Annotated in this window: 51 protein-coding genes and 2 pseudogenes (1 of these 53 running past the window's edge); 31 read left to right on the forward strand and 22 right to left on the reverse strand. The window is 73.9% G+C overall.

The window, feature by feature from the left end; genetic code table 11:
* The 3 genes from ACQEVS_RS21785 to ACQEVS_RS21795 all read right to left on the reverse strand — a co-directional run.
* Positions 1 to 1,899 carry the 5' portion of a lantibiotic dehydratase gene (locus ACQEVS_RS21785; RefSeq protein WP_433027799.1) on the reverse strand. The gene continues 309 nt to the left of window position 1, outside the view, so only the first 1,899 of its 2,208 coding nucleotides appear in the window; it begins with the start codon at positions 1,897 to 1,899; the stop codon falls past the left edge of the window.
* A complete protein-coding gene (locus ACQEVS_RS21790; RefSeq protein ID WP_433022820.1) occupies positions 1,830 to 2,786 on the reverse strand; it encodes a lantibiotic dehydratase in 957 nt (318 codons plus the stop codon). The genes ACQEVS_RS21785 and ACQEVS_RS21790 overlap by 70 nt, the downstream gene beginning before the upstream one ends.
* An 89-nt stretch (positions 2,787 to 2,875) precedes the next feature.
* Positions 2,876 to 3,046, reverse strand: coding sequence for a hypothetical protein (locus ACQEVS_RS21795; RefSeq protein ID WP_433022822.1), 171 nt, complete (start codon positions 3,044 to 3,046; stop codon positions 2,876 to 2,878).
* Positions 3,047 to 3,622: 576 nt separating this feature from the next.
* Here ACQEVS_RS21795 and ACQEVS_RS21800 point away from each other — a divergent pair.
* From ACQEVS_RS21800 to ACQEVS_RS21830, 7 genes are all read left to right on the forward strand, one after another.
* A complete protein-coding gene (locus ACQEVS_RS21800) occupies positions 3,623 to 5,251 on the forward strand; it encodes a peptide ABC transporter substrate-binding protein (RefSeq protein WP_433022825.1) in 1,629 nt (542 codons plus the stop codon).
* A gap of 34 nt (positions 5,252 to 5,285) precedes the next feature.
* A complete protein-coding gene (locus ACQEVS_RS21805; protein WP_433022828.1) occupies positions 5,286 to 6,209 on the forward strand; it encodes an ABC transporter permease in 924 nt (307 codons plus the stop codon).
* Between the two features lie 66 nt (positions 6,210 to 6,275).
* A complete protein-coding gene (locus tag ACQEVS_RS21810) occupies positions 6,276 to 7,199 on the forward strand; it encodes an ABC transporter permease (protein ID WP_433027802.1) in 924 nt (307 codons plus the stop codon).
* 10 nt (positions 7,200 to 7,209) lie between these two features.
* On the forward strand, positions 7,210 to 8,208 hold the full coding sequence (locus ACQEVS_RS21815; RefSeq protein WP_433022831.1) for an ABC transporter ATP-binding protein: 999 nt from the start codon (positions 7,210 to 7,212) through the stop codon (positions 8,206 to 8,208).
* A complete protein-coding gene (locus tag ACQEVS_RS21820; protein ID WP_433022833.1) occupies positions 8,208 to 9,257 on the forward strand; it encodes an ABC transporter ATP-binding protein in 1,050 nt (349 codons plus the stop codon). Before ACQEVS_RS21815 ends, ACQEVS_RS21820 begins: the two co-directional genes overlap by 1 nt.
* A gap of 84 nt (positions 9,258 to 9,341) precedes the next feature.
* Positions 9,342 to 9,899 (forward strand): RNA polymerase sigma factor, encoded by a 558-nt coding sequence (locus tag ACQEVS_RS21825; protein ID WP_433022835.1) that lies wholly within the window; start codon positions 9,342 to 9,344, stop codon positions 9,897 to 9,899.
* A 346-nt stretch (positions 9,900 to 10,245) separates the two neighbouring features.
* Positions 10,246 to 10,962 (forward strand): CU044_5270 family protein, encoded by a 717-nt coding sequence (locus ACQEVS_RS21830; protein ID WP_433022838.1) that lies wholly within the window; start codon positions 10,246 to 10,248, stop codon positions 10,960 to 10,962.
* A gap of 3 nt (positions 10,963 to 10,965) precedes the next feature.
* Here the strand turns inward: ACQEVS_RS21830 and ACQEVS_RS21835 are convergent, their stop codons facing one another.
* From ACQEVS_RS21835 to ACQEVS_RS21860, 6 genes and pseudogenes are all read right to left on the reverse strand, one after another.
* Positions 10,966 to 11,985, reverse strand: coding sequence for an ABC transporter ATP-binding protein (locus tag ACQEVS_RS21835; RefSeq protein ID WP_433022840.1), 1,020 nt, complete (start codon positions 11,983 to 11,985; stop codon positions 10,966 to 10,968).
* The gene (locus ACQEVS_RS21840) at positions 11,982 to 12,992 is read right to left on the reverse strand and encodes an ABC transporter ATP-binding protein (protein WP_433027805.1); all 1,011 of its coding nucleotides are present in this window, start codon (positions 12,990 to 12,992) and stop codon (positions 11,982 to 11,984) included. The genes ACQEVS_RS21835 and ACQEVS_RS21840 overlap by 4 nt, the downstream gene beginning before the upstream one ends.
* 297 nt (positions 12,993 to 13,289) lie before the next feature.
* Entirely contained in the window at positions 13,290 to 14,267 is a 978-nt protein-coding gene (locus ACQEVS_RS21845; RefSeq protein ID WP_433022843.1) for an ABC transporter permease, read from the reverse strand.
* Positions 14,268 to 14,402: 135 nt separating this feature from the next.
* Positions 14,403 to 16,196: an ABC transporter substrate-binding protein gene (locus ACQEVS_RS21850; protein WP_433022845.1), complete on the reverse strand. Its 1,794-nt coding sequence runs from the start codon at positions 16,194 to 16,196 to the stop codon at positions 14,403 to 14,405.
* A gap of 143 nt (positions 16,197 to 16,339) precedes the next feature.
* Positions 16,340 to 17,347, reverse strand: a complete 1,008-nt coding sequence (locus ACQEVS_RS21855; RefSeq protein WP_433022848.1) for an ABC transporter permease — start codon at positions 17,345 to 17,347, stop codon at positions 16,340 to 16,342.
* A gap of 305 nt (positions 17,348 to 17,652) precedes the next feature.
* A pseudogene (locus ACQEVS_RS21860) lies at positions 17,653 to 19,772 on the reverse strand (alpha/beta fold hydrolase).
* A 226-nt stretch (positions 19,773 to 19,998) separates the two neighbouring features.
* On the opposite strand from ACQEVS_RS21860, the gene ACQEVS_RS21865 reads away from it, so the two are divergent.
* The 3 genes from ACQEVS_RS21865 (at position 19,999) to ACQEVS_RS21875 (ending at position 21,694) form a co-directional block, all read left to right on the forward strand.
* The gene (locus ACQEVS_RS21865) at positions 19,999 to 20,193 is read left to right on the forward strand and encodes a hypothetical protein (RefSeq protein WP_004954526.1); all 195 of its coding nucleotides are present in this window, start codon (positions 19,999 to 20,001) and stop codon (positions 20,191 to 20,193) included.
* 194 nt (positions 20,194 to 20,387) lie between these two features.
* Positions 20,388 to 21,317, forward strand: coding sequence for an N-acetyl-1-D-myo-inositol-2-amino-2-deoxy-alpha-D-glucopyranoside deacetylase (gene mshB, locus ACQEVS_RS21870; RefSeq protein WP_433022852.1), 930 nt, complete (start codon positions 20,388 to 20,390; stop codon positions 21,315 to 21,317).
* Entirely contained in the window at positions 21,311 to 21,694 is a 384-nt protein-coding gene (locus ACQEVS_RS21875; protein ID WP_433022855.1) for a DUF6113 family protein, read from the forward strand. The genes mshB and ACQEVS_RS21875 overlap by 7 nt, the downstream gene beginning before the upstream one ends.
* 305 nt (positions 21,695 to 21,999) lie before the next feature.
* Here the strand turns inward: ACQEVS_RS21875 and ACQEVS_RS21880 are convergent, their stop codons facing one another.
* Entirely contained in the window at positions 22,000 to 22,467 is a 468-nt protein-coding gene (locus ACQEVS_RS21880) for a hypothetical protein (RefSeq protein WP_433022858.1), read from the reverse strand.
* A gap of 801 nt (positions 22,468 to 23,268) precedes the next feature.
* Here ACQEVS_RS21880 and ACQEVS_RS21885 point away from each other — a divergent pair.
* The 5 genes and pseudogenes from ACQEVS_RS21885 to ACQEVS_RS21905 all read left to right on the forward strand — a co-directional run.
* Positions 23,269 to 24,963 carry a hypothetical protein gene (locus ACQEVS_RS21885; RefSeq protein ID WP_433022860.1) on the forward strand — a complete coding sequence of 565 codons (1,695 nt, stop codon included), beginning with the start codon at positions 23,269 to 23,271 and terminating at the stop codon, positions 24,961 to 24,963.
* Between the two features lie 205 nt (positions 24,964 to 25,168).
* Positions 25,169 to 26,128 (forward strand): ABC transporter ATP-binding protein, encoded by a 960-nt coding sequence (locus ACQEVS_RS21890; RefSeq protein ID WP_433022862.1) that lies wholly within the window; start codon positions 25,169 to 25,171, stop codon positions 26,126 to 26,128.
* A complete protein-coding gene (locus ACQEVS_RS21895; RefSeq protein ID WP_433022864.1) occupies positions 26,125 to 26,865 on the forward strand; it encodes an ABC transporter permease in 741 nt (246 codons plus the stop codon). Before ACQEVS_RS21890 ends, ACQEVS_RS21895 begins: the two co-directional genes overlap by 4 nt.
* A gap of 47 nt (positions 26,866 to 26,912) precedes the next feature.
* Entirely contained in the window at positions 26,913 to 28,100 is a 1,188-nt protein-coding gene (locus tag ACQEVS_RS21900) for a sensor histidine kinase (RefSeq protein ID WP_433022867.1), read from the forward strand.
* Positions 28,101 to 28,219: 119 nt separating this feature from the next.
* A pseudogene (locus tag ACQEVS_RS21905) lies at positions 28,220 to 28,822 on the forward strand (response regulator transcription factor); the annotation flags it as partial.
* A 70-nt stretch (positions 28,823 to 28,892) separates the two neighbouring features.
* Here the strand turns inward: ACQEVS_RS21905 and ACQEVS_RS21910 are convergent.
* Positions 28,893 to 29,726, reverse strand: a complete 834-nt coding sequence (locus ACQEVS_RS21910; protein ID WP_433022869.1) for a transglutaminase-like domain-containing protein — start codon at positions 29,724 to 29,726, stop codon at positions 28,893 to 28,895.
* A 111-nt stretch (positions 29,727 to 29,837) separates the two neighbouring features.
* Entirely contained in the window at positions 29,838 to 30,821 is a 984-nt protein-coding gene (locus ACQEVS_RS21915) for a GNAT family N-acetyltransferase (RefSeq protein ID WP_433022872.1), read from the reverse strand.
* Between the two features lie 114 nt (positions 30,822 to 30,935).
* Between ACQEVS_RS21915 and fdxA the strand changes: the two genes are divergently transcribed.
* Both fdxA and dapC read left to right on the forward strand, forming a co-directional pair.
* Entirely contained in the window at positions 30,936 to 31,256 is a 321-nt protein-coding gene (gene fdxA, locus ACQEVS_RS21920; protein ID WP_004950253.1) for a ferredoxin, read from the forward strand.
* 112 nt (positions 31,257 to 31,368) lie between these two features.
* Entirely contained in the window at positions 31,369 to 32,490 is a 1,122-nt protein-coding gene (gene dapC, locus ACQEVS_RS21925) for a succinyldiaminopimelate transaminase (protein ID WP_433022876.1), read from the forward strand.
* Between the two features lie 156 nt (positions 32,491 to 32,646).
* Here the strand turns inward: dapC and ACQEVS_RS21930 are convergent, their stop codons facing one another.
* A complete protein-coding gene (locus ACQEVS_RS21930; RefSeq protein WP_433022878.1) occupies positions 32,647 to 33,096 on the reverse strand; it encodes an ATP-binding protein in 450 nt (149 codons plus the stop codon).
* Positions 33,097 to 33,423: 327 nt separating this feature from the next.
* On the reverse strand, positions 33,424 to 34,341 hold the full coding sequence (locus ACQEVS_RS21935; RefSeq protein ID WP_433022880.1) for a hypothetical protein: 918 nt from the start codon (positions 34,339 to 34,341) through the stop codon (positions 33,424 to 33,426).
* 167 nt (positions 34,342 to 34,508) lie between these two features.
* Here ACQEVS_RS21935 and dapE point away from each other — a divergent pair, with 167 nt between their 5' ends.
* Both dapE and ACQEVS_RS21945 read left to right on the forward strand, forming a co-directional pair.
* Positions 34,509 to 35,591, forward strand: a complete 1,083-nt coding sequence (dapE, locus tag ACQEVS_RS21940) for a succinyl-diaminopimelate desuccinylase (RefSeq protein WP_433022882.1) — start codon at positions 34,509 to 34,511, stop codon at positions 35,589 to 35,591.
* Positions 35,592 to 35,671: 80 nt separating this feature from the next.
* Positions 35,672 to 36,421, forward strand: coding sequence for a TIGR00730 family Rossman fold protein (locus ACQEVS_RS21945; RefSeq protein WP_433022885.1), 750 nt, complete (start codon positions 35,672 to 35,674; stop codon positions 36,419 to 36,421).
* 133 nt (positions 36,422 to 36,554) lie between these two features.
* Here the strand turns inward: ACQEVS_RS21945 and folP are convergent, their stop codons facing one another.
* Positions 36,555 to 37,415 carry a dihydropteroate synthase gene (gene folP, locus ACQEVS_RS21950; RefSeq protein ID WP_433022887.1) on the reverse strand — a complete coding sequence of 287 codons (861 nt, stop codon included), beginning with the start codon at positions 37,413 to 37,415 and terminating at the stop codon, positions 36,555 to 36,557.
* Between the two features lie 120 nt (positions 37,416 to 37,535).
* Here folP and ACQEVS_RS21955 point away from each other — a divergent pair, with 120 nt between their 5' ends.
* Positions 37,536 to 37,937, forward strand: coding sequence for a hypothetical protein (locus tag ACQEVS_RS21955; RefSeq protein ID WP_433022890.1), 402 nt, complete (start codon positions 37,536 to 37,538; stop codon positions 37,935 to 37,937).
* Positions 37,934 to 38,521 (forward strand): DNA-3-methyladenine glycosylase I, encoded by a 588-nt coding sequence (locus tag ACQEVS_RS21960; RefSeq protein WP_433022893.1) that lies wholly within the window; start codon positions 37,934 to 37,936, stop codon positions 38,519 to 38,521. The genes ACQEVS_RS21955 and ACQEVS_RS21960 overlap by 4 nt, the downstream gene beginning before the upstream one ends.
* Before the next feature lie 235 nt (positions 38,522 to 38,756).
* On the opposite strand, the gene ACQEVS_RS21965 is transcribed toward ACQEVS_RS21960, so the two are convergent.
* Positions 38,757 to 39,557 (reverse strand): enoyl-CoA hydratase-related protein, encoded by an 801-nt coding sequence (locus ACQEVS_RS21965; protein ID WP_433022895.1) that lies wholly within the window; start codon positions 39,555 to 39,557, stop codon positions 38,757 to 38,759.
* A gap of 329 nt (positions 39,558 to 39,886) precedes the next feature.
* On the opposite strand from ACQEVS_RS21965, the gene ACQEVS_RS21970 reads away from it, so the two are divergent.
* Positions 39,887 to 40,054, forward strand: a complete 168-nt coding sequence (locus ACQEVS_RS21970; protein WP_004950282.1) for a DUF3117 domain-containing protein — start codon at positions 39,887 to 39,889, stop codon at positions 40,052 to 40,054.
* Between the two features lie 214 nt (positions 40,055 to 40,268).
* On the opposite strand, the gene ACQEVS_RS21975 is transcribed toward ACQEVS_RS21970, so the two are convergent.
* On the reverse strand, positions 40,269 to 40,979 hold the full coding sequence (locus ACQEVS_RS21975; RefSeq protein WP_078588175.1) for an O-methyltransferase: 711 nt from the start codon (positions 40,977 to 40,979) through the stop codon (positions 40,269 to 40,271).
* Between the two features lie 153 nt (positions 40,980 to 41,132).
* Here ACQEVS_RS21975 and sigE point away from each other — a divergent pair, with 153 nt between their 5' ends.
* The 5 genes from sigE (at position 41,133) to ACQEVS_RS22000 (ending at position 47,025) form a co-directional block, all read left to right on the forward strand.
* Entirely contained in the window at positions 41,133 to 41,906 is a 774-nt protein-coding gene (gene sigE, locus ACQEVS_RS21980) for an RNA polymerase sigma factor SigE (protein ID WP_078588176.1), read from the forward strand.
* The gene (locus ACQEVS_RS21985; RefSeq protein WP_433022898.1) at positions 41,903 to 42,700 is read left to right on the forward strand and encodes a zf-HC2 domain-containing protein; all 798 of its coding nucleotides are present in this window, start codon (positions 41,903 to 41,905) and stop codon (positions 42,698 to 42,700) included. The genes sigE and ACQEVS_RS21985 overlap by 4 nt, the downstream gene beginning before the upstream one ends.
* Positions 42,701 to 42,818: 118 nt before the next feature.
* Complete coding sequence (locus ACQEVS_RS21990; protein ID WP_433022901.1) at positions 42,819 to 45,578, forward strand: trypsin-like peptidase domain-containing protein; 2,760 nt, start codon at positions 42,819 to 42,821, stop codon at positions 45,576 to 45,578.
* 106 nt (positions 45,579 to 45,684) lie between these two features.
* Entirely contained in the window at positions 45,685 to 46,128 is a 444-nt protein-coding gene (locus ACQEVS_RS21995; protein ID WP_433022903.1) for a sec-independent translocase, read from the forward strand.
* Between the two features lie 114 nt (positions 46,129 to 46,242).
* Entirely contained in the window at positions 46,243 to 47,025 is a 783-nt protein-coding gene (locus ACQEVS_RS22000) for a hypothetical protein (protein ID WP_433022905.1), read from the forward strand.
* Positions 47,026 to 47,225: 200 nt separating this feature from the next.
* Here the strand turns inward: ACQEVS_RS22000 and ACQEVS_RS22005 are convergent, their stop codons facing one another.
* From ACQEVS_RS22005 to ACQEVS_RS22015, 3 genes are read right to left on the reverse strand one after another with little or no spacing between them, the layout of a single operon-like run.
* Positions 47,226 to 48,383 (reverse strand): Mrp/NBP35 family ATP-binding protein, encoded by a 1,158-nt coding sequence (locus ACQEVS_RS22005; RefSeq protein WP_433022908.1) that lies wholly within the window; start codon positions 48,381 to 48,383, stop codon positions 47,226 to 47,228.
* Between the two features lie 42 nt (positions 48,384 to 48,425).
* The gene (locus ACQEVS_RS22010) at positions 48,426 to 48,998 is read right to left on the reverse strand and encodes a DUF1003 domain-containing protein (RefSeq protein ID WP_433022911.1); all 573 of its coding nucleotides are present in this window, start codon (positions 48,996 to 48,998) and stop codon (positions 48,426 to 48,428) included.
* On the reverse strand, positions 48,988 to 50,316 hold the full coding sequence (locus tag ACQEVS_RS22015) for a magnesium transporter MgtE N-terminal domain-containing protein (protein ID WP_433022914.1): 1,329 nt from the start codon (positions 50,314 to 50,316) through the stop codon (positions 48,988 to 48,990). Before ACQEVS_RS22015 ends, ACQEVS_RS22010 begins: the two co-directional genes overlap by 11 nt.
* Positions 50,317 to 50,471: 155 nt before the next feature.
* Between ACQEVS_RS22015 and ACQEVS_RS22020 the strand changes: the two genes are divergently transcribed.
* Positions 50,472 to 51,284 carry a hypothetical protein gene (locus ACQEVS_RS22020; protein WP_433022916.1) on the forward strand — a complete coding sequence of 271 codons (813 nt, stop codon included), beginning with the start codon at positions 50,472 to 50,474 and terminating at the stop codon, positions 51,282 to 51,284.
* A 185-nt stretch (positions 51,285 to 51,469) separates the two neighbouring features.
* On the opposite strand, the gene ACQEVS_RS22025 is transcribed toward ACQEVS_RS22020, so the two are convergent.
* Positions 51,470 to 51,970: a hypothetical protein gene (locus tag ACQEVS_RS22025; protein ID WP_433022918.1), complete on the reverse strand. Its 501-nt coding sequence runs from the start codon at positions 51,968 to 51,970 to the stop codon at positions 51,470 to 51,472.
* A 91-nt stretch (positions 51,971 to 52,061) separates the two neighbouring features.
* Between ACQEVS_RS22025 and ACQEVS_RS22030 the strand changes: the two genes are divergently transcribed.
* Positions 52,062 to 53,045 carry a DMT family transporter gene (locus ACQEVS_RS22030; RefSeq protein WP_433022920.1) on the forward strand — a complete coding sequence of 328 codons (984 nt, stop codon included), beginning with the start codon at positions 52,062 to 52,064 and terminating at the stop codon, positions 53,043 to 53,045.
* Here ACQEVS_RS22030 and corA read toward each other — a convergent pair.
* A complete protein-coding gene (corA, locus tag ACQEVS_RS22035; RefSeq protein ID WP_433022923.1) occupies positions 53,023 to 54,129 on the reverse strand; it encodes a magnesium/cobalt transporter CorA in 1,107 nt (368 codons plus the stop codon). The two genes, ACQEVS_RS22030 and corA, sit on opposite strands and share 23 nt — an antisense overlap.
* Before the next feature lie 484 nt (positions 54,130 to 54,613).
* On the opposite strand from corA, the gene ACQEVS_RS22040 reads away from it, so the two are divergent.
* Both ACQEVS_RS22040 and ACQEVS_RS22045 read left to right on the forward strand, forming a co-directional pair.
* Positions 54,614 to 55,291: a suppressor of fused domain protein gene (locus ACQEVS_RS22040; protein WP_433022926.1), complete on the forward strand. Its 678-nt coding sequence runs from the start codon at positions 54,614 to 54,616 to the stop codon at positions 55,289 to 55,291.
* A 78-nt stretch (positions 55,292 to 55,369) separates the two neighbouring features.
* A complete protein-coding gene (locus ACQEVS_RS22045) occupies positions 55,370 to 56,011 on the forward strand; it encodes a DUF6758 family protein (RefSeq protein ID WP_433022929.1) in 642 nt (213 codons plus the stop codon).
* Positions 56,012 to 56,039 lie beyond the last annotated feature (28 nt).

Consider the following 56,039-nt stretch of genomic DNA (forward strand, 5'->3'; position numbering starts at 1 on the left):
GCGGTGCCGCTGGAACGCGGTGTGCTCCGGGCTCTTGGGGAAGACGGCGTCGACCCAGGCGCACCAGTCCCAGTCGCCCAGCGATTCCAGCAGGGCGGCGTGGTTGGCGGCGGCCAGGACCTCGTCCGGCGGTTTGGGGCCGCCCCGGGCGCGCAGGGCGAGTTGGTCGAGTGCCGAGCGGCTGTCGAGGTGGAAGAGGCGTTCGGCGTGCGGCATCGCGTCGGGGCCGCCGTAGCGTCCGGTCTCCGGCTCGTAGGTGTCCAGGACCAGCCGGCGGAGCAGCCCGGCGTCCTGCCAGGACCGGGCGTGCCGGGCGAGGACGGGCAGGACGTGGCCGTGCAGCGGCCCGGGCGCGCCGTGGAACCGGAGCCGCAGGTGCGGATCCGGGTCGCGGTAGCGGAGGAAGAACCACCGGTCGGTGTCCTCGCCGGCATCCCGCACGAGCCGGGGCAGCCAGCGGCCGAGGAGCTCGGCGTGGGCGTCCTCCGCGGCGTACAGCTTGGCGTAGAGCCAGTCCTCGCCGGGGAGGTGCCGTCCGGCGCGGGGGGACGGCGCGACGGTCCGGGGTGCCGCGGTCCGCGACGTGACGGTCGGGGGCGCGGTGGCGGGCGCCGACCCGGCGGGCCCGGGGCGGTGGACCAGCGGGACCACCACCTCGGTCCGGTGGCCGCCGGTCCAGCCCAGTCCGCTGCCGTCGGCCGACGGGTCCTCGGTGACGACGAAGGGGACGCCGGCGCTGACCTCGTGCCGCAGCACCCGGCGGTGCCACGGGTCGGTGAGGTCGAGGCCGTGGCCCCGGTCGTCGACGACGAGCTGGACGAGGTCCGGCACCCCGTGGCGGTCGCGCCAGGCGGCCACCTCGGCGTCCCAGCGCGTGGGGTCGGCGGCCGCCGCGCGCAGGTGCCGGTCCGGCTTCCAGCGGCGCGGGCAGAGGGTGACCCTGCCGAGGGTCACCCGGGGGAGGACGGGCAGGTCCTCCAGCCCGTACCAGTCCCAGCCCGTCCACGGCCGTCCCCGGCCGTGGCCGATGTCGACCAGCAGCCGGGCCGGGCCGGGGGCCAGCCTGTGCGGGTTGACCATGTGGGGGACGACCGGCAGGACCGTGCGCCCGGTCGCCGGATCCGTCAGCCGCAGTCCCGACGCGTCGACGCCCACGAGCAGCCGGCGCCAGTCGAGGTGGCCCGGTCGGCCGGGGTCCGCGTACACCCCCACCGGGATGCGGTGCGGCACCAGCGCGGGGACGCGCATCGGGTTGAGGACGCGCGGGTCGTGCGGGCGGAAGACGACCTGGGCGGGCAGGGCCCGGCCGTCGTCGAGCCGGCCGAGGGTCCGAGCCAGGTCCTCGGTGGCGCCGAGGAGCTGGGCGAACCGCGCGACGGTGGCGCCCGCGGTCCAGGAACCCGTGTGCGGTCCCGCGATCAGGCGGAACTCGCCCCGGTCGAGGGCCGCGAGGTCGTCGGCGAGCAGGTGGAAGCAGAGCTCCAGCGACTGCGGGGGCATCGTCCGCCGCTCCGCGTCGGACGGTTCCTCCTGTGTCAGCAGGGCCCGCACCCCGGAGTCGAGCCGGAGTTCGCCGCCGTGCGCGGACAGGGCCTCCTGCACCAGCTCGGCCAGCAGCAGGCGGCGCCGGCGGGCGGTGTCGTCCCGGGGGTCGTGCGCGGGCGGTGCGGCGGCGGGGTCCTGGTAGGCGGCGGGCAGGCCGAGGCCGCGGTGCGGGTCCACGAGCTCGCCGAGCGGGACCAGGCCGTTCGTGCCGTAGCGGTCGACGAACGCGTCCTGGTAGTCCCGCAGGTGCGGCAGGGCCGCCCAGCGGGGCGAGAGCGTCCACATCACGGAGGCGTACCGCCGGACCTCCTCGGCGACGGCCTCGGGCAGGCGGACGTCGGCGGCCGCTCCCAGGTCGACCTGGACCGGCGGGGGCCCGCCGGGCCGTCGGGGGCGACGGCCGCCACGGCGGCGCGCCAGGCCGGGCCACCGGCCCCCGGGTCCGTCCGTTCGTACGCCGCCAGGGCGGCCCGCACGCCGCGCAGTTCGGCGACGGCGTCCGGCAGTGGGGCGACGGCCTCCTCCACACGGTCGAGCGTCCGGCCGTCGACGTCCGGCTCGCCGAGCGAAGCGAGCAGGAAACCGTGCCGGAGCAACTGGGCCAGGGCGCCGTCGACGCGTTCGGCCGGCACGTCCGGGAACGTCGCGGCCGCCTTCGCCAGCAGTTCGCCGTACGGGACCGGGGCGGCCGCGGCCTCGCGGGCCCAGTCGACCAGGGCGTTCCGGCGTACGGAGACGTCTCCGCGCTCGGCGGGCAGCAGCAGGCGGTCGCCGCGTACGCGGCAGAGGTCGTTGACGGCCACGGAGATCCGCTGCCGGACCTCCGGGTCCGTCAGCCACCGCCGGACGCGCCCCTCCAGCCAGGCGCCGTCCACCCGGGCGGACTTCCGGCCCGGCCCGGTGAACTTCACGCGCGCGGGTCCGGTACGGGCCACGGCCACCCCGGCGAACAGGCCGAACGGGGTGGGCCGGCCGCTGTGCCGCAGCGCGTACCGGGTGAGGGAGAGGGCGGTGCGCGTCAGGTCCCCGGGGCCGGGCTCGGCGCCGGCGTCGAGCCGGTCGAGCGCGTCGGCGAGGCTGCCGCTGGCGACTCCCACCGCCTCGCGCAGCAGCGGGTCGGCCGCGAGCCGCCGGATGTGCGCCAAGGGGTCCGTCTCCCCGGTGGGGAGGTACCGGGTACGGGGTGCGCCGGCCATGCGGACGAACAGCGGTCCGGCGGTTTCGTAGTGGTCGTACGGCAAGTCTTGCCCCCTCGTGAGCGGCCGACCGCGGCCGGGACGCGAGCCGGGGGCGGCCGAAGCCGCCCCCGGGTACCGGTGAGAGCCGGTCGTCAGTTGCAGTTCCAACAGCGGGTGACGTGGCCGCCCCAGCTGTTGCAGGTGCTGGTGCCACCGACGTACTTGGTGGCGGTGAAGTCCGTCTCCGGGACATTCACGTCGAAGTCGAGGTCGGTGACATCCAGGTAATCCTGGGCGGCGTCGACGGAGTCCGTGTTCGGCATAGAAATCCCCTGACGTTTCGTCGCGTGGCGGTGAAGCCTTGCGAGGCGGAATTCGAGTTCGCGAACTTGCCGGTGACTTTAGGCGCGGCGAATAGCGATGATCAAGGGATGGCCGTGCGCCGGTTCCGGAAGCGGGTGTCCGCCTTGTCGCGCCCGCCGCGTATTCGTCTGCGATGTCCCGCGCGATGCGCCACGCAGGGCGCCCGGTGGAATACGCACGGTCATGACGAGGGGGCGTGGAACGGTAAAGAAAGGGAAAACAGAACCGGAACTTCCGGGTCTCGGCGGAATGTATGTCACCTTCACGCCGGGCCGTCCGCGGCGGCGTCCGTTCCGGAGGGTTTCCGGCGGGCGGGGGCCGCCGGCGGTTCGCCGCCCGGCCTCGGCGTGTCCCCGTGCGGCCCGCTCGCCCCACCACCCCCCCGCTCCCGCATCCGGGCGGTTTCTCGCCGCCGAGGTGCACGTTCAGCGCCTGTGGGAGTGCACCGAGTGGTCCGATTGGTGATATTTGTCCCTGCGTCGGCGTCCCGTCGTACCCCGGCCCCGACCGGTTCCCGGCACCCGAGGAGGCAGTCCATGCGAGGAGGCGTACGGAGCCGGGCCGGGGCGGCCGTGTGCGTCGTCGGGCTCGCCGCGGTGGCCGCCGGTGGGTGCGGGGGCGGGGTGGACGAGCGGGCGGTGGGGGTGGTGCGGGCGTCGTGGGGGGATCCGCAGAACGCGCTGGAGCCGGCCAACACCAACGAGGTGCAGGGCGGGAAGGTGCTGGACCTGATCTTCCGGGGGCTCAAGCGGTACGACCCGGCGACCGGCGCCGCCGAGAACATGCTGGCCGAGAAGATCGAGTCGGACGACGCCCAGAATTTCACCGTCCACCTCAAGGACGGCTGGACCTTCAGCAACGGGGAGAGAATCACCGCGCAGTCCTTCGTGGACGCGTGGAATTACGCGGCGCTGGTGGACAACCGGCAGAAGAACGCCGCTTTCTTCGCGTACGTCGACGGTTATGACAAAGTGCATCCCGTGCACGGTGAAGCGACCGCGAAGACGCTTTCCGGGCTCGCCGTCAAAGACCCGCGGACGTTCACCGTCAAGCTCCGCACCAAGTTCTCCACCTGGCCCGACACCCTCGGCTACCCGGCCTTCGCCCCGCTGCCCCGGGCCTTCTTCGAGGACCACGCGGGATGGCTGCGGAAACCCGTCGGGAACGGCCCGTACGCGATCGACGCGTACACCCGGGGGTCCGTCATGCGGCTCAGCAGGTGGGACGGGTACCCGGGCCCGGACAAGGCCGAGAACACCGGTGTCGAACTCCGCGTCTACACCGACAACAACACCGCGTACACCGACCTCCAGGCCGGCAACATCGATCTCGTCGACGACATCCCCAGCACCCAGCTGAGAAACGTCCGGAAGGACCTCGGGAACCGCTACATCAACCAGCCGGCCGGCATCCTGCAGACGCTCGTCTTCCCGCTGTACGACGAGCGGTGGTCGAAGGCCGGGATGGAGAAGGTCCGGCGCGGGCTGTCCATGGCGATCGACCGGGAGCAGATCACCCGCCGCATCTACCGCGGCACCCGCACCCCGGCCGGCGACTGGACGTCACCCGTGCTCGGTGACAAGGGCGGGTACCAGGCCGGGCTGTGCGGCGAGGTCTGCACCTACGACCCGGTCCGCGCCAAGGAGTTGATCCGCGAGGGCGGCGGACTGCCCGGCGGGCGGGTCACCCTCACCTCGAACGTCGACAGCGGGTCCCACCGCGTCTGGATGGACGCCGTGTGCAACAGCGTCAACAACGCCCTCGGCGACGACCGGGCGTGCACCGTCAACCCCGTCGGCACCTTCGCCGACTTCCGCAACAGGATCACCCAGCAGCGGATGACCGGCCTGTTCCGCTCCGGCTGGCAGATGGACTACCCGCTCATCCAGAACTTCCTCCAGCCCACCTACTACACCGACGCCTCGTCCAACTACGGCAAGTTCAGCGACGCCCGCTTCGACCGGCTGGTCGACGAGGCCAACGCCGAGTCCGACACCGGGAAGGCGGTCGCCAAGTTCCAGGACGCCGAGCGGGTCCTCACCGAGCTGATGCCGGCGATCCCGCTCTGGTACCAGAACGGGAACGCCGGTTACACCGCCGACCTCTCCGACGTGACGCTCAACCAGTTCAGCGTGCCCGTGTACGAGCGGATCAAGGTCAAGTGATCCCCGTCTCCACCGCACCACGAGGAGGGGTCCCATGGGACGGTACGTGATCCGCCGGCTGCTCCAGATGATCCCGGTGTTCATCGGCAGCACGTTCCTCATCTTCTTCATGGTCTACGCGCTCGGCGACCCCGTCGCCGCCCTCTTCGGCGACAAGGCTCCCGACCCGGCCGTCGCCGCCCGCATCCGCGCCGAGCTCTACCTCGACCAGCCGCTGTGGAAGCAGTACCTGCACTACATGGGCCAGATCCTCACCGGGGACTTCGGCACCGCCTTCACCGGCCAGCCCGTGCTGGAGCTGATGGGGGACGCCTTCCCGGTGACGCTGCGGCTGACGATCGTCGCCGTGGCCTTCGAGGTCGTCGTCGGCATCGCCCTGGGCGTCGTCAGCGGGCTGCGGCGCGGCCGGCCCGCCGACACCTCCGTGCTGATGGTGACCCTGATCGTCGTTTCGGTCCCCACCTTCGTCAGCGGCTACCTCCTCCAGTACCTCTTCGGAGTGAAGTGGGCGGTCGTCTCCCCGTCCGTCTCACCCGGGGCGGCCTTCGCCGAACTGCTGCTGCCCGGCGCCGTCCTGGGCCTGGTGTCGCTCGCCTACGTCACCCGGCTGACCCGCACCTCGCTCGCCGAGAACGCCCGCGCCGACTACATCCGCACCGCCGTCGCCAAGGGCCTCCCACGCCACCGCATCGTCCTCCGGCACCTGCTCCGCAACTCGCTGATCTCCGTGATCACCTTCATCGGCGCGGACGTCGGCGCGCTGATGGGCGGCGCCATCGTCACCGAGCGGATCTTCAACATCCATGGCGTCGGCTACCAGCTCTACCAGGGCATCCTCCGGCAGAACTCGCCCACCGTGGTCGGCTTCGTGACCGTCCTCGTCCTCGTCTTCCTCCTCGCCAACCTGATCGTCGACCTCCTCTACGCCGTGCTCGACCCGAGGATCCGCCATGTCTGAACCCCCGTTCCCGGGGCCCCGGAGGGGCCCGCCGCCGTCAGCCCGGGCGACGGCGGTGCCGCGCGGCTGGCGTCCCGTGAGGCGGAGACCCTGGAACGGCCGGCGGGGAAGGTCCCTTCCGGACCGGCCCCGCGCGCGACCGAGAAGACGCGCAGCCTGTGGTCCGACGCCTGGCACGACCTGCGGCGCAACCCCGTCTTCCTGCTCTCCGCGCTGGTCATCGCGTTCCTGCTGCTGATCGCCGTCTGGCCGGGGCTGGTGGCGGGCGGCAATCCGCTCCAGTGCGACCTCGCCAAGTCCCAGGAGGGGTCGCAGCCCGGCCACCCCTTCGGCTTCGACGCGCAGGGCTGCGACGTCTTCACCCGCACCATCCACGGCGCCCGCGCCTCCATCACCGTCGGCGTCTGCGCCACCGCCGGGTCCGCGCTGCTCGGCAGCGTCCTCGGCGGGCTCGCCGGGTACTACGGGGGCTGGTGGGACGCGCTGCTCTCCCGGCTCGCCGACGTCTTCTTCGGCATCCCCATCATCCTCGGCGGCCTCGTCTTCCTCTCCGTCGTCACCGGCGGCTCCGTCTGGCCGGTGGTCGGCTTCATCGTGCTGCTGGGCTGGCCGCAGATCTCCCGGATCGCCCGCGGCGCGGTCGTCGCCGCCAAGCAGCACGACTACGTCCACGCCGCCCGCGCCCTGGGCGCCGACGACCGGCGGCTGCTGCTGCGGCACATCGCGCCCAACGCGGTGGCCCCCGTCATCGTCGTCGCCACCATCGCCCTCGGCACCTACATCGCCCTGGAGGCCACGCTGTCGTTCATCGGCGTCGGCCTCAGACCGCCCACCGTCTCCTGGGGGATCGACATCTCCAACGCCTCCAACCAGATCCGCAACGCCCCCCACATGCTGCTCTGGCCGGCCGGATTCCTCAGTGTGACGGTGCTCGCGTTCATCATGCTCGGCGACGCGGTGCGCGACGCCCTCGACCCCAAACTGCGCTGAGGAGACGGCCGTGAGCGATGCCCTGCTGGAAGTCCGCGACCTGCACGTCGAGTTCCGCACCCGGGACGGCGTGGCCAAGGCCGTCAACGGCGTGAGCTGCGCGGTCGACGCCGGGGAGACGCTGGCCGTGCTCGGCGAGTCCGGGTCGGGCAAGTCGGTGACCGCGCAGGCCGTCATGGGCATCCTGGACTCGCCGCCCGGCCGCGTCACCGGCGGCCAGGTCCTCTTCCGCGGCCAGGACCTGCTCACCATGGGCGCCGAGCACCGGCGCCGGCTGCGCGGCGACCGGCTGGCGATGATCTTCCAGGACGCCCTCTCGGCGCTCAACCCGGTGCTCACCGTCGGCGCCCAGCTCGCCGAGATGTACGAGGTCCACCAGGGCATGACCCGCAGGGACGCGCGGGCCCGCGCGGTCACGCTCATGGACCGGGTGCGGATCCCGGCCGCCAAGGACCGCGTCGGCGACTACCCGCACCAGTTCTCCGGCGGCATGCGGCAGCGCATCATGATCGCGATGGCGCTGGCGCTGGAACCGGACCTGATCATCGCGGACGAGCCGACGACCGCGCTCGACGTGACCGTGCAGGCCCAGGTGATGGACCTCCTCGCGGAGCTGCAGCGGGAGTTCACCATGGGCCTCGTCCTCATCACCCACGACCTGGGCGTCGTCGCGGACGTCGCCGACCGGATCGCGGTGATGTACGCGGGACGCGTCGTCGAGAACGCCCCCGTCCGCGACCTCTACGCCGCCCCCGCCCACCCCTACACCCAGGGCCTGCTGGAGTCCGTCCCGCGCCTGGACCGCAAGGGCAGGGAGCTGCACGCGATCAAGGGGCTGCCGCCCAACCTCGTGAACATCCCGCCCGGCTGCCCCTTCCACCCCCGCTGCCCCAGGGCCCGGGACATCTGCCGCACCGACCGGCCGCCCCTCTTCCCCGTGGCCCCCGGCCGCAGTAGCGCCTGCCACTTCTGGCAGGAGACCCTCGACGAGAGCCGGGGAGGCTCCTGATGCGCGCCGACGGCGGGGCGGTCCTGGAGGTACGCGACCTGGTCAAGCACTACCCGCTCACCCGCGGCGTCCTCGTCCGCCGGCAGGTCGGCGCCGTCCGGGCCGTCGACGGCGTCTCCTTCGACCTGCGGCGCGGCGAGACCCTCGGCGTCGTCGGCGAGTCCGGCTGCGGCAAGTCCACCCTGGCCCGGCTGCTCGTCAACCTCGAACGGCCCACCGCCGGGCGGATCCTGTACAAGGGCGAGGACATCACCCGGCTGTCCGGGCGGGCGCTGAAGGCCGTCCGCCGCAACATCCAGATGGTGTTCCAGGACCCGTACACGTCGCTGAACCCGCGGATGACCGTCGGCGACATCGTCGGCGAGCCCTTCGACATCCACCCGGAGGTGGCACCGAAGGGCGACCGGCGGCGCCGGGTGCGGGAGTTGCTGGACGTCGTCGGCCTCAGCCCCGAGCACGTCAACCGCTACCCGCACCAGTTCTCCGGCGGGCAGCGGCAGCGCATCGGCATCGCGCGCGGGCTCGCCCTGCGCCCCGAGATCATCGTCGCCGACGAGCCCGTCTCGGCGCTCGACGTCTCCGTGCAGGCCCAGGTCGTCAACCTGCTGGAACGGCTCCAGGACGAGTTCGAGCTGTCGTACGTCTTCATCGCCCACGACCTGTCCGTCGTCCGGCACATCTCGGACCGGGTGGCCGTCATGTACCTCGGCCGGCTGGTCGAGGCGGGCACCGACGCCCAGATCTACGACCACCCCACGCACCCCTACACCCAGGCACTGCTGTCGGCCGTACCGGTGCCCGACCCGTCCGTCCGCACCCGCCGCGACCGCATCCTGCTGATGGGCGACGTCCCCTCGCCCGCGAACCCGCCGTCCGGCTGCCGCTTCCGCACCCGCTGCTGGAAGGCGCGGCGCCGCTGCGCCGAGGTCGTGCCGCCGCTGGAGGTCCCCGAGGCGTTCCGCGAGACCGGCGGCCCGGCGGCACACGTGTCCGCCTGCCACTACGCGGGGGAGCGGCGGGTGGTGCCGACGGCGGGGGAGGAGCCCTGAGCCGGGGTCCCGCGAACGCTCTCCCCGCCGGCCGACAAGTACGGTCCGAGGGCCGCTGACCAGGCGGCCGGGGGAGGGTGGCCGGTGGAAACCGACGATGAGCTGCTGGTGCGCTCGGCAGGGGAGGCACGGGCCTTCGAGCCGCTGGTCGGGCGGCACGCGACCGCCCTGCACGGCTACTTCGCGCGCCGGGCGCCCGGGGCGGCGGACGACCTGCTGGCGGAGGCGTGGCTGCAGGCCTTCACGGCGCGGGGTACGTACGACCCGGCGCGCGGCACGGCGCGCGCCTGGCTGTTCGGGGTGGCCCGGAACGTCCTGGCGGCGCACTGGCGCGGGGAGGCCCGGCAGCGCCGGGAGATACGGGCGGACGAGCCGAGCAGCGACCCCTGGCACGCGGTCGACCGGCGGCTGGACGCGGCGGCGGTCGCGCCGCTGATCCGCGAGACGATGGCGGAGCTGCCGCATGTGGAAAGAGAGTTGATCCTCCTCGTCGCCTGGGAGCAGCTGTCCCCGGCCGAGGCCGCCGCCGTGGTCGGCGTCCCGGCCGGCACGGCCCGTTCCCGGCTGCACCGGGCGCGCGCCCGGCTGCGCGCGGCCCTCGCCCCCTCCGGAACGCTGCCCCTGACAGGAGACCTCACATGAGCGGGAACGCACGCAAGGACGGCACCGAGCGGGACGAGCGGGACTACCTCGACTTCACCGGCGCCACCCGGCTGCGGGCGGCCGGCCGCGTCGAGCCGCCCCCGGCGGACGTCGTCGCGGCGGCTCTCGACGCGGTCCGGGCGGCGGCCCGCGCCGAGGAGGGGCGCGCGCCGGAGGGCACCACGCCGGCGCCCGCCGCGCGCGTATCGGACGCCTCCGGTGCCGTACCGCTCCGCGTCCGGTGGCGCCGCCGCGCGCCGGTGCTCGTCTCCGCCGCCGCGGTGGTGGCGGTCGCCGTGGGGGCGGCGGTCTGGTTCGGGCCGGGGGACGACGGGGGCGGGTCCGGGTGGCGGAGGCGGGGGCGACGCCGTCGGAGGGGCCCGCCACGTTCTTCGAGGTGCGGACCGCCGAGATGTCCAGGGGCCTGCGCGGCGTCGAGGCGAAGTCCACGAAGACCGTCTGGCTGGGCCGGACGGAGGTCCGGTCCAGGTCGGGGGACGGACCCGTGTACCAGGAGCCGCGGTCGGCGGACGGCGAGACCCTGGCCTTCGAGGTGAACAGCAGGGAGGTCCGGTGGGACGACCTGGACAAGCTGCCCACGGACCGTGAGGCGCTGCGCAAACGGCTCACCACCAAGGTGCCGGGCATGGGCGACCCGTCGCCGGAAGGGCTGTTCAACGGCATCGAGGAACTGCTCGCACGGTCGCCCGCCCCGCCACGGCTGCGGGCCGCGCTGTACGACCTGCTGCCCGGCATCCCCGGGGTGCGGGCGGCGGGTACGGTCCGCGACGACAGCGGCCGGACCGGCACGGCCTTCGACTACACGGGCGACGACCGGAGGACCCGCCTGGTGATCGACCCCCGGACGCATCGGGTGCTGGAGACGGCGACCTTCCTGGTGGGTGACGCCGATCCGCGGAACATGCTCCTCGGCGGGCTCAAGGACGGTGCCGTGGTCAGCCGCACCACCTACCTCGTCACCCGGCCCGTCCAGGAGGCGCCTCCCGCCAAGCCGCTTCCCAGGATGACGTCCCTCCCGTTGCCGGGGGCCACGGCGGGCTGAGGTTCACCCCTCCGGCGAAGCCATCGGCTCCGGAAAGTGACAAGCCGACAGATGACCCTCCCCGCTCCCCTCCGCCCGCACCAGCGGCGGCTCCTCCGCCGCGCACTTCTCCGTCGCCTTCCAGCAGCGGGTGCGGAAGCGGCAGCCGGAGGGCGGGGAGACCGGGGAGGGGACGTCGCCGGTGAGGCGGATGCGCTCCTGGGGGGCCGCCTCCGCCGGGGTGCCCGGCCGGGGGACCTCAGGGACGGCGGAGAGCAGCGCGTGGGTGTACGGGTGCCGGGGGCGGACGTATATGGCGTCCCGCGGGCCCACCTCCACGATCCGTCCCAGGTACATCACCGCCACCCGCTGCGAGAAGTGCCGGACGACGGCGAGGTCGTGGGCGATGAACAGGAAGGCGATGCCCAGTTCCCGCCGCAGGGTCTTCAGCAGGTTGACGACCTGGGCCTGGATGGAGACGTCCAGGGCGGAGACCGGCTCGTCCGCGATGATGACCTTGGGGTCGAGGGCGAGCGCGCGGGCGATGCCGACGCGCTGCCGCTGGCCGCCGCTGAACTCGTGCGGGAAGCGGTTGTAGTGCTCGGGGTTGAGACCGACGGTGTCCAGCAGTTCGCGCACCCGGGCCTCCCGGCCGCCGGGCGGGCGGATGCCGTTGACCTCCATCGGGCCGGCGATGATCCGGCCGACCGTCTGCCGGGGGTTGAGCGACGAATACGGGTCCTGGAAGATCATCTGGATCTGGGAGCGGACGGGCGCGAGCTGCCGGCGGCCCGCGTGGGTGATGTCCTCACCCTGATAGGTGATCCGGCCTGCGGTCGGCTCCAGCAGCCGGGTGAGCAGCCGGCCGGTGGTGGACTTGCCGCAGCCGGACTCGCCGACCAGACCGAAGCCCTCCCCGGCCCGGACGGCCAGGTCGACGCCGTCCACGGCCCGTACCGCGCCCACCCGGCGCCGGACGGGGAAGCCGCCCAGGACCGGGAAGTGCTTGGTCAGCCCCTCGGCGACCAGGATGTCGTCGGTCATGCCTCGCTCCTCGGAGCCGCCGGCGGATCGATGAAGTCGGGGTGCCGCCGGCCGGGCGGCAGGTGGCAGGCCGCGCCGCGGCCGGCGGGCAGCTCCGGGCGGTCGGTGGCGCAGCGGTCGCCCGGCACCTCCCCGGTCCAGGCGCAGCGCGGGTGGAACGGGCAGCCGGGCGGCGGCGCCAGCAGGCTGGGCGGCGTGCCCGGGACGGGTACCAGCGGCGCGTCCGGGTCGGTGGTCAGCCGGGGCATCGAGCCCAGCAGGCCCCAGGTGTAGGGGTGGCGCGGGTCGCCCAGCACCTCGCGGACGGTGCCGCGCTCCACGGCCCGTCCCGCGTACATCACCAGCAGGTCGTCCGCCGTACGGGCCACCACGCCCAGGTCGTGGGTGATGAGGACGATCGCCGAACCGGTCTCCCGCTGGAGCTCCTTGAGCAGGTCGAGGATCTGCGCCTGGACGGTGACGTCGAGGGCGGTGGTCGGTTCGTCCGCGATCAGCAGCTCGGGGTCGCAGACCAACGCCATGGCGATCATGGCGCGTTGGCGCATGCCGCCGGAGAACTGGTGCGGGTAGTCGTCGACGCGCTTCGCCGCGTGCGGGATGCCGACCCGGGCCAGCATCTCGACCGCCCGCCGCCGGGCGGCCTGCCGGGAGGCGCCGGTGTGCTTGCGGTACGGCTCGGCGATCTGCCGGCCGACCGTGTAGTACGGGGAGAGGGCGGTCAGCGAGTCCTGGAAGACCATCGCCGCCTTGGCGCCGCGCAGCCGCTCCAGCACCGCCTCGGACGCGCCCGTCACCTCCTGTCCGTCCAGCAGCACCTGTCCGGTGACCTCGGTGGTGCGCGGGTCGTGCAGGCCGAGGACGGTGAGGGCGGTGACGGACTTGCCCGAGCCGGACTCGCCGACGATGCCCAGCGTGCGCCCGCGCTCCAGGTCGAGGGAGAGGCCGTCGACGGCCTTGACGACGCCGTCCTCGGTGCGGAAGCGGACGCGCAGGTCACGGATGGACAGGAAGGGGGAGGGGCGGGAGCGGGCGGCGGCTGCGCCGCCGCTTCGGCGGGACCGGGCGACGGACGCGCTTCGCTGGGGCCGGGCGACGGACGCGCATCGGCCGGACCGGATGGCGGCTGCGCATCCGCGGGGCCGGGCGGTGCGTCGGCTTCCGCGGGGCCCGGCGGCGGCTGCGGTTCCGCGGGGCCGGGCGGCGGGGTGTCGTTCATCGGGGGAACTCCTTGCGTGTCCTGGGAAGCCTCAGCCGGGTCCGGGGGAGCCCCGACGTCCGGGGGAGCCTCGACGTCCGGGGGAGCCTCAACCGAGCCGCACCCGCGGGTCGATCACCGCGTACGCCGCGTCCACGACGATGTTGGCGACGACGATCGCCGTACAGGCGACGAGCATCACGGCCATCAGCGTGGGCAGGTCGGTCTCGCTCACCGAGGAGACGGCGAGCCGGCCGAGCCCGTGCAGGCTGAACGTGAACTCGGTGACGATCGCCCCGCCGAACAGCGACCCCAGGTCGATGCCGAAGAGGGTGACGATCGGCGTCATCGCCCCCCGCCAGGCGTAGCGGAAGAAGACCGTGCGGCGGCCGAGGCCCTTGGCGCGGGCGGTGCGGACGTGGTCCTCGGTGAGCTGCTCGATCATCTGGGAGCGCGTCATCCGGCTGTAGTTGGCGATGAAGATGATCGACAGCACCAGCCAGGGAATGATCATCCCGGTGAACCACTTCACGGGGTCCCGGGTGATCGGGTAGTACGCCGGGTTGTCGAACCAGTGCAGCCCGCTGACGAACACGGCGAGCGCGACGACGCCCACGAAGTAGATCTGCAGCGAGTTGCCGATCAGCGACAGCGAACTGAAGAACTTGTCGATCCAGGTGCCCCGGAAGGCGGCGGCGATCATTCCGATGCCGACGCCCACGACGAGGAAGACGACGGCCCCGCCCAGGGCGATCGACAGGGTGGTCGGGAAGCGGTCCACGATGGTGTCCCAGACCGGCTGCTGGTTGGAGAACGAGTAGCCGAGGCAGGGCGCCGGGCAGTGGCCCACCGAGAAGTCGCGGCCGGTGAAGATGCCGGTCATGTAGTGCCAGTACTGGACCGGGACCGGTTCGTTCAGGCCCAGGTTCTTGTTGATGACGGCCAGCGCGTCGGGCGTGCAGTTCTTGCCGCACGACATCAGGGCGGGCTCGGAGGGCAGCGCGAAGAAGAGGGCGAAGGTGATCGCGCTGATCAGCAGGACGATGACGATCGCGCCGAGGGACCGGCGGAGGAGGAATCTCAGCATGGCTGCGGGCTCTTCACGGGTCGGTGGCCGGCCTGGAGGGGTGGGGAGGGGCGGTGGCGCCCGCACGGGCGGCGAGCGGAGGGGGGAGGGGGAGCACGGGCGGGGAGCGCACGGGCGCCCCCGCCCGTACCGGCGTCACTTCACGAACACCCCGGTCGGGTCGACGGTCCCGTACACCGGGTGGTACTTCACCCCGCCGAGCCCCGAACCCCACAGCGAGTACAGCCGGTTGTAGAAGGTCGGCACACCCGGCACGTCGTCGGTGAGGATCCGGTCGGCCAGCTTCTGCCACTCGGCGCCCGCCTGCTTCACGTCCGTGATCTTCGTGATGCGGTCGACCTCCGCGTTGACCTTGGGGTCGTCGAGGTGGCCGTAGTTCTGTGCGCCGTCGGCGATCTGCCGGCCGTCGAACAGCGGCGGGACGACGGTCGAGGAGACGGGCCAGTCGGCGCCCCAGGAGGTGCGGTAGATGTCGAACTTGTTGCCCACCTCGGAGATGGAGGTCCGCCAGGTGTTGGCGTCGATCTCCTTCTTCTGCACCTTGAAACCCGCCCGTTCCAGGGCCTGGGTGACGACGACGGCGACCTTCTGCTGTACGTCCGTGTTGGCGTACGCGTAGACGATCTCCTGTCCCTCCTTCCCCGCCTCCTTCAGCAGGGCCCGGGCCTTCTCCGGGTCGCCCGCGGGTTTTTCCTTCTTCCCGTAGGGGTCGGTCGGCCGGTAGCCGTCCATGGCGGGGGAGAGGTAGTTGGTGGCCACGACACCGGCCGAGGCCCCGCCGTTCTGCTGGAGGATCTGCCCGTTGGGCATGGCGTAGGCGAGGGCCTTGCGGACCCTGACGTCCTTGAGACGGGTGGTGTTGAAGGAGATGTAGTCGACGTACGGCTGGATCTCCAGCAGCCGGCGCGCCTTGGTGTCCTGCTGGCCGAGGACCTTCTCGGTCATCTCGGGAGCCACGGCGTTGCTGAAGGAGAGCGCGTTCTTGTCCCCGCCCTGGTCGGCGAGGAAGCGCCGGGTGGAGTCGGCGAACTGGTGGCCGAAACTGATCTCGAACCGGTCGGCGTACTGGTGCCGGATCGGGTCGGTCTTCGGGTCCCAGTGCTCGTTCCGCACCAGGGTCAGCGACTTCCCGACCTTGTAACTGCCCACCTTGTACGGCCCGGAGGAGAAGGGCGCGTTGTCGTACTTGCGCTGCCCGTCCTTGTCCGCCTTCACCGCGCCGATGTTGGGCATGGCCGTCGCGTAGGGGGTGTCCGCGTGCGGCGCCTGGAAGTGGAAGACGATCGTCTTGTCGTCGGGGGTGTCCAGGACGGACGACGGCAGGTGCTTGCCCTGGTACGGGCCGTCGGGCAGCGCCTTGCGGAAGGCGTTGCCGTCCCCGCTGAGCCACTGCGGGATGTACAGCGGCCCGTCGGTCTCGAACGGGGCGTAGAGCCGCTCGATGCCCCACCGGACGTCCTTGGACGTGATCGCGGACCCGTCCTCGAACTTCAGCCCGTCCTTGAGGGTGAACTTCCAGGTCTTCCCGCCGTCCGAGGAGGTGCCGGAGTCCGTCGCGAGGTCGCCGACGACCTTCACCCGCCCCTTGTCGTCGATCTTGTACGAGGTGAGGGAGCGGTTGTAGAGCATCTGGTCGGCCAGGACGTCGGAGAAGTAGATCTGGCCCGGGTCGAGGTGGTTGAACGCGTCCCGCTGGAGGACGGTGACCGTGCCGCCCTTCTTGGCGCCCGCGACCTCGGGGGCCGGGCCGGCCGCGTCGGCGGCGGTGCCGATCGAGTAGTTGGCGGAGACCGTCTTGTCCTCGCCGGGGCCCTCGCTCTTCGCGTCACCCCCGCCGCCCCCGCCCCCGCCGCTGCTGCACGCGGAGACCACCAGCGCCCCGGCGGCCAGGGCCACGGCGTAAGGGGCCCTGCGGTCGTGTCTCCTCATGGGTGCACCTGCCTGTCCGTGTGGTGACGTTGACGTGCCGTGCTGTGCTGTGCCGTATGTGCCGTGCCGTACGTGCCGCGTGCCGTGCGCTGTGTGCCGTGTCCCGCGCGCCGTGCCGTACGCGCCGCGCCTCCGGCGCCCGTTCAGCGCTGGGTCCGGGGATCGAACGCGTCCCGGACGGAGTCCCCGAGGAGGTTGAAGGCCACCACGAAGAGGATCATCGCTATCCCGGGGAAGAAGATGTAGGTGATGTCGCTCTCGTAGTACTTGGCGCCGTTGGCGAACATCCGCCCCCAGTCCGGGGTGGGCTCCACGATGCCGACGCCGATGAAGGAGAGTCCCGCCTCCGCGGTGACCAGGGCGGGGAGCATCAGGGTGGACTGGACGAGGATCGGCGTCCAGAGATTGGGCAGCAGTTCGCGGGTGATGATCCGCCACGGCGACGCACCCGTCACCCTGGCCGCCTCCACGAACTCCCGTTCCCGCAGGCTCAGTACCTGCCCGCGCAGCAGCCGCGCCAGCCCCATCCAGCCCAGCGCCCACAGCACCACGATCAGGGTCACCACCCTGAGATAGGTCGGGGTCTCCTTCTCCGGGCTGACGAACAGCGCGTAGACGACCGGGGTGAACGCGACGAACGACAACTGCTGCGGAAACGCCAGCAGCAGATCGATGAACCGCCCCAGGAAGTAGTCCGTCCGCCCGCCGACGTACCCGGCCGTCACCCCGATCAGCACCCCCGTCACCACGCACAGGACGGTGGCCGCCGCGGCGATCAGCAGCGAGGTACGGATGCCGTAGACGAGCTGCGTCAGCACGTCCCGGCCGAGCGTCGGCTCGATGCCGAACCAGAACCGGCCGGAGATCCCCCCGTTGGGGGCGATCGGGTAGCCGTACTCGTTGAGCAGACCGGTCTCGTCCAGCCCGTACGTCGCCGTGGGGGTCTTCCCGTACAGCTTCGAGATCAGCGGCGCCGCCGCCGCGACGGCGAAGAAGAACACCACGACGCAGGCGGAGACGACGCCGGCGCGGTCGCGCCGGAACCGCAGCCACATCAGGCGTCCTGGGGAGCGGCCCGCCGGTCCCGGGGGCGCGGCCGGTACGGCCCCGGCGGGCGGGAGAGGCGGAACGGTCGGGGAAGGACTCGTCATGGCGCGGCCCCCCGCTGTGTCGTCGGTGTGTCCCGACGGTGTGGTCGGGCTCACACGCCGGTTGGACGGGACTGTGGCAACGGAGTTACCGCGCGGTCAAGAGGGCTGCGGCGGGTGGTGCGGAATCGTGCCCCGGCCCCACCCCTTCGCCGATTCCCGGGGGCAAGCCCCCGGACCCCCGAAACCGCGCTCCGCGCGGTCGCCCTCAATCGCCGGACGGGCTGAAATCCGCCTGTCCGGCGATTGAGGACAAGGGGGCTGGGGGCTTGCCCCGGGAAACGGCGAAGGGGCGGGGTCGGGGACCCTCACCCGCCCAGCGACCGCCGCAGGAAGTCCACCTGGAGCAGCAGCAGGTTCTCGGCCACCTGCTCCTGCGGAGTCATGTGCGTCACCCCGGACAGCGGCAGCACCTCGTGCGGCCGCCCGTCCGCGAGCAGCGCGGACGACAGCCGCAGCGCGTGCGCGACCACCACGTTGTCGTCCGCCAGCCCGTGGATGATCATCAGCGGCCGCCGCTCCGGAGCGGCTCCCGACAACCCCCGCTCGCCGACGAGCGAGTTCCGCTCGTACACCTCCGGCCGCTCCTCCGGCAGCCCGAGGTACCGCTCGGTGTAGTGCGTGTCGTACAGCCGCCAGTCGGTGACCGGGGCGCCCGCGATGCCCGCGTGGAAGACGTCGGGGCGGCGCAGGACGGCGAGGGCGGCGAGGTAGCCGCCGTAGGACCAGCCGCGGATGGCGACGCGGTCCAGGTCGAGGGGGAAGCGGTCGGCGAGGCCGTGGAGGGCGGCGACCTGGTCGTCGAGGGTGGCGCCCGCGAAGTCGTCGCGGATCGCCTTCTCCCAGGCGGGGGAGGTGTGCGGGGTGCCGCGGCCGTCGGCGACGACCACCGCGAAGCCCTGGTCGGCGAACCACTGGGACGTGAGGTGCGCGTTGTGCGCGGCGACCACCCGGGCGGCATGGGGTCCCCCGTAAGGGTCCATCAGGACGGGCAGCGGACCGTCGCCCTCCCGGTAACCGGTCGGCAGCAGCACGGCACACGGGATCCCGCGATCCCCCGACCGGGTGAACCGGGGGCGCGCGGAGAGCACGGGGGTCTCGGCGAGCGACGCCACGGTGGCCACCGGCTTGCCGTTCCGCAGGACGACGGCCTCGCTCCCGGGCCGGTCCGGTACGGCCGAGACCAGGACCATGACCGCCCCGGAGCGTACGGCGGAGTGCCGCCCGCGCCGGTCGGAGAGCCGTTCCGCGCCCCCCTCGCCGATCCGCCAGACGTGTGCCGCGCCCGGTTCCGGATCGTCCGCGGCGGCCCCGGCGGACGCCCTGACCAGCACCGATTCATCGGTGATGTCGAGCACGTCGTGGACGAACAACTCCGGTCCGGTGAGCACCCGTTCGCCGACGACCAGGGCGCGCGCCCCGTCCGCGTCCGCGATCCGCACCAGCCGGCCGTCGGGCGTCCACGCGGGCACCCCGGGAAAAGATCCAGCCAATTCGCCTGATCCTCCTCGGTGAGGAGCGCACGCGTGGCGCCGGTGGCGGTGTTCACCTCCAGGACGGTCTGCGTGCGCTGGTCGCGAGCCTGCACCAGCAGCAGCGGCGGGCCGCCCGCGGACCAGTGCACCCGGGCCAGGTACGGGAAGCGGGCACGGTCCCACGTCACGTCCGTACGGGAGCCGTCCAGGCCCAGCAGGGCCAGCGTCACCTCCGCGTTCGGGGTGCCGGCGGCGGGATACGCGATCTCGGCCGGGGCCTCGGCGGGCCGCGCGGGGTCGGCGATCCACCAGCGGCGCACGGGCGCCTCGTCCACCCGGGCCGCCAGCAGGGCCGTACCGTCCGGCGACCACCAGAAGCCGCGCGAGCGGTCCATCTCCTCCGCCGCGATGAACTCCGCCAGCCCCCACGTGACGTCCGCCGACTCCGGCTCCGCCAGCGGCCGGTCCTGGCCGCCGTCCGCCTCCACCACGCGCAGCGCCCCGCCCGCGACGTACGCGACGTGCCGGCCGTCGGGCGACGGCCGCGGGTCCGTGACCGGGCCCGGCACGGGGAGTTCGACGGCGCTCCCGCCCTGGAGCTCGGCGACGAAGAGCCTCCCCGACAGGGCGAAGGCCGCCAACTCGGCCGCGCCGTCCACCGCGTAGCCCACGATGCCCGCCGAGCCCTCGCGCGCCCGCTCGCGCCGCGCGCGCTCCTCGGGCGACAACTCCTCCTCCGCGCCGCCCAGCAGGGCCGCCGGATCGCCCGCCGGGTACTCCCGGCCGTCGTCGAGGTCGAGTACCCACAGCACATGGGAGCGGTCGGTGCCCGAACGGGAGCGCAGGAAGACGACGCGTGAGCCGTCCGGAGCCACGGTGAACGCGCGGGGAGCGCCCAGGGTGTAGCGCTGCGTCCGGGCGTACTGGCGGGGGAACGAGAGCTGTCCGGTCATGCGGCCGAGCCTAGGGCCGACCCGTGCCGGGCGGCGAGAAGTCACCGTGCGCCCCGGGCGCGCTCCTGTGCACCGAGTCACGAGAGCTGTGCGGATAGTTATGATCCTTCACGCGGAGGGGGGACGCCCCCGCATGCCGCCGCGTACCCCCACGGGCCCGTGCGCGCCGTTTCGACCTGCCGTCCGTCTGCCGTCCGTTCGACCGCGTATCTGGAGGTGAACCGCTGTGGCGCTCTCGATTTCGGCGGTGGTGCTGCTGGCGATCATCGTGATCCTGCTGTGCCGGAAGTCGGGGCTGAAGGCGGGCCACGCCGCGATCTGCGTGCTGCTGGGGTTCTACCTCGCGAGCTCGACCGTCGCCCCCACCCTCCACCAGCTGACGAAGAGCGTCACCGCGATGATCGGCGGCATCAAGTTCTGACCGCATCAGGTTCTGGCCGCGTCAAGTTCTGACCGCATCGAGTTCTGATCCGCTCCGACGGGTCCCGGGGGTCCGTCCGAAAGGTCCGGGCATCCGTCCGACGGGTCCCGGGAATCCGTCCGACGGGTCCCGGGCGTCCGCGCGGCGCCGCGGTCGGCTCCCGCGCCGTGCCGTCCGGCTCGTAGGCTGTGCCCATGACCGACCTTCCCGGCCGCCGGCTGCTCCTGGTGCACGCGCACCCGGACGACGAATCGATCAACAACGGCGCGACCATGGCCAAGTACGCGGCCGAGGGTGCCCACGTCACCCTGGTGACCTGCACCCTCGGCGAGGAGGGCGAGGTGATCCCGCCGGGCCTCGCGCACCTCGCGGCCGACCGGGAGGACGTCCTCGGCGCCCACCGCGTCGGTGAACTGGCCGCCGCGATGAAGGAGCTCGGCGTCACCGACCACCGTTTCCTGGGCGGCCGGGGACGCTACCGGGACTCCGGGATGATGGGCGCCCCGCAGAACGACCGGCCCGGGAGCTTCTGGAGAGCGGATCTCGACGAGGCCGCCGCGTACCTCGTCGAGGTGGTGCGCGAGGTGCGCCCGCAGGTGCTGGTCACCTACGACCCGGACGGCGGCTACGGCCACCCCGACCACATCCAGGCCCACCGGGTGGCCATGCGCGCGGTGGAGCTGGCGGCCGAGCCCGGGTTCCGCCGGGACCTCGGGGAGCCGCACGCGGTGGCGAAGGTGTACTGGAACTGCGTACCGCGCTCGGTCGTCGAGGCGGGCTTCGCGCGGCTGCGCGAGGCCGCGGCGGCGGGTGACGCCATGCCGTTCCCCGGCGTCGCCGCGCTCGACGACGTGCCGGGCGTCGTCCCGGACGACGAGGTGACGGCCGCCCCGCACACGGCCCCCCACCTCTCCGCGAAGGCGGCGGCCATGCGGGCGCACGCCACCCAGATCGTGGTGGACGGTCACTTCTTCGCCCTCTCCAACGGGCTGGGCCAGCCGCTCCTCGCCGACGAGTGCTACCGCCTCGTCCGCGGAAAGGCGGCCGCCGTCCGGGAGGACGACCTGTTCGCCGGCGTCGCCGACGCGGCCGGGGCCGTCGAGGGGCCGGGTGCGGCGTGCTGACCGGCACCCTGACGGCCGGGAAGGTCGTCTCCCATCTGGGCCTGCTGGTCCTCGGCTTCCTGGTCGGCGTCGCGGGCGCGCTGGTGCAAGGCGCCTGGTTCCCCGGCGGGTTGCTGCTCGCCCTGCTCGCCGTCGGCGGCCTCTGCTACGGCGGACGGGCGTTGACGGGCGGCCGGACGGGGGCCGCCGTGGGCGGCGTCGGCTGGCTGCTCGCGGTGCTGCTGCTCGCCCTCAACCGCCCCGAAGGGGACTTCCTGTTCGAGGCCGGGCTCGGGTCGAACGTCTTCATGCTGGGCGGGATGATCGTCGTTGTGATCTGTGCCACGCTCGTCCGAAATCCGCAACCGAACGGGCGCGACAGCCGACTTGGCCCGTGAGGCGACTGTTTTGTCCGGCGTTTCGCCTGACTTTTCCTTGATGTCGCCCGCCCCCGTGCGGGCCGCGACGGCGCGTATCGCCGGTGGGCGGCCTGGGTATCCGGCGCTCGTCAAGTGCGCGCCCGCGGTGCCCAGTATGGTGGTGGCGCCGCCGAGCCCCCCTGACCTTGGGCATGGGCGACCCCGGAGAGGTCGGAGGGCGGCGGAGAATAACCGGGAGAACCTGCTTTGAGCCGAGAATCTGACAGTCCGTCCTCCGGGCCCCAGGGCCGCGGTGGCGCCGCGTATCCGTCGGGGACTCAGCCCTACGGATCCGCGGGCGACGGCCGGCCGCACACCGGACGCAAGCCGGACGCGCCGAAGACCGAGACCACGCTGACCACGCGGATCCGCATCAACATCCCGGGCTCGCGTCCCATCCCGCCGGTGGTCATGCGCACGCCCGTGGGCGACGAGGCGCAGACCGGCGAGGCCGCCGCGGCACCCGAGGCCCCGCAGGGCGCCGCGCGGCAGCGCGAGGCGGACGAGCGTCCGCAGGCCGCCGCGCCCGCCCGGCGCTCCGAGCCGCCCGCCGCCGCCCCGGCCCCCGAGCCGGAGCGCCCGGCCGAGAAGACCAGCGACTGGTTCGCGCCCCGCAAGCCGGCCGCCGGCTCCACGCCGCCCGGCGGCTCCCCCGCGGCCGGCGCGAACGGCCTGCCCCGCCGCACCCCGGCGCCGCGCGGCCCGGTGCCCGGTGCGGGCGCCGACGCCGGTACGGGCGCGGTGCCCGGCATACCGCGCGACCTCGCAGGCGGCGGTGCCGCCCCGCACCCGCCGCTGCCCGGCGACCCGTCGACGACGGGCGCGGTGCCGCGCGCGGGCGTCCCGGGCGCGCCTGGCGCCCAGGGCGGGCAGAGCGGACGGAACAGTCAGAGCGGACAGAGCGGTCAGGGTGGCAGCCCGTGGCCCGGTGGCCCCGGTACCTCCGGCGACCCCTTCGGCGGCGGTGCCCAGTCCCCGTACCCGCAGGCTCAGCAGTCGCACCCGACGCAGCAGATGCAGCAGATCCCCGGAAGCGGCAACGCGTCCTGGCCGGGCGACCCCGCGACGACCGGCGCCGGGCCCGTCCCCGGTGACCCGTTCGCGAGCCCGTCGCAGGGGCAGGGGACGCACCCGGGCATGGGCGGCGGCCACCAGGCCCACGGGCAGTTCCCCGGCCAGGCCCCCGGTCAGGGCGGTGCGCCGTGGCCCGGCGGCCCGGAGACCACGGCTGCCATGCCCGTCCCCGGTGACCCGTCCGTCACCGGCGCCACGCAGCTGCCCAATGACCCCTTCGACACCACCCCGGCGGCCGGCGGAGCGCCCTGGAGCGCCGACGCGCTGACGGGCAGCGCCCCTTCGCGCCCCGGCGGCCCCCAGGCCCCGGCGGCGCGCCGTGGAGCGGGCCGGGCGCCGGAGCGGCGAACGGTCCGGGCGCCCCGGAGACCACCCAGCAGTTCCCGGCACCGCCGTTCCCCGGCCAGGGCCAGGCCCCCGGCCAGGCCGGTCAGGGGAGCCAGGCCGGCCAGGGGCAGGGCCCCCGCCTGCCGTTCCCCGTGGGCAACCGCACGGACACCCCGCACGACGGCTTCCCGGTGGTGCCGCCGCCGGTGGGGCAGTCCCCGGCCGTGCCGCCGCCCGGGCCCGGCCCCGCGCAGCAGCAGAAGAAGCAGAACCAGAAACCGGGCAAAAAGAAGAAGGGCGCCAAGGGCGCTCCCCAGGCCGGTCAGCAGACCGGCGGTCAGCAGTGGTCGGGCCCGCAGGTGCCGCCGCCCGGCGTCCCGGGCTCCGTCCCGCCGCCGCCCGGCGCCATGCGCCCGAACCCGGCCGCGGAGACCCTCGTCAGCGGCATGCCGCCGGTCACCGCGCCGGGAGGACACACCGCGCCCGGCGGGCAGAAGGCACCCGGTGGGCACAACGCGCCGGGCGGCCCGAAGACGCCGGCCGGGCAGAAGGCCCCGGGTGGCCCCAAGACCCCGGGCGGCCCCAAGGCGCCGGCCGGCCAGAAGGCCCCCGGCGGCCCGAAGCCGCCGCTCGACAGCGGCGCGCCCCGCGTCGCCGTGCCCAAGCCGCCCGTCGACAGCGGTGCCCCGCGCATCGCCGTACCGAAGCCCAAGACGGGCGCGGCGGCGGCCGGCCAGGCCGGTCCGTCGGTGCCCGGCCCCGGCGGCGGCCCCGCCGTGCCCAAGCCCGGCGGCCCGTCGGTTCCCAAGCCGCCGGGCGTGGTCCAGGGCACTCCGCCGAGCGCCCCGAAGCCCCCGGCCAAGGCCGCCGCGAAGAGCGCGCCCAAGAAGCCCAAGAAGAAGGGCCGCAACAAGCTCGTCCTGCTGGCGGGCGCCGTGGTCGTGCTCGGCGGCGTCGCCTACGGCGCCGGCCTGGTGATGAACCACTCCGACGTCCCGCAGGGCACCACCGTCCTCGGCGTCGACATCGGCGGCAGCTCCAAGGAGCAGGCCGTGCAGAAGCTCGACGCCAAGGTCGGCAGCCGCGCCACCGCGCCGCTGAAGGTGACCATCGGCGGCAAGAAGGCGGACCTGAAGCCGTCCGTGGCCGGGCTGTCCATCGACACCCAGGAGACCGTCCGCTCGGTCTCCGGCCGGGACTACAACCCCGTCACCGTCGTCGGCTCCCTCGTGGGCAGCGGCAAGACGGCCCGGCCGACGGTGACCGTCGACGAGGAGAAGGTCGCCGCCGCGCTCAAGTCCCTCGCGGGCGAGACCGGCGGCGCCAAGGACGGAACGATCCGCTTCGTCCCCGGCAAGGCCGTCCCGGTGTACGGCAAGCCGTACCAGGGCGTGGACGTCGACAAGGGCGTCCAGGCCGTGGCCGACGCCTACCGCGAGCGCGTCGAGACCGGCAAGGACGTCGACGTGACGCTGCCGACCACCAGCCGGCAGCCGAAGGTGTCCGACGCCGAGGTCGACCGGATGATGGAGGAGTTCGCCAAGCCGGCGATGTCCGACCGGGTCACGATCCAGACCGACGCGGCGCACCGCGTCCAGTTCGGTCCGGCCTTCTCGCTGCCGAAGATCCTCACGGTCAAGGAGGTCGGCGGCAAGCTGGTCGAGAGCTACAACCTGGAAGCGATCAAGTCGCTGTACGGCAGGAGCTTCGACGGCGTGCTGATCACCCGGGGCAACGGCAGCAGGACGCCGGTCACCCCGCAGGACGTCGCCGGGGCGCTCGGCAAGGCGCTGCGCGGCAAGACGCCGGCCGAGCGGCTGGTCGTCATCAAGACGAACGTCGGCTGACACCCGGCAGGCCACAAGCGCCGGCACCAGGCCACTGGCGCCGGCGCTTGTGACGCCACGAGCGAGGAGGCCCCGTCCCGGTCCCCGGAACGGGGACCTCCCGCATCACCCGTCCCCCGGGCGAGGCCGGTACATGACATCTGTCATGCCGAGCACACGACGCCCGACACTGCCCCGCGCGCGGCCGTCCGGTCAGGATGGCCGTATGACCATCACCGCAGGGACGTTCACGGGGGACAGCCGGCGTGCGGGAGCCGTTCCCGCCGTCAGCTTCACGAACGTCAACAAGAGCTACGGCGCCGTACACGCCGTGGCCGATCTCGATCTCCAGCTCTACCCGGGCGAGACCGTCGCCCTCCTCGGCCCCAACGGCGCCGGCAAGTCCACCACCCTGGACCTCCTCCTCGGCCTCGGCCAGCCCGACTCCGGCACGGTCGAGCTCTTCGGCACCGCCCCGCAGCGCGCGCTCGAACAGGGCATGGTCGGCGCGATGCTGCAGAGCGGCGGCCTGATGGAGGACGTCCGCGTCCGCGAACTGGTGCGCCTCGCCTGCGACCTGCACCCGCGCGCGTACCCGGTGGACCGGGTGATGGAGCAGGCGGGCATCACCGAGATCGCGGACCGGTTGGTCAACAAGCTCTCCGGCGGCCAGGAGCAGCGGGTGCGCTTCGCACTCGCGACGGCCGGCGCGAACGACCTGATCGTCCTCGACGAGCCGACGACGGGCATGGACGTCACGTCCCGCCAGGCGTTCTGGAGCGCCATGCGCCGCCAGGCCGACGAGGGCCGAGCCGTCCTCTTCGCCACCCACTACCTGGAGGAGGCCGACGCGATCGCCGACCGCGTCATCGTCCTCCACCGCGGCCGGATCCTCGCGGACGGCTCCGCGGCGGAGATCAAGGCCAAGGCCGGCGCCCGCCGGATCGTCTTCGACCTGGACGGGCAGATTCCGCAGGACGCGCTGCGCTCCCTGCCGATGCTGGCCGGCCTGGAGATCAACGGCCGTACCGTCCGGATCCAGTCCCACGACGCCGACGCCACCGTGCACGCGCTGTACGGGCTCGGGCTCTACCCGCGCAACCTGGAGGTCGCGGGCCTCGGCCTGGAGCAGGCATTCATCGCCATCACCGACGCCGCCACCGCCGGGGAGGCGGTCTCCGCATGAACACCCTGATCCGGCTGGAAGTCGCGCGCACCCTGCGCAACAAGAAGTTCATGTTCTTCTCCGTCCTCTACCCGGCGGCGCTCTACCTGCTGATCGCGTCCGGGGCGAAGAGCGACGAGAAGCTGGGCGACACCGGGCTGACCTTCCCGGTGCTGTACATGGTCTCCATGGCCACCTTCGGCGCCATCACGGCCGTCCTGATCGGCAACGCCGAGCGCATCGCCAAGGAGCGCGAGAAGGGCTGGGTGCGCCAGCTGCGGCTGACCTCGCTGCCGGGCCGCGGCTATGTGACCGCGAAGATCGCCTCGGCCGCCGTGGTCTCCCTGCCGGGCATCCTCGTGGTGTTCGCCATCGCCGCCGCGGTCAAGGGCGTCCGCCTGGAGGCGTGGCAGTGGCTGGCCCTGACCGGTTCCATCTGGGCCGGCAGCTGCGTCTTCGCGGCGCTCGGAGTGGCCATCGGCTACCTGGCCACCGGTGACGCCGTCCGTCCCATCACGATGATCGTCTACTTCGGCCTGGCCGCCCTGGGCGGACTGTGGATGCCCTCCGCGTCCTTCCCGCACTGGCTCCAGACGATCGCCGACTACGTCCCCACCCACGCCTACGCCGCCCTCGGCCAGGCGATCGAGCGCGGCGACGCGCCGGGCGCCCGGGACGTCCTGCTGCTCGTCGGCTACCTCGCGCTGTTCAGCGGCGCCGCGGCCTGGCTGTACCGCAGGGACACCCACAAGGCGTGACGTGCGCGGCTCCCGGCTCCCGGGGGCCCTGGGGGAGACTCGGGGACATGGACGGAAACGGTGACATGATGATCGGCAGGGCTCCGGAGACCCGGCGGCAGTTCCTGGTCAAGTCCTGCTGGACCGTCCTGTACCTCACCTATCTGGTGTACGCGGTCGCCGATCTCACCGGCGGCCGGCACTCGCCGACCGCCACCGCGTTCGGCTGGTGCGGGCTCTCCGCCTTCCTCGCCGGCTACCTCTTCCTGCTCTTCGGCCCCCGGTCGGGCGACGTCCCCGACCGGGGGCGGCTGGGCGTCCTGACCGGGCTGTACGTCCTGTCCCTGCTCATGGTGGTGACGCTCGGCGGTGCCTGGCTCACCCTGCTGGTCTACGTGTCCATCTCCAGCGCCGTCCTGCTGCCGGTCCGCCTCGCGGCCCGGGCCATCGCCGCGATCGGCGCCACCGTCCTGGCGCTCGGCCTGCTCAGCGGCCACGCGGACAGCGGCCTGTTCATGGTGCTGACGGCCACCCTGCTCGGCGGCGGCGCGATGACGGCCGTCGTCCAGATGGGCCGCACCATGCGTGAGCTCCGCGAGGCGCGGGCCGCCGTCGCCCAGCTCGCCGCCAACGAGGAGCGCCTCCGCCTCGCCCGCGACCTGCACGACCTGCTCGGCCACTCCCTCTCCCTCATCACCCTCAAGAGCGAGCTCGCCGGCCGGATGCTGCCGGACCGCCCCGAGCAGGCCGCCCAGCAGGTCGCCGACATCGAACGCGTCAGCCGGCAGGCCCTCGTCGACGTCCGCGAGGCCGTCACCGGTTTCCGCCGTCCCACCCTGGAGGGCGAACTCGCCGGCGCCCGGACGGCCCTCGCCGCCGCCGGCATCACCGCGGACCTCACCCGGGCCGGCACCGGCCACCCCGACCTCGCCCCCGACGCCGAGGGCGCCCTGGCCTGGGCCCTCCGCGAGGCGGTCACCAACACCGTCCGGCACAGCGGCGCCCGCCGCTGCGAGGTCTCCCTCGCCGAGAACGGCGACGAACTCCGCCTCACCGTCACCGACGACGGCCAGGGCCCACAATGCCCGCACGGCAACGGCCTCACCGGCCTCGCCGAACGCCTCGCCCTCGCCGACGGCCGCCTCGAGACCGGCCGCGGCCCCCGCGGCGGCTTCCGCCTCCGCGCCTGCGTCCCCCTGGTCCGTGCGGAACCAGAGATACCGGTTCCGGCGGACGCACCGGAGCGCGCCTCCTGAGAGTGCCCCTCCCTTAACCTCCTCACCCCCCTCCAACCTGCACCGACGCACCGCGCGCCGGCCGCCGCCCCCTACCCTGACGGCATGAGCGAAACCTCCGCCGAGCCGTCCGTCCCCCGGTCCGTGTCCTCCTCGCCGAGGACCAGTCCATGGTCCGCGAGGCGCTCGCGGCGCTGCTGGACCTGGAGGCGGACATCGAGGTCGTCGCGCAGGTGGCGCGGGGGGACGAGGTGGTGGAGGCGGCCCGGCGGGCGCGGCCCGACGTGGCGCTGCTGGACATCGAGATGCCCGGGCTGACCGGCCTGGAGGCGGCCGCGCTGCTGGGACGGGAGGCGCCGGAGGTACGGATCGTCATCCTCACGACGTTCGGCCGCCCCGGCTACCTGCGCCGGGCGATGGAGGCGGGCGCGTCCGCCTTCCTGGTCAAGGACGCCCCGGCGGCCCAGCTCGCGGACGCCGTACGCCGGGTGCTGCGCGGCGAGCGGGTCATCGACCCGGCCCTCGCGGCGGCGGCCCTCGCCGCGGGGGCGGACCCGCTGACCGAGCGCGAGCGGTCCGTGCTGCGCGCCTCGGCCGACGGGTCGACCAACGCCGAACTGGCGAAGCGGCTCCACCTGTCGCACGGGACCGTCCGCAACTACCTGTCGACGGCGATCCAGAAGACGGGGGCGCGGAACCGGGCCGACGCGGTGCGCATCGCGCGGGAGAAGGGGTGGCTCTGAGCGTGCGGGCGTGACGCGCACCCGCGCCGCCCCGGCCGTCGGTTGGGCAGCGCGTCGGTTGGGCAGCGCGTCAGTTGAGCAGCGCCCGCGCCGCCAGCGCCTGCCGGCGCACCGCCTCCGCCGTCTCCGGCTCCACCGGGGCGATCACCTCGGCGTACTCCTCCAGTTCCCGCGCCCCCCGGGCGAACTCCCCGCGCTCGACCAGGAGTTCGGCGTGCTCGTGGCGGAGTCGCGCCGGGTGGCTGGGGAGGAGCAGGGAGAGTTCGACGGCCCAGAGCCGGACGCCGCCGCGCTCGGGGCGGGCCGCCGCCCAGGCGCGGATGTTGTTGAGGACGCGGAGGACGATCTCCAGGGGCTCGGCGGGCGAGAACGCGGCGGGCGGCACCGGGGTGCCGGTGGCGCCGGCGACGAGCAGCCCCGCCTCCTCCTCGGACAGCGTCCGCCCGCCCTCGAACGGGTCGGCGAGCACGTGCCGCCCCTCGGGGGCGCCGAAGCCGACGACGAAGTGGCCGGGCAGCGCCACCCCGTACACCGGCGCCCCGGCCCGCCGGGCCACCTCCAGCCACACCACGGACAGCAGGATCGGCAGCCCCCGCCGCCGCTCCAGCACCGAGGTGAGGAGGGAGGACTCCAGCCGCCGGTAGTCGGCGGGGGTCCCGTGGAAGCCGCAGCGCTCGCCGAGCAGTTCCGCGAGGGCCGCGGCCCAGCGCTCCGGCTCGGCGTGCCGGCCGAGCGCCGGCAGCATCCCGGCGAGGCGGTCCAGCTCCATCTGGGCCGCGTCGAGCTCCCGTTCACCGAGCCCGGGATCGGCCTCGGCGGCGATGAGCAGGCACAGCAGCGCCAGGTCGGGCCGCTCGTCGCGGGCCGCTTCGGCGAACCGCCGCCGGCCGCTGGTCTCGGTCATTCCGGCCTTCCCCAGGTCATGAGGGCCGGCCGCGCGGTCTCCGCGCGCCGCCGGCCGCCCTCCACGCTTCCCATGGTGATCCCTCCGCGGCGATCCGCGCGCGCCCGCCGCTCAGTGCTCCGGTTCGCGACGGTAGTGGTAGGCGTGGTGCGTCGTGAAGCCGAGCCGGTCGTAGAGCGCCAGCGCGCCCGCGTTGCCGGTCTCGACCTGGAGGTACGCGGCCGAGGCGCCCTCGTCCAGCGCCCGCCGTGCCAGCGCGGCCGTCACCAGCGTCGCCAGCCCCTGCCGCCGGTGCTCCGGGGAGACCTCCAGGGCGGCGAACCCCGCCCACCGGCCGTCGATCACACAGCGCCCGATGGCGGCGCCCGGAACGCGCGCGCACCACACGGACGGCCCGCCGGCCAGCACCGCGCGGGCCGCGGCGGGGTCCTCGACGCGTCCGTACGCGTCCAGCCACGCGTCGTCGGGCTCGCGGCCGAGCAGCACCCGGCCGACGTCCTCCGCCGCGTCCGCGAGCGGCGCCAGGGCGGCCGTCCGCATCAGGGCGTACCGCTCGCCGGCCCAGCCGCGCGCGGCCAGCTCGGCGTCGAGCCGCTCGTCCTCCGCCGGATCGCCGGTGGTGACCTGGACGCGCGCCGGCAGCCCCCGCTCGTGGTACCAGGCGGTGACGCGGTCCACCGCCTCCGGCAGCGGCAGTCCGGAACGGCCCAGGGGCAGCGCCGAGTTGGCGCGGGCGGTGAAGCCGCCGGCCGCGCGGAGCGTCCAGTCGCCGAGCCGCGCGGTCTCGGTCGCGGGCCAGCCGCGGGCGGCGACGTCCTGGAGCTCGCGCAGGGTCGCGGCCGGGCCGCGCCGCCGCGCGGGGGCGGCCGGGACGACCTTGCCCGCGACGAGCGCGTCCTCCGCGACCTCGACCGTCCGCCCGTCGCGACGTGTGATCCGCAACACACCGCCCGTCCAGGAGTCGAGCGTTCCGACGGCGTCGGTGAACCGTTCCGGGGAGCGGGTACGGTCGTTCAGCGCCCGCACCGACACCCTTTTTCCCACATCTTCGGAACTGATCCGTATTTCCAGCCGACCGCCCGTGGTGAATTCCACAGCTCTCCCAGCCCCTCCTGTTCGTGATGAGCCCCGGAACGGAGATACTAGGTGTGGGCATCGACGACGCCGCGCTCCCGCGCGAGATGACCCCTACCGAGGAGGAACGACAGCGTGACCTACGTCATCGCGCAGCCTTGTGTCGACGTGAAGGACAAGGCGTGCATCGAGGAGTGCCCCGTCGACTGCATCTACGAGGGCTCCCGGTCCTTGTACATCCACCCGGACGAATGTGTCGACTGTGGCGCCTGTGAGCCGGTCTGCCCGGTGGAGGCGATCTTCTACGAGGACGACACCCCGGACGAGTGGAAGGACTACTACAAGGCCAACGTCGAGTTCTTCGACGAGCTCGGCTCGCCGGGTGGCGCCTCCAAGCTGGGGCTGATCGAGCGGGACCACCCGTTCATCGCCGCGCTGCCGCCGCAGAACCAGTGAGCTGCCCCTAGGCACCGCACCCGGCCCCGTACAGCCCACCGCCGTACGGGGCCGCGGCATTCCCCGACCACCTCATGGACCACCCTCAGCGCAAGAGAGCGAGCAGCCCAGCGTGACCGCAGTCTCCTCCCGCCTCCCCGTCTTCCCCTGGGACCGCCTGGAGCCCTACAAGGCCACGGCCGCCGCGCACCCCGACGGCATCGTGGACCTCTCCGTGGGCACTCCCGTGGACCCGGTGCCCGCGCTGGTCCGCCGGGCCCTCGCCGAGGCGGCGGACAGCCCCGGCTATCCGACGGTCTGGGGCACGGCCGCGCTGCGCGACGCGCTCACCGGCTGGACGGAGCGCCGGCTGGGCGCCCGCGGGATGGCGCACGAGAACGTGCTGCCGGTGGTCGGCTCCAAGGAACTGGTCGCCTGGCTGCCCACCCAGCTCGGCCTCGGGGCGGGCGACAAGGTCGCCTACCCGCGGCTCGCCTACCCGACGTACGAGGTGGGGGCGCGGCTGGCGGGCGCCGAGCCCGTCGTCTACGACGCGGAGACCTTCGCGTCCGACGCCGCGGTGGCGGAGCTCGACCCGGCCGGTCTCAGGCTCCTCTGGCTGAACTCGCCCTCGAACCCCACCGGCCGCGTCATGCCGGCGGACGAGCTGCGCCGCGCGGTCGCCTGGGCCCGCGAGCACGGCGTCCTGCTCGTCAGCGACGAGTGCTACCTGGAGCTGGGCTGGGAGACCGAGCCGGTCTCCGTCCTCCACCCGGACGTCTGCGGGGGCTCGTACGACGGCATCGTCGCCGTCCACTCGCTGTCCAAGCGCTCCAACCTGGCCGGCTACCGGGCCGCGTTCCTCGCCGGCGACGCGGCCGTGCTCGGCGAGCTGCTGCGGATCCGCAAGCACGGCGGGATGATGGTCGCCGCGCCGGTGCAGGCCGCCACGGTGGCCGCGCTCGGCGACACCGCGCACGTCGACGAGCAGCGGGCGCGCTACGCCCGCCGCCGGGCCGCCCTGCGGGCCGCCTTCGAGGGCGCCGGGTTCCGCATCGAGCACAGCGAGGCGTCGCTGTACCTGTGGGCCACGCGGGACGAGCCGTGCTGGGACACCGTCGGGGAGCTGTCGAAGCTCGGCATCCTCGTCGCGCCCGGCGAGTTCTACGGCGCCGCGGGCGAGCGCTTCGTGCGGATCGCCTTCACCGCGACCGACGAGCGGGTGGAGGCGGCCGTCCGCCGCCTGGCAGGCTGAGCCGCCGGTCTCCGCGCACGCGTGAAGGGCCCGGGGGATCCCGGGCCCTTCACGTGCCGGACGAGTGGCCGGCGGTGGTGCCGTCCGGTCCGCGGGCCGGTGGACGCGGCCCCGGACCGGCGCGGCGACCGGATCGCCGCGTACGGTCCGGCAGGTTCAGTCGCCGAGGGGCAGGGACTTGGTCACGCCGCCGCCCGCGAGCTGGTCGGTGGGCAGGCCCTTGCCGACCGTGCCGCCCTTGCCCACGGCCTTGGCCGCGCCGCCGACCGCCGAACCGGTGGTGCCCGCCAGGTGGCCCGCGGTCTTCTGGCCGGAGTGCAGGGTGGCCTTGCCGGTGGTGCTGGTGGTGCCCAGCGCCTTCTTGGCGGCGGGCAGGGCGGTGTGCACGACCTTGTTGCCCGCGTCCGTCGTCACCGCGTCGGCCGTCTTGGAGACCGTCTCGACGTGGTTGCCCACCTGGGTGGCGTCCACCGCGGTCAGACCGCCCAGCTCGGGGGCCTTGAGGGCGTCCGCGCTCGCCGCGCCGGCCGCGCCGACGACGGGGGCGGCGCCCGCCGCGACGAGCAGGGCGACCTGGGCGATCCGACGCGTGAGGGGGAGGGACATGTTGCTCCTTCGACGGGGTGTGCTTCGACGGGTCTGACTGTCGTTCGCTGTCCGGCGTGCGGACGCAGTGACTACCGTCCGAGCCCCCCGAAGGTTGCGGTGGCCTTGTGTAAAGAGTTGGTAATGCGTCGCATTATCAGTTCTATGAACAATCGGGCAAACCAGTCGGGCGTCCGGGGGAGGGAAAAGGCCGACAATCCTCTGTTCACCAGCGGCGCGGCATGAAACCGCCGCATCGGGCGGCGACGTATACCCCGCCCTCCCGGGCGACAACCTCTCGTTCCGGCGAATGCCCCCGACGGGGGCACGGTCGCACTGCTGAGCGGTCTACTGGGCGGTGGTGATCCGTACGGCCGCCGAGCCCTCGCCGGCGCGGCCCGTCTCCGTGCGCCAGCCGGCCCGCGACTCCTCGGCGGTCCACACCCGGCCGTCGAACGCCACCCGGGTGATGCGCAGCTCGGCCGCGTTCGCCACCGCCCAGGACGCCAGCTCCCAGCCGCGTCGCCGCGGCCCGTCGTCCGTCGCCGCCGTCGGCACCGGACGGGCCGGGACGGTCACCGTCCGGGACGCCGCGGCGCCCTGCCGCCCGGCGGTCTCGGCGGCCGGCAGCACCTCCGCGCCGAAGTCCCGCCGCAGCTTCGCCCGCAGCGCCGCCGGATCGCCCGGCTTCCCGTCACTGGGGCTCGTCGCGCAGCTGAACGCGGCCGGGGCCCGTCCGGTCAGCGCCGCCGCCAGCAGCGACGCCCCCGGCTCGTGCTTCGCGTACGCCTGCGGGAAACCGCTGCGCTGCACCTTCTGCGCCGCCACCGTCAGCGGCAGCCGCGAGTAGCCCGGCACCTGGACGAGGTGCTCGTAGAAAGAGCCCGACGCGTAGACCGGATCGGTGATCTGACGGGCCGTGCCCCAGCCCTGCGTCGGCCGCTGCTGGAACAGGCCCTGCGAATCCCGGTCGCCGTGGTGGATGTTGCGCAGCCCCGACTCCTGCATCGCGGTGGCCAGGGCGATCGTCACGGCCCGCTCCGGCAGCCCGCGCGTCGTCCCCACGGCGGTGATGGCCGAGGCGTTCCCCGCCTGCTCGGGGTCGATCGAGTACGACTCCCCGTCCACGCGCACGGTGCAGCGCGGGGCGCCCGGGCCGGCCGTCAGGTAGTGCGCCACCAGGTATCCGGCCAGCGCCAGCAGTACTCCGCAGGCGGACCCGACGCGCAGCAGTCGGCCGCGGCGGACAGCGAAGATCGGGGGCATGCGGCCCACGTTACTTGACGGGGCGGGTGGCGGGCCGCTTCGTCCGTACGCGGTGTCAGGGCGGACGGGCCGCGGACGGAGGGGGCGATTCCGGTGACGGGGGGTCCCGGACGGGCGGCCCGTCCGGACCGGGCCGGTCCCCGCGGCTCCGGGTTAGAGTCGCCTGCATGGACCACGCCGCCGCACTCGACCTGTCCCTCGACGCCGCCGCGCTCACCGCCCGACTCGTCGACTTCCCGTCGGTCAGCGGTACGGAGGGACCGCTCGCCGACGCCATCGAGCGGGCCCTGCGCGCGTTCCCGCACCTGACGGTGGACCGGCACGGCAACAACGTCGTCGCCCGCACCCGCCTCGGCCGCGCCGAACGCGTCGTCCTCGCCGGGCACATCGACACCGTGCCCATCGCCGACAACGTCCCCTCGCGGCTGGACGATAACGGCGTGCTCTGGGGCTGCGGCACCAGCGACATGAAGGCGGGCGTCGCGGTCCAGCTGCGCGTCGCCGCGACCGTCCCCGAGCCCAACCGCGACCTCACCTTCGTCTTCTACGACAACGAGGAGGTCTCCGCCCACCTCAACGGCCTCGGGCACGTCGCCGAGGCCCACCCGGACTGGCTGGCGGGCGACTTCGCCGTCCTCCTCGAACCCTCCGACGGCGAGGTGGAGGGCGGCTGCCAGGGCACCCTGCGGGTGATCCTCCGCTTCGAGGGCGAACGCGCCCACTCCGCCCGGAGCTGGATGGGCTCCAACGCGATCCACGCCGCCGCGCCGGCCCTCGCCCGGCTGGCCGCCTACGAGCCGCGCCGGCCCGTCATCGACGGCCTCCGGTACCACGAGGGCCTCAACGCCGTCCGCATCGGCGGCGGGGTGGCGAACAACGTGATCCCCGACGAGTGCACCCTGACGGTGAACTTCCGCTACGCGCCGGACCGCACGCCGGAGGAGGCGCTGGCCCACGTCCGCGAGGTGTTCGAGGGCTGCGGCGTCACGGAGATGACCGTCGACGACCACTCCGGCGGCGCCCTGCCCGGCCTCTCCCACCCGGCCGCGGCGGCCTTCATGGCGGCGGTCGGCGGCAGCGCGCGGCCCAAGTTCGGCTGGACCGACGTGTCCCGGTTCGCCGCCCTCGGGGTGCCCGCCGTCAACTACGGTCCCGGGGACCCGTTGTACGCGCACAAGCGTGACGAACACGTGGTGGTGGCACGGATCCACCAGTGCGAGGAACGGCTGCGGGCCTGGCTGACGGCCTGATCCAACGCCGCCCGGGCACCCCGCTCGTCGTCCGTTGGGCCTACGCTGAACTGCACCAACGGCAGCGGAGGGAGCACGGAATGGTCAATTCCGACGGGGCGCGCATGCGGCGGGAGCAGCGCCGGGGACCGGTGCTGCGACGCCATGGGCAGATGCAGCAGGGCACCACGGACCAGCATCTGCTGGACACCCGGGGTACGGCGGACTGGGTGCACGAGGACCCGTTCCGGGTGCTGCGCATCCAGTCCGAGTTCGTCGAGGGCTTCGGCGCCCTCGCCGAACTGCCCCCGGCAATCAGCGTGTTCGGTTCCGCCCGGACCCGGCGGGACTCGCCGGAGTACGAGGCCGCGACCGCGATCGGCCGGGGCCTGGTCGAGGCCGGCTTCGCCGTGATCACCGGCGGCGGACCCGGCGCGATGGAGGCGGCGAACAAGGGCGCGATGGAGGCGGGCGGCGTCTCCGTCGGCCTCGGCATCGAGCTGCCCTTCGAACAGGGCATCAACCCCTATGTGAACCTGGGGGTGGACTTCCGCTACTTCTTCGTCCGCAAGACGATGTTCGTGAAGTACGCGAGCGGCTTCGTGGTGCTGCCGGGCGGGCTGGGCACGCTGGACGAGCTGTTCGAGGCGCTCACCCTGGTGCAGACGAAGAAGGTGACGCGGTTCCCGATCGTCCTCTTCGGCTCGGCGTACTGGAGCGGACTGGTGCGGTGGATCGAGGACACGCTGGTGGCGGAGGGCAAGGTGGGGGCGCACGACCTCCAGCTGTTCCATGTGACGGACGACGTGGAGGAGGCCATCGCGCTGGTGACGAAGGAGGCGGGGGCGTAGGGGCCGGTGAGCAGGGGGCGCGGCCTCGTCGGTCCGGCGCCCCCGCCCCGCTCGTGCGCACCGCTTCGTGCGCCCCGCACCGCTCCGTACGCCCAGCTCCGCTTCGTGCGCTCGGCTTCCGTTGACGGCTCGGCTACGCCAGGCCGCGCCGGGCCACCGCCGGTTCCCGGTGGCCGGCGATGGACGCCACCATGTCCAGCACCTGCCGGGTCTCCGCCACCTCGTGCACCCGGTACACCCGGGCGCCCAGCCAGGCCGACACCGCGGTCGTGGCCAGCGTCCCCAGGAGCCGCTCCTTGACCGGGCGGTCCAGGGTCTCGCCCACGAAGTCCTTGTTGGACAGCGAGACCAGCACCGGCCAGCCGGTCTCCGTCATCTCGCCGAGCCGCCGGGTGGCCTCCAGCGAGTGCCGGGTGTTCTTCCCGAAGTCGTGCCCGGGGTCGATCATGATGCCGTCGCGCCGCACCCCGAGGGCGACGGCCCGTTCGGCCAGTCCCACGGTGACCCGCAGGATGTCCGCCATCACGTCCTCGTACACGGTCCGGTGCGGGCGGGTGCGCGGCGCGACGCCGCCCGCGTGGGTGCAGACCAGGCCGGCGCCGTGCCGGGCGGCGACCTCGGCCAGCCGGGGGTCGAACCCGCCCCACGCGTCGTTCAGCAGGTCCGCGCCGGCCTCGCACACCGCCTCGCCGACCTCGTGCCGCCAGGTGTCCACGCTGATCACGACGTCCGGGTGGCGGCGGCGCACCTCGGCGACGAAGCCGACCGTCCGCCGGGCCTCCTCCTCGGCCGTCACCTCCTCGCCGGGACCGGCCTTCACCCCGCCGATGTCGATGATCGCGGCGCCCTCGGCCACCGCCTGCTCGACCCGGGCCAGCGCGGGCTCGTCCTGGAAGGTGGCCCCCCGGTCGTAGAACGAGTCGGGCGTCCGATTGACGATCGCCATGATCACCGGCTCGTGGGCCCCGAACTCGCGTCGTCCCAGCCGCAGCATTCTTCCCGCACTCCCTTGTCGTGGTCCGTGAGCGACCTTAACTGTCAGTGCGGCATGGCACGATCGGGGAGGACGGATCGACCGACGGAATCCGTCCGCCGGCACCCCGGGGAGAGGCTCGTGTTCTGGTTCTTGCTCATCGCGCTGGTCGTGGTGGTCGGCGCGGTCACGCTGGCCGTGCTGAGCGGTCGTGACGGCGTGCTGCCCGAGGCGGAGCCGGACCGCACCGCCTGGTCGCTGCCCCCGGACCGGCCGCTGGCCCGCGCGGACGTCGACGGCCTGCGGCTCCCGGTGGCCGTGCGCGGCTACCGCATGACCGACACCGACGACGTGCTGGACCGCCTCGCCGCCGAACTGGCCGAGCGGGACGCGCGCATCGCCGAACTGGAGGCGGCCCTGGCGGGGGCCCGCGCGGAGGCGCGGGGCGCGGTCACGGCGGACAAGCCGGTCATGGACAAGACGGTCATGGACAAGGCGGACGGCCGGGGGACGGCCGGGAACGACGAGGGGGAGCAGCGGTGACCGACGGAGTGGTGATCGGGCCGGACGGCTTGGCGCGGTGCCCGTGGGGGCTGGAGGAACCGTCCCGGGAGGACTACCGCCGCTACCACGACACGGAGTGGGGCGTTCCGGTGCGCGGTGACGACGCCCTGTTCGAACGGATATGCCTGGAGGCGTTCCAGTCCGGCCTTTCCTGGCTGACGATCCTCCGCCGCCGCGAGGGCTTCCGCGCCGCCTTCGCCGGCTTCTCCATCGCCAAGGTCGCGGCCTTCACGGAGACGGACGCGGAGCGGCTGCTCGCCGACCCGGGGATCATCCGCAACCGCGCCAAGATCAGTGCGGCGCTGGCGAACGCGAAGGTGGCCGCCGAGTGGGCCCCCGGCGAGCTCACCTCGCTGGTCTGGTCCTTCGCCCCGGCCGCCGGGGCCCGCCCGGTGCCGCGGACGGCGGCGGACGTGCCACCGCTGACGCCGGAGTCGACGGCGCTGTCGAAGGAGCTGAAGAGGCGGGGGTTCCGGTTCGTGGGGCCGACGACGGCTTATGCGCTGATGCAGGCGTGTGGGGTGGTGAACGATCACTTGGCGGGGTGCCACGTGCGGGGGTGAGGGGGGTTGCCCCGGTCCCTCCCCCAGAGGGGGCACCCCCATTCGCCGTTTCCTGTGGGGGCAAGCCCCCGCATCCCCGAAACCGCGCTCCGCGCGGTTGTCCTCAAACGCCGGACGGGCTGGAGTGGGCGCCCTATTCAGCCCGTCCGGCGTTTGAGGACGAGCGGCGAAGCCGCGAAAAGGGGGCCTGGGGCGCAGCCCCAGGAAACGGCGAAAGGGCGGGACCGGGGCAACCTCACCGCCCCACGAACCGGGGCCGCTCCTTCCGGAGAAACGCCTCGACCGCGGCGCGGTGATCCTCCGACCCGCCCACCCGGGTCTGGAGAACCTCCTCCACCGCCAACGTCTCGGCGAGCGAATGATCCGCCCCGAACGCCAACGCCTGCTTGATCGCGGCGAACGTGAGCGTCGGCCCCTCGGCGAGCCGCCGGGCGACGGCGGTGGCCTCGGCAAGCAGCTCGCCCGCGGGCACGACCTTGTGCGCGAGGCCAAGGGAGAGCGCCTCCGAAGCGGACACGTTCCGCGGGAAGAGGAGCAGATCCATGGCCCGGCTGTGCCCCACCAGCCGCGGCAGGGTCCAGGAGACCCCGGAGTCCCCGGTGAGGGCCACTCCGGCGAAGGCGGTGTTGAAGGAGGCCGTGTCGGCGACGATCCGGTAGTCCGCGGCGAAGGCGAAGCCCGCGCCGGCCCCGGCGGCGACCCCGTTCACCCCGGCGACGACCGGCTTGGGCATCTCGGCGAGGGCGAGGGTGATGGGGGAGTAGTGCTCCTTGACCGTCTCCCAGGTCCGCGTGGTGCCGTGCTCGCGGTCGGCGGCCAGCGAGGCGGTGTGCTCCTTGAGGTCCTGGCCGACGCAGAAGGCACGGCCGGAGCCGGTGAGGAGGACGGCGCGGACGGCGTCGTCCTCCGCGGCCCGCAGGACGGCGTCGCGGAGGGCCACCTTGGTGGCGGTGTCCAACGCGTTCATGGCGTCGGGCCGGTTCACGGTGATCGTCGCGAGCCCGTCGGCCACCTCGTACAGCACGGTGTCGGCCATGGTGCGTCCCTCCCTCGGAATGACTGCGGTCAGCGGTCAGCTTGCCGCAGAAGCCCGTGAAGCACAGGGGGCCGGCATGTGACCTGCGTCAAAGAAGTCAAAGAATCGTTCCTCTGTGCGGGTGCGCAGTTACCGAGCAGGCACCGGGCAATCGCCGAATTGAGTGGTTTTGCCGGAGCGTGTTGCCGAAGGGATGCCGACCGATGTTGGTCATTGGGTCGCGCGATGCGGGATAATGGCCTGGAAGCAATGTGTTCGATGCCGGTGACACGTGCCCTTCGGAGGGGTCGTCGGCTGACGATGAGCTGGTTTCAGGAAGGGGAACGAGCATGGCGGCCATGAAGCCGCGGACGGGCGACGGCCCGCTCGAGGTGACCAAGGAGGGGCGGGGCATCGTCATGCGGGTTCCGCTCGAAGGCGGCGGTCGTCTCGTCGTCGAGCTGACCCCGGACGAGGCGGCGGCTCTTGCCGACGCCCTGAAGAACGTCGTCGTCTGACACCCGGACCGCGGGTCTTTCGCTGACTTCCCCTGTCCTGGCGGCCGGTACATCCGGCCCGCCGGGGCAGGGGCTTCTCATGTTCCGGACGGTTTCCGGACGAATTCCCGGAGGGTTCCGCTCCGGCCGGCCGCCGATGGCCGGAAACCGACGGCCGAGCCCGACGTTCGGGCCCGGCGGCGAGCTCGACCGCCACCCCGAGGCCCCGTCCCCGTCAGCCCCGCCGGGCCGCGCACAGCAGCCCGTCGCCCACCGGCAGCAGCGACGGCAGCAGCACCGCCGACTCCCGGACCACCCTCAGCAGTTCGCGCAGCCGCAGCACCTCCGCCGGCTGGGCGGCCGAGTCCACCGTCCGGCCGTCCGCGAAGACGCCCTCGAAGCAGACCACCCCGCCGGGCCGCAGCAGGCGCAACGATTCCGCTAGGTAGTCGAGGTACTCCAGCCGGTCACCGTCGCAGAACACCAGGTCGTATCCGCCGTCCGCCAGTCGCGGCAGCACCTCCAGCGCGCGGCCGGGGATGAACCGGGCGCGGTTGCCCGCGAAGCCGGCGGCGCGGAACGCCTGCCGGGCGAACTGCTGGCACTCGGGGTCGCTGTCCACGGTGGTGAGGACGCCGTCCGGCCGCATGCCGTGCAGGAGGTGCAGGCCGGAGACGCCGGTGCCGGTGCCGATCTCCGCGACGGCCTTGGCGTCCACGGCGGCGGCCAGCAGGCGCAGCGCGGAGCCGGTGCCGGACGACACCGAGCGGAGGCCCGCCTCGTGGGCCCGGTCGCGTGCCCAGAGCAGTGCGGGGTCCTCGATGTGCTCGACGCCGTACGCATCGGCGAACGCCCAGCTCGTCTGCCGGTTGCCGGTAATGGCCCTCTCCTGTCCCCATGTGTCGACGCAACGGTGACTGTATCCGCTGCTGTCGGGAACCCGCAGATGGGACCATGCGTTGACGGGGTGTGAGGGACCCTGAGGGGAGGGGCGGTGAGCGGGGCGAGGGGCCGGTGGCCCCGGTCGGGGGTCCGGGTCGCGGATCAATCCCAAAAGCAGGTCAAAAATGCTTATCCGGAGCTAACGGGCGAGGTGGATATGGTAGGGGCTCCACTGGACACCACCAGAGCCGACAGGGGAGGTGCGGCTTCGAACGGTGACCGCCGGGGAGTGCTGAGGCGCTTCCGCCGGTCCGCCGCGGAGCCGAAATCCGTGACCGACACCGCTGACCGTTCCGCCGCCCGCAAGACCGCGACCGCGACGTTCGCCACCGACGCGGACGCGCCGGCGTGGACTCCTCCCACCTGGGAGGAGATCGTCAGCACGCACAGCGCACGGGTCTACCGCCTCGCCTATCGCCTGACCGGGAATCAGCACGACGCCGAGGACCTGACGCAGGAGGTCTTCGTCCGGGTCTTCCGTTCGCTGTCCACGTACACGCCGGGGACGTTCGAGGGCTGGCTGCACCGCATCACCACCAACCTGTTCCTCGACATGGTCCGCCGCCGCCAGCGCATCCGCTTCGACGCGCTGGGCGACGACGCGGCCGAGCGGCTCCCCAGCCGTGAGCCCTCCCCCCAGCAGCACTTCAACGACACGCACTTCGACGCGGACGTGCAGCAGGCGCTGGACACGCTGGCGCCCGAGTTCCGCGCCGCGGTGGTCCTCTGCGACATCGAGGGCCTCTCCTACGAGGAGATCGCGGCGACCCTCGGGGTGAAGCTCGGCACCGTCCGCAGCCGCATCCACCGCGGCCGTTCCCATCTGCGCAAGGCGCTGCGGCACCGCTCGCCCTCCGCCCGCGCCGAGCAGCGGGCCCTGGCCGGGGCGGCCCCCGGCGCCCGGCTGAGTGGGGAGGTCGGGATCGCGTGACCGGTTCAGGCGGTCAGTCCCCCGCCGAGATCCATCTCGGCGACCGCCTCGCGGCCCTGGTCGACGGGGAGTTGGGACACGATGCGCGGGAGCGGGTGCTCGCCCACCTGGCCACCTGCTGGACCTGCAAGGCGGAGGCCGACGCACAGCGCCGGCTCAAAAGCGTGTTCGCGGAGGCTGCGCCGCCGCAGCTCTCGGAAGGGCTGCTGGCCCGGCTCCAGAGCCTGCCGGCCATGGGCGGCCCGGACGGCCCGGCGGGGCCGGGGGCGGTGGCCGACGACCGTCCCGGCGGCCGCGGCGGCACCGAGCGCGGCGACGGCTTCGGTCCCCGGGCGGACGCCTTCGCCCTGCTGCCGGCGGGTGCCCTGACGGCCCCTGACCGCGGCTTCCGGGTCCACGAGGTGGGACGGAGCCCGTCGCGCGGCCGCCGGATCGCCTTCGCGGCGGCGGGGGCCGTCACGATAGCGGCCTTCGCCCTGGTCGGCGCCGAGCCGCTGCGGACCGCCGTGGAGGCACCGCGGGCCCGCCCCGAGAACCCCAGGGTGTCCCACCCGCTCAACCCGCTCGCCCTCTCCGGGCCCGGCGGCGGCGCCCTGGGCACCGGCGGGGCCCGCGGCGGCACCGGTGAGGGCCGCAGACCGGACCGGGGCCGCTCGGGCGGCTCCCGCACGTCCGCGCCGGACTCCGGACGGCCCGCCCGGCCGCCCGTCACCCGGGCCGCGCTGGTCATACCGCCCGCCCTGCCGGTCGCCGTCCCCTTCCGGATGCCCCGCCAGGCGGTCGGCACACGCTGATGCGCACCTGACAGGCCGGGTACCCTGCTCCGCGCCCACCGGCACCTGGTTGAATCGCCGGTGGGCCGGGCATCCCGCTGGATGCCGCGGCTCGTGGACGCATCGTGGGGGAGCAGAAATGAACGAGGGCAAGGCACCGGTGCCGCCGACCCGCCAGGACGGCTCCCCGTCGGACGCGACCGGGCACCCGGAGCGGGGCGGGAAGCCGCTGCACGACCCGGACCCGTACGGGACGCCCCCCTACGGCCGCCCGGGCCCCTGGGCCCCGGCTCCCCCGGTCCAGCACCCCACGGTCACCACTCCGCCCCCGGCCACGGCCGCCTGGCCGTACTCGGCCCTCGACGGCCACCCCCAGGCACCCGGTACGCCCCCCGCAGGCGGCACGGTGCCGCCCGCGGGGTACCGGACGGGCGGGGAGCAGCACGCCGTGCCGCCCACGGCGGCCGCTCCGGTCCGGGACGCGGTGCCGCCGGGGGCGTACCCGACGGCGCCCGCCCAGGGCACCGCGACGTCGGGCCACCCGACGGCCGCGCCGCAGCCCGCCGTACCGCCGGTGGCGTACTCGGCGACCCCGCCGCAGGACGCCGTGCCTCCGGGGCACGCCGCGCCGCAGCCCCCACGGCCCGCTTCGCCGCCGTCCTCGGCCGCCCCCGCACCGAGCCAGGACGCCTCCCGCTCCCCGGCGGCCCCCGAGCCCGGCACCCGCCCGACCGGTCCGGCCCCCACCGGCGCGGCGGTCCCCGCCGACCGGCCGCCGGCCGCCACGGCGCCGCCGAGCCACGGCCCGGACGCCGCCACCGAGGCGGGCCGTCCCTCCGGAGCCCTGCCCGGTACGTCTGCTCCCGCGACGGAGCAGGACGGCTCCGCCGACACCCCGCCTCCGGGCGCGCCGACGGCGGCGTCCGCTCCCAGCACGGGTGAGGAGCCGTTCGACGCCGCCCGGACGCCGTCCGCCTCCGGCCCCCAGGGTCCGGCCGTGCCCGGCCGTTCGGCCGCCTCCGCGGCGCCGGCGGACGACGACCCGCACTTCACCGTCCCGGAGGACCACCCGTCCGGTGGGCCGGACTCGTACCCCCTGGAGCCGCCCGCCGCGCCCGCGCCGGGCGCGGACGCGCGGAACGGCGGCGACGCGCGGCGCTCGCCCACGCCCGCGCCGCGACCTCCGTCCGTACCCGCCGCGCAGGGTCCCGCCGGCGGCGGTGAGCCGGCCGACGCGCGGCTTCCGCACGCCCCCGCGCCGGCGGCTTCCCCCGCGCCGCGCGAGCAGATGGCCGCCGCCCGGCCCCCGTCCGCCCCGGGCGCGCCGGACGCCGGGCAGCAGCCCGGCGGGGACGCGCGGCATCCGCACCCGTACGCCCCGGACGTTCACCAGTCTTCCGCCGCCGCCTCGGCCGTCGAGGCGGCGGCCGGGCCGCAGCCCGGCGCGGACGCGCGGCACCCGCACCCGCACCCGTACGCCCCGGACGGCCACCGGCCTTCCGCCGCCCCCATGGCCGTCGAGGCGCCGGTCGGGCCGCAGCCCGGCGCGGGAGCGCCGCATCCGCGGCAGCCCGCCGCCATGGCCGGGCAGCCCGCGCCCGGTGCCCCCATCGCGCCGCACCCGTACGCCCCCGTGGCGCCCGCCCCCGTCGGCTACGGCTACCCGGCCGCCCCCGCCCCCGTCGCGTACGGGCCCGGGGCGCCGGCAGGGCCCGTCGGGCCTTGGCAGTACGACCCCTGGGCCGGGGGCGCGGGCGGCGGCCGGGAGCCGGAGGCGAAGGCCGCCGGGAAGCCCGTCAGCAGGTCCCGGCTGGTCACCGGTGCGCTCGTCGTGGCCCTGGTGGCCGGTGGGATCGGGGGCGGGATCGGGGCGTGGCTGGAGCGGGACGGCGGGCCGGGCCACCGGGTGACGCTGCCCCAGGCGCCCGCCGACAAGGCCGACCGCGACCCGGGAAGCATCGCGGGCATCGCGGCCCGCGCCCTGCCCGGCGTCGTCACCCTGCACGTGCGCGGCAGCGGCGGCCAGGGCACCGGCACCGGCTTCGTCCTGGACGGCAAGGGCCACATCCTCACCAACAACCACGTCGTCGAGCCGGCCGGCGACGGCGGCGAGATACAGGTGACGTTCAACGGCGGCCAGACCGCCAAGGCCACCGTCATCGGCCGCGACAGCGGCTACGACCTGGCCGTCGTCAAGGTCAAGGGCGTCTCCGGGCTCACCCCGCTGCCGCTGGGCAACTCGGACTCCGTACACGTCGGCGACTCGGTCGTCGCCATCGGCGCCCCGTTCGACCTCGCCGGCACCGTCACCACGGGCATCATCAGCGCCAAGGCGCGCCCGATCACCGCCGGCGGCAAGAAGGGGGACGGCAGTGACGTCAGTTACGTCGACGCCCTCCAGACGGACGCCCCGATCAACCCGGGCAACTCCGGCGGCCCCCTCGTGGACTCGCGCGGCCGGGTCATCGGCATCAACAGCGCCATCCGCTCGGCCGGCGGCTCGTCGGAGTCGGGCGGTCAGGGCGGGAGCATAGGTCTCGGCTTCGCCATCCCGATCAACCAGGCCAAGCGGGTGGCCGAGGAGCTGATCAACACCGGCCGGGCCACCCATCCGGTGATAGGTGTGTCACTCGACATGGAGTACCAGGGTGAGGGCGCCCGGGTGAATCCCAAGGGCGGCGGCGGCACCCCCGTGACCCCGGGCGGCCCGGCCGAGAAGGCGGGCATCGCCCCCGGCGACGTCATCAAGAAGGTCGACGACGTGCCCGTCCGCAGTGGTCAGGAGCTCATCGTCAAGATCCGCAGCCACCGCCCGGGCGACCACCTCACCCTCACGGTCGAGCGTGACGGCAAGGAGAGGACGGTTCGGATGACCCTCGGGACGGCCAGTTCGAGCTGACCCTTGGCCCGATGTTGGCCCGGCCGTCTCCCGCAGTGCCCGCCGGGCCAGGTACCGTGAGAGGCGGCCTGAACCCCTGGGCCGCCCACGCATCAAGGAGCTGCAGGTGCTCGACATAGGACTTCCCGAGCTGATCGCGCTCGTCGTCCTCGCTCTGCTCATTTTCGGTCCGGACAAACTGCCGAAGATGATCCAGGACGTGTCGCGGACCCTGCGCAAGCTGCGGCAGTTCTCGGAGAGCGCCAAGGAGGACATCCGGTCCGAGCTGGGGCCCGAGTTCAAGGACTTCGAGTTCGAGGACCTCAACCCGCGCACCTTCGTCCGCAAGCACGTCCTCGACAAGGACGAGCTCGGGCTGAAGGAGATCCGCAACGGCTTCGACTTCCGCTCGGAGATGGCCGACGTGGCCGACGTGGTGCACGGCCGCGACCCCGAGCCGGCCGCCTCGTCGTCCTCCGGCGGGCCGGACCTGGTCAAGAAGCCGGACCTGCTCAAGAAGGGGCCCGTCCAGCCGGGCGAACGACCTCCGTTCGACTCCGACGCCACCTGAGCCACGCCTGCGCTGCCCCATTGACGCGGGTGGCTATCCTCCCCTTGTCCGGGTCGACGGCGCTCGCCGGAGCGGCAGGCCGGGCACGACGGGCAACGAGGAGGCGCCGCGCAGATGGAGACCACCAGTCGGGCAGTGACGGCCGGAGCGTCCGCCGGGGAGGCCCTCCCCGGGGGACCGGACGAGCCGGAACGGGCACCCGGCGACCGGCGACCCCTCGACGGCTACCTCCAGGCGGCGTTCCCCTGGTACGGGCTGGACGCCACGTTCACCGGACGCCGCTGGCTGCTGCAGGTCGGCACGGCCGCCGACGGCACGGTGGAGCACGGCGCCACGGGCCACGGCGCGGAACCCACGCTGCGCTCGGGACGCCCCGGCCGGCCCACCAAACCCGACCGGTTCGACAAGGCCGGCACCCTCTCCGACGGACAGCGCTTCTCGGTCGTCGTGACCGTCGCCAGCCGCCCGGTGCGCCGCAGCGCCGACGGCACGGGCGTGCTGGAGGCCACCTCCGTCTCCTCGGCGGCCTGGCTCGCCGGCGCCGGCCTCCTCGCCTGCACCTGGCCCGCCCGCATGGAGCGGGCCCTGCGGCAGAACTGGCTCGACCAGCAGACGGCCCTCGCCTGGGAGCTGGCCGACCACCTCGACGAGGCCCCCTGGACCACGCTCTCCCTGCCGGTCGACGGCGTCTCCGCCGACTTCCGCTACCGCGAGTCCGAGTACGGCTGGGTGCTCGCCGGCTCCGCCCCGCACGCCTGCGGCCACGGCGGCGACGGCGGCTCCTGCGGAACCGGGGGCTGCGCCGGGGGTGTGCACATCGGCGCGTACGGGCGCGGGATGAGCGCCTACGGCATGGGCTTCGCGGTCATCGAGGACATCGCGTCGTACACGGGCTGAAGCCCGGGACAGGCCCCGACTGACCCGGGACAGGCTGCGCCTGACGCAGGCCGACCCCCGGTACGGACCGGAGCCCGGCAGGGGCCGCGGCCGGACACGCGTCGACGGCCCGCGCCGAGGGGCGCCCGGCACCGGCTGACGCCCGGGCGGGCAACCGTGCCCGCCCCGGCCACCGACGCCCCCGCCGAAGGGGCCGCCGCTCAGAACTTGTTGCGCGGCGTGATCCCCAGCGACAGCCCCGACAGTCCCCGCTGCCGCCCGCCCAGCTTGCCCGCGATGGCGCGCAGCGCGCTGCCGGCCGGCGAGTCGGGGTCGGTCAGCACGACGGGCCTGCCCTCGTCGCCGCCCTCGCGCAGCCGGACGTCGATCGGGATCGAGCCCAGTACGGGGACGGTGGCGCCGGTGGTGCGGGTGAGGCCGTCGGCGACGAGCTGGCCGCCGCCGGTGCCGAAGACGTCGACCATCTCGTCGCAGTGCGGGCAGGGCAGCCCGGACATGTTCTCCACTACGCCGACGATCTTCTGGTGCGTCTGCACGGCGATGGAGCCGGCCCGCTCGGCGACCTCGGCGGCGGCCTGCTGAGGCGTCGTCACCACCAGGATCTCCGCGTTGGGCACCAGCTGGGCGACGGAGATGGCGATGTCGCCGGTGCCCGGCGGCAGGTCGAGGAGCAGGACGTCGAGGTCGCCCCAGTAGACGTCCGCGAGGAACTGCTGGAGTGCGCGGTGCAGCATCGGGCCGCGCCAGACGACCGGCGCGTTCCCGGGGGTGAACATGCCGATGGAGATGACCTTCACGCCGTTCGCCGACGGCGGCATGATCATGTTCTCGACCTGGGTGGGGCGGCCCTCGGCGCCCAGCATCCGGGGGACCGAGTGGCCGTAGATGTCCGCGTCCACGACGCCGACCTTCAGCCCGTCGGCCGCCATCGCCGCCGCCAGGTTGACCGTCACGGAGGACTTGCCGACGCCGCCCTTGCCGGAGGCCACCGCGTAGACGCGGGTCAGCGAACCGGGCTTGGCGAACGGGACCTCGCGCTCCGCGACCCCGCCGCGCAGCGTGGCGGCCAGCTCGCGCCGCTGCTCGTCGCCCATCACGTCCAGTTCGACCGTCACACCGGTGACACCCGCCACACCGGCGACCGCCGTGCGCACGTTCTCCGTGATCGTCTCCCGCATCGGGCAGCCGGCCACCGTCAGGTAGACCGCCACCGCGACCGAGCCGTCCGCCGCGATGTCGACGGTTTTCACCATGCCCAGGTCGGTGATGGGCCGGTGGATCTCGGGGTCGTTCACCGTCGCGAGCGCGGCGCGCACCGCCTCTTCGGCGGGGACGGTGACAGGGGTCTCGGTAGCCATGCCCTGATGGTACGGCCGACCACCGACAGCGGGGTAAGGCCGTCAGCGGTCGCGTTCCTCACTCTCCTCCGGGAATACCCGGCGCTGCTCCAGCTCCTTGATCAGGTCCTGGAACTCGGAGCGGATCCAGTCCCGCGTCGCCACCTCGCCGAGCCCCATCCGCAGCGCGGCGATCTCCCGCGTCAGGTACTCGGTGTCGGCGATGGACCGCTCGTTCTGCTCCCGGTCCTGCTCCAGGTTGACGCGGTCGCGGTCGTCCTGCCGGTTCTGCGCCAGCAGGATCAGCGGGGCGGCGTACGACGCCTGGAGGGAGAGCACCAGGGTGAGGAAGATGAACGGGTAGCTGTCGAAGCGCAGATGCCCGGGGGCGGTGGTGTTCCACACCACCCACACCACGATGACGACCGTCATCCAGACGATGAACCGGCCGGTGCCCAGGAAGCGGGCGATCTCCTCCGAGGTCCGGCCGAACGCCTCCGGGTCGTACTCCGGGAGCCAGCGGCGTCGCTTCTGCTGCGGCTGGTCCAGCCGGCCGCGCTGGGCCGCGGGGACAGCGGACCGTTCCTTCACCCGCTCGCGCGATGGGCCGTGCTCTCGGCCCCGGTCACTCCCCATCCCTCGCCTCCCCCGGCTCGTCCGCTTCTTCCGTCCCGCCCGTTCCCGCCATCGCGCTCATACCCAGGGCACCCTGGTGCAGTTCCGTCTCCCGCCAGTCGTCCGGCAGCAGGTGATCCAGTACGTCGTCCACGGTGACCGCCCCCAGCAGCGAGCCGCCGGCGTCCACCACGGGCGCCGCCACCATGTTGTACGTCGCCAGGTAGCTCGTCACGGCGGGCAGCGGGGTGTCCGGGGGCAGCGGGCGCAGATCCGTGTCGGTGATCGAACCGACGAGTGTGAACGGCGGGTCGCGCAGCAGCCGCTGGAAGTGGACGGTCCCCAGGTACTTGCCGGTGGGCGTCTCGTCGGGCGGCCGGCAGACGTACACCTGGGCGGCGAGCGCGGGGGAGAGGTCGGGGTTGCGGACCCGGGCGAGGGCGTCCGCGACGGTGGCGTCGGGCCGCAGCACGATCGGTTCGGTCGTCATCAGACCGCCCGCCGTCCGCTCCTCGTACGCCAGCAGCCGGCGCACGTCCGCCGCGTCCCCCGGCTGCATCAGGGTGAGCAGCCGCTCCTTGTCCTCCTCGGGCAGCTCGGAGAGCAGGTCGGCCGCGTCGTCGGGGTCCATCGCCTCCAGGACGTCGGCCGCGCGCTCCTCCTTCAGCTTGCCGAGGATCTCGATCTGGTCGTCCTCCGGCAGCTCCTCCAGGACGTCCGCGAGCCGGTCGTCGTCGAGGGCGGCGGCCACCTCGGCACGCCGTTTGGGGGACAGGTGGTGCAGGACGCTGGCGAGGTCGGCGGGGCGCAGCTGCTCGAAGGTGGCCAGCAGGCTGGCGGCGCCCTGCCCGTGCTCCTCCAGGGAGAAGCCGGTGACGGCCGACCACTCGACGGTCAGGGTCTCCCCCTTACGGCGCAGCGCCCCGCCCTTGCCGCGCCGGACGAAGACCTTGTCGATCTCCCACTCGCGGCGGGCGTGGAGCTGGGTGATCGACACGTCGAGGACGGTGACCTCGTCCCCGCTGGCGACGAGCCGCACCCGGCGGTCCAGCAGTTCGCCCAGGACCAGGGTCTCCGTCGGACGCTGTTCGAAGCGGCGCATGTTGACGACGCCGGTGGTGACGACCTGGCCGGACTCCACGCCCGTCACCCGGGTCATCGGCAGGAAGATGACGCGCCGGCTGACGACCTCGACGACCAGGCCCAGCACGCGCGGCGGCCGGGCGCCGACCCGGAGCATCGCCACCACGTCGCGTACCCGGCCGACCCGGTCGCCGTTCGGGTCGAAGACGGCCACACCGGACAGATGCGACACGAATACGCGGACGCTCGCCGCCATGCCGCACACCTCCTCCGCCGGCCGCCCCCGGCCGTTGTCCGGTTCAGGCTAACGTGACCGGCCGCGCGGTGCCGCCTCGCGGTACCTGGGCGGTCCGCGGGGGAAGGGCGCGCGAGTACGCTGCCGTATCGGGCGCTGACAGGAGGCAGGAGCAGGTGCGAACCCGGAAGGCGGCTCTCGTGGGGGCCCTGTGCGTGGGCTTGTCCACGGGCCTGGTGGCGTGCGGCGGCAAGGAGGACCCGGACGCGGGCACCAACGGCGTGGGCAAGCTCAAGGCAGCGGCGATCCAGGAACGGGCCCGGGAGGCCGCCCGCGGCGCCGACGCCGTCCACCTGTCGGGCAGCGTCGTCAGCCAGGGGCGCACCTACCGGATCGACGTCCGGCTGAAGCAGGACGGCGGCAGCGGCAAGGTCACCTCGGGGGACGTCGCCTTCGAGTTGCTGCGCGTCGGCGACGAACTGTTCGTCAAGGGGGACGCGGCGTTCTGGGCCCGCGGCGGGGCGGGCGCCGGCCCGGGCGGCGGCCCGAACCCGGTCCCGGCGCCGGGAGCCGGCGCCGCCGGATCCCCCGGCAAGAAGGGCAAGGGCGACCTCGCCACGGCGGCCCAGAAGCTCAACGGCAAGTACGTGAAGGTGCCGTCCGGCGATCCCGCTTATCGGCAACTGCGCGGTTTCACCGACAAGAACACGCTGCTCGACGGCCTTCTCGGGCTGCACGGCAAGCTGCTCCGTGGGGACCACGGGACGGTCGGGGGCACGCGCTCCATCCGCCTTACGGCGGGGGACGCGCGGGGGGCCGGCGGCGTGCTGGACGTGTCCCTGGACGGGACGCCGTATCCGTTGCGGTTGCAGCGGGCGGGAGGTGCGGGGGAAGTGAACTTCGCGGAGTGGGGGAAGGGGTTTTCGCTGCGCGTGCCGGAGAAGGGGCAGACGCTGGACTATGGCAAACGGCTTCCCGCCGGGGGGTGATGCCCCGGTCCCGCCCCCGCGCCCCCGAAACCGCGCTCCGCGTGGTTGCCCTCAAGCGCCGGACGGGCTGATATAGCCCGTCCGGCGCTTGAGGACGAGCGGCGAAGCCGCGAAAAGGGGGTCTGGGGCGCAGCCCCAGGAATCGGCGAAGGGGAGGGACCGGGGCACAGCCCCCCGCAGGGGCCTCAGCGGCCGCGCCCCCGCAGCAGCCGCGGCAACCCCGCCGGCATCGCCCGCCGCGTCGTCGCCGGAGTCGAAAGCGGCACGGCCGCGAGCGAGCCGTCGGGCAGGGGCGTGGTCGCGCCGGTGGGGGTCAGCCGGAGGACCCGGCACTCCCGCGCCCACCGCTCGGCGATCGTCTCCGCGTCGGAAGCGTTCAGCCGCTTGCCCTTGAGTTCCGCGACCGCGGCGGTCCACTGCTCACCGTCCGGGGCGAGTTCGGCGACCGCGGCGGTCCATGCGACGAGCCGGCCGCCCTTGTCCTTGCTGCGGACCGTCACCGAGGCGGTGCCGCCGTCGACGAGGCCGAGGCCGTCGAGCGGCTGCTCGCCGGGGCCGCCGACGACGAGGACCGCGCCCTCGTGCCAGACGTGCCACAGGGCACGGCTGGGCCCGGTGGGGCCCTGGACCCAGATCAGGCCGGACTTCTTGGCAGCCTCTTCGATCAGCGCCCGCGTCTCCGTCATGCGCCCAACTCTAGGGCCACGCGCCGGTTCGTCCCTCCGTGCGCCGATGATTCCGGTTACCCTGCGCGATGTTGCGGCCTAGGCTTGGGGCGTGAGTGATTCCCGTACCGAGCGGCCGGCCGCCCCCGCGGTCGCGACGACACCGCTTCCCGCGGCGCGGCCGGCCACCGGGCGGGCGGCAGCGTCCCTGGTGTCCCTCGACCTCGTCCTCCTGCTGGTCGCCGTCGCCGGGCTCGCCCTGTCCGCGCCGCTCATCGCCCACATCACGGCCGTCCCCGCGCTCGCCATCGCGTTCTGGCGCAACGCCATGGCGGTGGGCGTGCTCACCCCGGTCGCGCTGCTGCGGCACCGCGCCGCGCTGCGCGCCATGAGCCGCCGGGCGGTGCTGCTGTCCGTCGCCGCCGGGGCGCTGCTCGCGCTGCACTTCGGCGTGTGGCTGCCGAGCCTCGGCATGACCTCCGTCGCCTCCTCGACCGCGCTGGTCACCACCACCCCGATATGGACGATGATCCTGCTCCGGCTGCGCGGCCGACGGCAGCCCGCCGTGGCCTGGGCGGGCACGGCGCTGGCCTTCCTCGGCGTGGTCGTCCTCACCGGTGTGGACCTCTCGGGTTCGCCGCGCGCCCTGGCCGGGGACGGCCTCGCGCTGGCGGGCGGCATGGCGGCGGCGGGGTACGTCCTGCTGGGCGCGGAGGTGCGGCGGACGGTGGCCACCGTCCCGTACACCCTGGTCTGCTACGCGACGACCACCGTCGCCCTGCTGGCGGCCTGCCTGGTGTCCGGCGCCTCGCTCGGCCCGTACGACGGCGGCGCCTGGGCGCAGCTGGTGCTGCTGACGGCCACCGCGCAACTGCTCGGCCACTCGCTGGTCAACCGGGTGGTGAAGAGCCTCGGCCCGTCCGTCACCTCGACCGCGATCCTGCTGGAGACCCCGGGCGCGGCGCTGATAGCGGCGCTCTGGCTGGGGCAGCTGCCGCCGGTCGCGTCCTATCCGGCGCTCGCGGTGATCCTGGCGGGCCTGGCCCTGGTGATCGCCGCAGAGCGCCGGACCGCTAGAGCCAGCCGTTCCGCTTGAAACCGCGGTGGATCGTCACACAGATCGCGACGGTGAGGACCATGACCGCGGGATAGCCGTACTTCCACTTCAGCTCCGGCATGTACTCGAAGTTCATGCCGTAGATGCCCGCGATCATCGTCGGCACCGCGAAGATCGCCGCCCAGGACGTGATCTTGCGCATGTCCTCGTTCTGCGCGACGGACGCCTGCGCGAGGTTGGCCTGGAGGATCGAGTTGAGCAGGTCGTCGAAGGCCACAACCTGCTCGTGCACCCGGGCGAGGTGGTCGGCGACGTCCCGGAAGTACTTCTGGATGTCCGGGTCGACCAGCCGCATCGGCCGCTCGCTCAGCAGCTGCATCGGCCGCATCAGCGGCGTCACCGCCCGCTTGAACTCCAGCACCTCCCGCTTCAGCTGGTAGATGCGGCCCGCGTCACCGCCGCGCGAGGAGCCCTTGCTGGGGGCGGAGAAGACGTCGATCTCGACCTCGTCGATGTCGTCCTGCACCGCGTCCGCGACCGCTATGTAGCCGTCCACGACCTGGTCGGCGATGGCGTGCAGCACGGCCGAGGGGCCCTTGGCCAGCAGCGGCGGGTCCTGCTCCAGCCGGTGCCGCAGGGCGCGCAACGAGCCCTGGCCGCCGTGCCGGACGGTGATGACGAAGTCCTCGCCGGTGAAGCACATCACCTCACCGGTCTCCACCACCTCACTGGTGGCGGTGAGTTCGGCGTGCTCGACGTAGTGGATCGTCTTGAAGACGGTGAACAGCGTGTCGTCGTACCGCTCCAGCTTGGGCCGCTGGTGGGCGTGGACGGCGTCCTCCACCGCGAGCGGGTGCAGGTTGAACTCCCGCGCGATGCCCGCGAACTCCTGCTCCGTCGGCTCGTGCAGACCGATCCAGACGAACCCGCCGTCGGCGCGGACGCGCCGCATGGCCTCGGCGGGGCCGCAGGGGGCGCTGGCCCGCATCCCCTCGCGGTAGACGGCGCAGTCCACCACGGCGGTGCTGGCGGACGCGTCGCGGGTCGCGTCGTACTCGTACGGGGTACCGCCGCGGCGCAGGGCGGGACGGACGGCGGCGCGCAGGTCACGGATCATCGACATGGCTGGCTCCATTCACGGGCCGGCCGCCGGTCGGGGCGCGGGGCAACACAGCCCGGAACGGGGACGTGCGGGCCTGTGGAGAACGGGGTACGACACAGGCGTACGTCCACGAAGCGGGCCGCGCTTCGTGCGCCGCGAGAACGGCGGCAGTTCGCGGAGAACTTCGCTGAAGACTTGCAGGGGGGCTTGAGGCAGCGTTCTTCCGCCAAGAGCCGCGGGCGCGAAGGGACTTCCGGGAACCGGCACGGGGGTCCGGCGATGGAAGGCGTCAGATCACAGGGATCGCGGGACGCGCGTCCGGAGCGGAGAGACGGGAGAACTGTCGGTACTGCACGGTCGACTAGGATCCACCGCAGCCCCACCTCCTCCGGCCGGTCCCCGCTGAGGGACGGACGTGACTCCCTGACCAGAGGCCAAGGCTAGCAGCCGCCCGGGACGTCAATCCCCCGCTTTGCCTGTTCGATACGCGTTCTATGCTCGGCGCATGTCAGACGTTCTCGCCCGGGTCGAGGCCGGACTCCGCTCCGCCTTCGGGGAACCGGACGCCCGCGCCGCGGTGACCTTCCTCGGCACCGACCGCATCGAGGTCCTCCGCTTCCCCGTGCCCCGGGCCGGTGACACCGCCCCCGGGAGCGGAGACGCCGCGCCCGGGAGCGGAGACGCCGCGCCCGGGAGCGGAGACGCCGCGCCCGGGAGCGGGGACGCCGTCCGGTACGTCACCCTCGGCATGTCCGCGCACCCCATGGCGGACCCGACGTCCCCGCTGGCCGACCCGGTGCGCGGGCCGCGTGCCGAGCTGCTCCTCACCGTCCGCCCCGGCCGCGCCGACACCGACAAGGTGCTCCGCCCGCTCGCCGTCCTCGCCGCCTCCCCGCAGGTGGAGGGCCTGGTCGTGGCCCCGGGCGCGTCCCTGGACACCGGCGAGCCGCTGTGGCCGGGCGCCTCCTTCACCGCCGTCCTCGTCGGCGAGCCCGGCGGGCTGGTCGAGGATCTGGCGCTCGACGCGCCGATGGATCCCGTCCGCTTCCTCCCGCTGCTGCCGATGACCCCCAACGAGGCCGCGTGGAAGCGCGTCCACGGCGCGGCGGCCCTCCAGGAGCGCTGGCTGCGGCACGGTACGGACCTGCGGGACCCGCTGCGCAAGGGCGTTCCGCTCGACTGACACCGGGGTTGACGGGCGGCACTCCGGAAGGGTGATCGTCCTTGACGCGACGGCGCCCTCGGAGGACCGTTGGACCCTATGAGGGGCGAACCCAGTTGCCCGAAGTGCGGTGGCCGGGTGCGCGCGCCCGGTCTCTTCGCCGACTCCTGGCAATGCGCGGCGCACGGCAATGTGCACCCTCTGCAACCCGTGGTCCCGCCGAGCGTCGAGGCGCTGGCCGTCGTCGTCGGGCGGGCGCGGGTCCCCGTCTGGATGCCCTGGCCACTGCCGGTGGGCTGGCTGTTCACCGGCGTCGTCTGCGCCGGCGACGACCGCAGCGGCGGCCGGGCCACCGCCGTCGCCTGCTCGGGCCCCGGCCCGCTCGGCGGCCCCGGAGAGCTGCTGCTGGTCGCCGAGGAACTGGGCGTCGGGCTGGGTGCCCGGTACGCGGGCATCGACGGACCCGACCCAGGTACGCGGCTGAGCGTCGACCGCCCCCCGGACGCCAAGGTCCTCGCGGCGGGCCGCCCCACCCCGCTCTGGCACGTCTCCGGCGTCCCCGGTGACCGGGCGGTCTTCGCCGGCGAGGCGTGCGGGCTCTGGCTGTGGGCCATCGTCTGGCCCGAGCGGTCGGGACTGCTGATGTACGACGAACTGGTCCTCACCGACCTGCGGGACGCCGGCGCGGAAGTGGACCTGCTGCCCTGCGGGGCGCTGTCGCCGTGGATCGTCTCGCCCTGAGTGCGGGCGATGCGTCCGGGCCCTGATG

The sequence above is a fragment of the Streptomyces sp. CA-181903 genome (assembly GCF_050937075.1).
Lineage (GTDB): Bacteria > Actinomycetota > Actinomycetes > Streptomycetales > Streptomycetaceae > Streptomyces.

Bases quoted from the DNA above. Each gene is read 5' to 3' on its own strand.
- ACQEVS_RS21795 (WP_433022822.1), bottom strand. From the start codon at position 3,046: ATGCCGAACACGGACTCCGTCGACGCCGCCCAGGATTACCTGGATGTC.
- ACQEVS_RS21800 (WP_433022825.1), top strand. From the start codon at position 3,623: ATGCGAGGAGGCGTACGGAGCCGGGCCGGGGCGGCCGTGTGCGTCGTC.
- ACQEVS_RS21805 (WP_433022828.1), top strand. From the start codon at position 5,286: ATGGGACGGTACGTGATCCGCCGGCTGCTCCAGATGATCCCGGTGTTC.
- ACQEVS_RS21820 (WP_433022833.1), top strand. From the start codon at position 8,208: ATGCGCGCCGACGGCGGGGCGGTCCTGGAGGTACGCGACCTGGTCAAG.
- ACQEVS_RS21835 (WP_433022840.1), bottom strand. From the start codon at position 11,985: ATGACCGACGACATCCTGGTCGCCGAGGGGCTGACCAAGCACTTCCCG.
- ACQEVS_RS21845 (WP_433022843.1), bottom strand. From the start codon at position 14,267: ATGCTGAGATTCCTCCTCCGCCGGTCCCTCGGCGCGATCGTCATCGTC.
- ACQEVS_RS21850 (WP_433022845.1), bottom strand. From the start codon at position 16,196: ATGAGGAGACACGACCGCAGGGCCCCTTACGCCGTGGCCCTGGCCGCC.
- ACQEVS_RS21855 (WP_433022848.1), bottom strand. From the start codon at position 17,347: ATGACGAGTCCTTCCCCGACCGTTCCGCCTCTCCCGCCCGCCGGGGCC.
- mshB (WP_433022852.1), top strand. From the start codon at position 20,388: ATGACCGACCTTCCCGGCCGCCGGCTGCTCCTGGTGCACGCGCACCCG.
- ACQEVS_RS21880 (WP_433022858.1), bottom strand. From the start codon at position 22,467: ATGCCGGGCACCGCGCCCGTACCGGCGTCGGCGCCCGCACCGGGCACC.
- ACQEVS_RS21890 (WP_433022862.1), top strand. From the start codon at position 25,169: ATGACCATCACCGCAGGGACGTTCACGGGGGACAGCCGGCGTGCGGGA.
- ACQEVS_RS21895 (WP_433022864.1), top strand. From the start codon at position 26,125: ATGAACACCCTGATCCGGCTGGAAGTCGCGCGCACCCTGCGCAACAAG.
- ACQEVS_RS21900 (WP_433022867.1), top strand. From the start codon at position 26,913: ATGGACGGAAACGGTGACATGATGATCGGCAGGGCTCCGGAGACCCGG.
- ACQEVS_RS21910 (WP_433022869.1), bottom strand. From the start codon at position 29,726: ATGACCGAGACCAGCGGCCGGCGGCGGTTCGCCGAAGCGGCCCGCGAC.
- ACQEVS_RS21930 (WP_433022878.1), bottom strand. From the start codon at position 33,096: ATGTCCCTCCCCCTCACGCGTCGGATCGCCCAGGTCGCCCTGCTCGTC.
- ACQEVS_RS21935 (WP_433022880.1), bottom strand. From the start codon at position 34,341: ATGCCCCCGATCTTCGCTGTCCGCCGCGGCCGACTGCTGCGCGTCGGG.
- dapE (WP_433022882.1), top strand. From the start codon at position 34,509: ATGGACCACGCCGCCGCACTCGACCTGTCCCTCGACGCCGCCGCGCTC.
- ACQEVS_RS21945 (WP_433022885.1), top strand. From the start codon at position 35,672: ATGGTCAATTCCGACGGGGCGCGCATGCGGCGGGAGCAGCGCCGGGGA.
- folP (WP_433022887.1), bottom strand. From the start codon at position 37,415: ATGCTGCGGCTGGGACGACGCGAGTTCGGGGCCCACGAGCCGGTGATC.
- ACQEVS_RS21965 (WP_433022895.1), bottom strand. From the start codon at position 39,557: ATGGCCGACACCGTGCTGTACGAGGTGGCCGACGGGCTCGCGACGATC.
- ACQEVS_RS21970 (WP_004950282.1), top strand. From the start codon at position 39,887: ATGGCGGCCATGAAGCCGCGGACGGGCGACGGCCCGCTCGAGGTGACC.
- sigE (WP_078588176.1), top strand. From the start codon at position 41,133: ATGGTAGGGGCTCCACTGGACACCACCAGAGCCGACAGGGGAGGTGCG.
- ACQEVS_RS21990 (WP_433022901.1), top strand. From the start codon at position 42,819: ATGAACGAGGGCAAGGCACCGGTGCCGCCGACCCGCCAGGACGGCTCC.
- ACQEVS_RS22000 (WP_433022905.1), top strand. From the start codon at position 46,243: ATGGAGACCACCAGTCGGGCAGTGACGGCCGGAGCGTCCGCCGGGGAG.
- ACQEVS_RS22005 (WP_433022908.1), bottom strand. From the start codon at position 48,383: ATGGCTACCGAGACCCCTGTCACCGTCCCCGCCGAAGAGGCGGTGCGC.
- ACQEVS_RS22010 (WP_433022911.1), bottom strand. From the start codon at position 48,998: ATGGGGAGTGACCGGGGCCGAGAGCACGGCCCATCGCGCGAGCGGGTG.
- ACQEVS_RS22015 (WP_433022914.1), bottom strand. From the start codon at position 50,316: ATGGCGGCGAGCGTCCGCGTATTCGTGTCGCATCTGTCCGGTGTGGCC.
- ACQEVS_RS22025 (WP_433022918.1), bottom strand. From the start codon at position 51,970: ATGACGGAGACGCGGGCGCTGATCGAAGAGGCTGCCAAGAAGTCCGGC.
- corA (WP_433022923.1), bottom strand. From the start codon at position 54,129: ATGTCGATGATCCGTGACCTGCGCGCCGCCGTCCGTCCCGCCCTGCGC.
- ACQEVS_RS22040 (WP_433022926.1), top strand. From the start codon at position 54,614: ATGTCAGACGTTCTCGCCCGGGTCGAGGCCGGACTCCGCTCCGCCTTC.
- ACQEVS_RS22045 (WP_433022929.1), top strand. From the start codon at position 55,370: ATGAGGGGCGAACCCAGTTGCCCGAAGTGCGGTGGCCGGGTGCGCGCG.